Source organism: Methylobacterium sp. AC832 (assembly GCF_979256025.1).
The window spans coordinates 114,122-171,792 of sequence record NZ_CEEDMV010000008.1; the positions used below are offsets into that span (position 1 = coordinate 114,122).

Sequence of the window (57,671 nt, forward strand, 5' to 3'; positions counted from 1 at the left end):
ACAGGCCCTGGTGGACCAGCGCGCGGGCGGCTTTCGTGTCGTCGATCCGGTCTGGCTCACGCATTTCCGCATCAACGAGCGCAAGGTCTCGCGATACTCGCAGGGGCGCGCGATCCTGGCCGGCGACGCGGCGCATATCCATAGCCCCGCCGGTGGCCAGGGCATGAATACCGGCATGCACGACGCCATCAACCTCGCCTGGAAGCTGGCGATGGTGGAGCGGGGGCAAGCCGCGCGCTCGCTGCTCGACAGTTACAGCCCCGAGCGCAGCGCCGTCGGCGACATGGTGCTGCGCAATGCCGCCCGGCTCACCGACATGGCGACCCTGTCGAACCCCGTGGCGCAGGGATTCCGCAACCTCGCGCTCCGGTTCATGCTCGGCTTCCACGCCGTGCAGGACAAGATGGCGGCGACGATGAGCGAGGTGGAGATCGCCTATACCGACAGCCCGCTCTCTCACGGCCCCGAGGCGGGAAAGCGCTGGGCCCCGGAGCACGATGACGGATTGCCCGCCGGCTCCGGCCCGGTGCCGCTCTTCGTTCTCTACGCGGCGGATGCGGCACGGGGAGCGAGCTTCGCGGAGCGGTATCCCGCCCTGCTCGAACCGACGCCGCGACGCCCGCCCGAAGGCGACCGGCTGATCCTCGTTCGGCCCGACGGCTATGTGGGCTTTTCTGGGACGGCCGACACCTGGGACGAGGCGGAGCGCTACCTCTCGCGGCTCGGCCCCGACCGGCCCTGAAAGCTCATGCCGCGATCAGTAGCGCGCAGCCGGCGACGACCGACAGGACGAGCCGCAGACGTCCGAGCCAGGTCGGCACGAGGCCACGCCGGACGAGGTCGAGATCGACGAAGCCCCAGCCGAGGACGAGCAGACCGAGCACGCGCAGGTCCCACGGCATGGGGAAGGCCAGGGCCGCCCAGGCGATGAGGGAGGGCAGGATGGCGATGACGTAGTCGCGCCCGCCCGCTCCGCCCGACGCGGCCGCGCCCCAGCGAATGCCGCCGAGGAACGATGCGATCACCGCGCCATAGGTCGAGAGGATGGTGCGTGGGGCCAGCCCGACATTGCCGAGGCCACCATCGCTGCCGCTGAGGGAAAGAGCTGCGAACCCCAGAAAGGGAATGAGGCCGGCGACGCCGAGAACGAGGGCTGATGTCGGTATGGGCGTCACACGCGCCATCGAATCTCCGGCTCCATTGGTCCGTGATCCCGCGATCGTCCGCGATCCGCGGCCAGGATCTCATCTGCCGTGACTATACACGGTTCTCGCCGTGCGAAACGCCCCGCCGATCCAGAGCCGCCGACGGATCGAGTCGCGTCCGGGTTCAGGTAACGCTCTGAACAAGAACGTTGATTCGACTTCGCTCCGCCCGCGTCGACGCTACGCGCGTCGCTATCACGCGCAGTCCATGTCCGCGTGCGACCGGTGTGTCACGCACCCGTGGTGCGGCGCGGCGTGGACGGAGCCGGTGTGGCGGGGGGCGGTGCACCGATCAGGCTCATCGACCCATCCACGCCGGCGCCGGTGGGCGCGGGAGGCTCGTTGACGGCCGCCACCGATGCCTTCTGTTTGAAGGCGGCGCTGAGCTTCTGCGCCACCACGAGATCCTTCGGCGCCAGCTTGGCGGCGACATCGTCGCGCTTCCGGCCCGCATCGTCGTCGCCCTGGGCCGCAGCGGCAGAGAACCAGAGGTAGGATTGGACGAGATCCTGCTGCAAGCCAAGGCCCCGCGCGTAGAGGACGGCGAGGTTGTACTGGCTGTCGCGCATGCCGTACTCGGCGCCGCGCCGGAACCATTGCGAAGCCGTGGTGTAATCCGGCTTGCCGTTCGCCGACGGATTCTCGGCGTAGACCACGGCAAGGTTATGCATCGAGCGGGCATGGCCCTGTTCCGCCGCGCGGGCGTACCAGAGCTTGGCCTGGGCGAGGTCGCGCACCACGCCCGAGCCCTTCTCGTAGAGGCCGCCGAGCTTGTACTGCGCCGGGGCGTAGCCGACTTCGGCCAGAGCCTCGAACAGCTTTGCCGCCACCGCGAAGTCGCGGGGCATGCCCCGGCCTTCGAGGGCGCGGGCGGCGAGATCGTAGACGGAGGCTCCATCGCCTTCGAGGGCGGCCTTGCGAAGCTGCGCGAGCCCCGTCGGCACCGCCCCGAGATCGCCCGCCAGATTACCGAGGGCAGCGACCTTCGGCACCGGACGCTGGGCCGGCTGGCTCGAGGATTCGGTCAGGGTCGGGACGGCCTTGGACGAGGCCGGCTCGGAGATCGACTGGGTGGTTTCCGGGTCCGGCCGCGCAGGCGTATCCGCGGCGACCCTGGCCGTGTCGGTGGGAGATGGGTCAGCCTTCGATGCGTCAGCCTTCGATGCGTCAGCCTTGGCCGTGTCGGCATTGGCCGAATCGGTTTTGGCCGCGCTGTCCGAGGGCTGGCCTGGGGCGGCCTGCGCTTCGGCGATTTGAGCCGCCGACACATCCGTCGCGGTGCGCCGTGAGTTGATGGCCTGCAATGCACCGAGCGCGAGGACGATGGCGGCGAGGCCGAGGAGGAGCGGCTTGCGACGCTTGTCGAATTCGGCGCGAAGACGCGCAACGCGCCCGGGGGTGGAGGCTTCCAGGGCGTCGTCGGAGGCACCGCGGCGCTGCATCTCGGGCGAGCGGGCCGCGATCGCGGCCTCGTTCTGCGCGGCCTGCGCCGCACGCCGCGCGGCGGCGATGAAGCTCGTCTTGATGTCGCTCTCGGTCGGCTTGATCGCGTCCGAACCGCTCTCCGCGGACCGGTCGGGGCTGGGACGGCGGGCGCCGGGCTCCAGCGGCTCGTCCGTGACGCGACCGAGCTCGAAGGATTGCGCCGTCGGGCTCACCCGCAAGGGCTCGGCCCGCCGGATCATGGCGCCCGCCTGCATCGGGGCCCGCTCGTCCACGCGGCCGGTGGCGATTCCGAGCCGTTCGGCGAGGTCGTGAGACGAGGTGGAGCGGCTGGCGGCGAGCGGGCCGGCCTCGGCCAGGACGCCCAGCTGGCCGACAAGCCTGTCCAGGGTGGAATGGACGCCGTCGAGCGTCGCCTGCATCCGCTGCTCGGAAGCCGTCTGCTGGGCGCGCAGATCTGCCAGGCTGGCCCGGAGCATTCCGAGTTCGCCCGTCTCACCGGTGGTTCCGATGCTCTCGGCGACGGCGTTGCGTGCGGCGCGCTCTACGGCGGCCTCGATCGGAACCTCTTCGCGCAAAGCCGAGACCTGGCCGAGCAGGTCGGACATCGTCCGTTCCAGGCCGGCGATCGCGGGGTCCGCGTCGCGCGTGTCGATGCGGCTGGCCAGCGCCAGAACCTGCTTCTCCAGCACGTCGAGACCTTCGGCGCGGGGTCCGGCGGGGCCTCCCACCCGGTCGAGCTTGTCGGCGAGGTCGTGCAACATGCCGTGGATCGAGGCGAGGTCGCCGCCGGGAATCACCGGCCGGCGCAGGGTCTCGCCGAGATCCTCGAGGCGGCCGATCAGGTCGCCGACCGGATTGACGCTGACCCGCTCGACCTTGTCGGCGAGGGCGTCGATCCGCACGATGATCTCGTCCGAATGGCTGCCGCCGCCGACGGAGCCGCCTTCGCGCAGCGCGTCGAGCTTGGCGCCCATCGCCTGGATTTGTTCCTCGATCCCACCCGAAGGCGAGGTCCGGAGGCCGAGGCGGATCTCTTCGAGCAACGGCCGCAGCTCGGCCATGTTGGCTCCGTCACCGCCGACGCCGCCCTGCAATTCTGTGATCTGGGCGCTGATCGCCTGGAGCCCCTGGGCGAGGCTCTGGATCCGCTCCGGCCCGGCGAGCGAACCGATCAGGCGGCGGATTTCGTCCAGTTCGCGGAACAGGTTACCGAGTTCGTCACGGTCGGCGAAGCCCGGTGCGCTGCTGCTGAGCGCCCCGTCCACCTTCGCCGCGAGGCGCTCGACGTCGCTGGCGACGCGGGCATGGACGTTCTCCGCCACATCGTCGGCGAGACGGGCGACCTGAACGCGGATCAGTTCGATGGGGGCCGCGATGGCGGCGAGGTCGGAGGGCTCCTGCGCGCGCTGGACCCCGGTGACGAGGGAGTGCATCGCCTGTTCGAGGGCACCGACGTCGCGGCCCGTGGCGAGGCCGGTGATCGATTCGCGAAGACGGCTCGTCTCGGCCTGCAATTCCGAGAGCGCCGGCGACGGCGCCCGTGTCGCCGCGGCGGCGGGCTTCTGCTCGGCGGTGGCCGCGTCGGAATCGAGTTCGCGCTGGCGCTGGCGGATTTCCGCCACGGCGTCGCGCAGCTCGACCTCGACGGGGCGGCCGCGGCGGCCGATGGGGCGCGGCGAGGCAAGCTGCTCGCCGAGTTCGACCATGCGGCGCTCGATCTGCGCCAGACGCTCGGCCATCTGTGCCGCCGGGGACAGACCGGCATCCAGCACCGTGCTGATCCGGGCCTCGATCTCCTCGATCGTCCGGGTCGCCGTCTCCTGCGAGATCTGGTGATCCTGGGCGATCTTATGATCGATCTGGTCGAGACGGCGCATCATCTCGGCGATGGAGGTCGTGAAGGGCGCGATCGGGTCCGGTGCAGGAGCCGAGACGACGGGAGCCGACACGACGTCAGCGGCGTCGGTGACGACGGCCTCCGCGGCGTCGACGGGTGCGGGATCGGCCTCGGCGGATGCGGGATTGGCCTCGGCGGGTGACGGCGCGCTGCTCGAAACGTCGACGAGCGGGCGGGTCTGATGCTGCATCGACGAGGTCAAGCGGCGGCGGCGTGCCTTGGGCTTCTGGTCCGGCGTGACGATCGACGCGATCCAGGTCTCGACCGGCACCCCTGCGCGACGCGCCACATCGCGGGCGGCATCGAGGATTTCCGGGTCGAACTCTTCCAGGTTGAGCGTCGCGTTGCGTTTCATCGTCAAACCCGGGGCAGCGAGGTCCGTGACCCAATCCGGTTTGTCAGTGTGCAACGCAGAGGTGTCGCAGCGGCAGCGAAACGGATCGATTGCCGCTGACATTTCGCACTCTTGGTAAACAGGCGGTTAAGGCCTGTGCCAAACTGGCCTTATGTTATCGTCGACGTCTCGCGGACGGTGCCCCTTTCCCTCCGCACGGCGATAGTTTATATATGAACTATCAAGCGTGCCGGGGCTGAGAGGCCGAATCGGGCATGCGATCAAGCGGGTGGAGGACGGACGAGATGCCGAGTTATCGTGCACCGGTCGAGAACGTGCAGTTTCTCCTCAACGACGTCTTCGCCTTCCATGGACGCAACAACCTGCGCGGTTTCGCGGATGCGTCGCCCGACCTGATCCAGGCGGTTCTGGTCGAGGGCGCCAAGCTGGCCGAGGGCGTGCTCACCCCCCTCAATGCCGTGGGCGACAGGCAGGGCTGTACCCGCCAGGCGGATGGCAGCGTCTCCACGCCGGACGGGTTCAAGGCCGGCTACGACGCCTATGCCGAGGGCGGCTGGATGGGCATCTCCGTGCCGGAGGAATATGGCGGCCAGGGCCTGCCGCACACGATCAACACCGCGATCTCGGAATTCACCTCTTCGGCCAATCTGGCATTGGCCATGTATCCGGGCCTGACGCAGGGCGCGATGGCGGCCCTCCTCGTCCACGGCTCGGAGGAGCAGAAGGCGACTTATCTGCCCAAGATGGTGGAAGGCGCCTGGACCGGTACGATGAACCTCACCGAGCCCCATTGCGGCACGGATCTCGGGCTCCTCAAGACCAAGGCGGTGCCGAACGGCGACGGGTCCTACAGCCTCACGGGCACCAAGATCTTCATCTCGGCCGGCGAGCACGACCTGTCCGAGAACATCGTCCACCTCGTCATCGCCCGGATCGAGGGCGCGCCGGCCGGCACCAAGGGCATCTCCCTGTTCGTGGTGCCGAAATTCCTCGTCAACGAGGATGGATCGGTGGGTGAGCGGAACGGCGTCTCCTGCGGCTCCCTCGAACACAAGATGGGCATCCACGGCAATTCCACCTGCGTCATGAACTATGACGGCGCGAAGGGCTGGCTCGTCGGCCAGGAGAACCGCGGTCTCAATGCGATGTTCGTGATGATGAACGAAGCGCGCCTCGCGGTGGGCGTCCAGGGTCTCGCCCAGTCGGAGGTCGCCTACCAGAACGCGGTGGCTTACGCGAAGGACCGGCTCCAGGGCCGCGCCCTCACCGGCGCCAAGGCGCCGGACAAGGTGGCCGACCCGATCATCGTCCATCCCGACGTACGCCGGACCCTGATGGGCATCCGCGCCTTCAACGAGGCTGCCCGCGCGCTGGTGCTGTGGACCGCGCTTCAGGCCGATATCGGCCATCGCTCCGACGATGCGGCCGAGCGCCAGAAGGCCGAGGACCATATGGGCCTGATGACCCCGGTGGTGAAAGGCGTGCTCACGGACAAGGGCTTCGACAACGCGGTGGCGGCCCAGCAGCTCTTCGGCGGCCACGGCTACATCGAGGAATGGGGTATGTCGCAATTCGTGCGCGATGCCCGCATCGCCATGATCTACGAGGGCGCCAACGGCATCCAGGCCATGGACCTCATCGGCCGCAAGCTGCCCAAGGATGGCGGCCGGGCGATGATGAGCTTCCTCGCCGAGGTCCAGACCTTCATCAAGGACCATGACGAGGAGGCCGAGATGAAGCCGTTCACCGGCCCGCTCCAGGCCGGCCTGAACGACCTCCAGGGCGCCACCATGTGGTTCATGCAGAACGCCTTCTCCAAGCCCGACAATGCCGGGGCCGGCGCCACCGACTACATGCACCTCCTCGGCCTCGTCGCCATGGGCTACATGTGGGGCCGGATCGCCAAGGCGGCGCTGGCGCGCATCGCCCAGGGTCCGTCGCCGGAGATGGACGACAAGCTCGTCATCGGCCGGTTCTACATGGAGAGGACGCTGCCCGAGACCGCCCTGCGGCTAGTGCGGATCAAGGCCGGGGCCGACACGACCATGGCGTTGAGCGCCGAGGCGTTTTAGAGCGGACGACAGACTTTCAGTTCACCACGTCATTCCGGGACGCTCGCAGAGCGAGCCCGGAATCCAGAACCGCCAACGCGACAAACCTTGGATGTGTTCGCGGATCTGGATTCCGGGCTCCGCTTCGCGGCCCCGGAATGACGGCGAGACCGAGAGCAGACTTTGAAAGCCGTCGCTCCGCAGGAGCGGACAACAGGGAAACGCATATGCCCGAGGCCTTCATCTACGATCACGTCCGCACGCCGCGCGGCCGCGGCAAGCCGGATGGCGCGCTGCACGAGGTGACGGCCCTGCGCCTCGCCGAGACGGCCCTGCGCGCCCTTAAGGAGCGCAACGAACTCGACACGCGGCAGGTGGACGACGTCATCCTCGGCTGCGTCGATCCCGTCGGCGAGGCCGGTGGCGACATCGCCCGGGCGGCGGCCCTGGTGGCGGATTACGGCACCCATGTCCCCGGTGTGCAGATCAACCGCTTCTGCGCCTCCGGGCTCGACGCGGTGAACTTCGCCGCGGCCCAAATCATGGCCGGCCAGCACGACATGACGGTCGGCGGCGGCGTCGAATCCATGAGCCGCGTCGGCCTCGGCGCCTCCGGCGGGGCCTGGCCGGTGGACCCGGCCATCGCCATCAAATCCTGGTTCATGCCGCAGGGCGTGTCGGCCGATCTCATCGCCACGAAATACGGGTTCAGCCGCGACGAATGCGACGCCTACGCGGTCGAATCGCAAAAGCGCTCGGCGAAATCCTGGGCCGACGGGCTGTTCAGGAATTCCGTCGTCCCGGTGCGCGACGTCAACGGCATCACCCTGCTCCACACCGACGAGCACATGCGTCCCTCCACCGACATGCAGTCCTTGGCCGGGCTGAAGGCCTCCTTCGTCCAGATGGGCCAGATGGGCGGTTTCGACGCCGTGGCGGTCGATGCGCATCCCGACGTGGAGGTGGTCAACCACGTGCATCACGCCGGCAATTCCTCGGGGATCGTCGATGGCGCCGCCGCCGTGCTGGTGGGCTCGAAGGAAGCCGGCGAGCGGGCCGGCCTCAAGCCGCGCGCCCGTATCCGCGCCTTCGCCAATATCGGCTCGGACCCGGCCCTCATGCTCACCGGACCGGTGGACGTGACGAAGAAGGTGCTGGCCCGCGCCGGCATGACCATCGCCGATATCGACCTGTTCGAGGTCAACGAGGCGTTCGCCGCCGTGGTCCTGCGCTTCTGCCAGGCCTTCGGGCTCAATCCGTCCGAGGTGAACGTCAATGGAGGCGCCATCGCCATGGGCCATCCGCTGGGCGCCACCGGCGCCATGATCCTCGGCACGGTCCTCGACGAGCTGGAGCGCACGGGCAAGGAGCGCGCCCTCGTGACCCTCTGCATCGGCGCCGGAATGGGCACCGCCACGATCATCGAGCGGGTGTAGAACCGGGCCGGGGCGGGCTTTCGCCGGTCCCGCCTCCCAAACCCTTCGAAACGCTGTTAGACGGCGCGCTCCCGCCGCCGGAACCGGCGGCGCAAAGACAACATCGGGAGACACGCCAAGATGACACGCATTCTCGCCACCATGATGCTGACCACGGCATTGATGGCGCCGCTCGCCGCCCGCGCGGACGACATGTCCGACCGGGTCACGATCGCCAAGGATCTGGTTCAGAAGACGCTGATCAAGAACCTCGAAACCGGCTTCACCGGAGCTCTCGAGAAGACCGTGCAGCCGATGGCGGAAGACAAGGCCGAGGCCGTGCGCAAGGAAGTCCGCGCCGAGTTCGAGAAGCAGCGCGAAGTCATGATCGACGGTCTCTCGAAGGCCTATGCCGAGAAGTTCAACATCGATGAGCTCAAGCACCTCAGCGGCATCTACGACGACAAGATCTACCAGAAGTTCCAGGCGATCAATTCGGACCCGGCCTCGACCGTCACCGTCATCTCGCAGGGTGCGGTCACCAAGATCCTGAACATGCTGGCGATCGCCTCGGCCGGCGACAAGCCGGCCGCTCCGATGCCGCCCATGCCCGGCGCCAAGTAGAGACCGGCGCCAAGTAGAGACCGGCGCGAAGTAAAGCGCGAAGACTGGGAGGGGCTTCGCCCCGCCTTAGGACGCGAGGTCGAGGCGCGGCTCCCGCGCCTCGAAGCCGGAAACGCTCGGGAGGGCTTCGAGTTGGGGACGGGCGAAATAATAGCCTTGGAACAGATTCGCGCCGAGTTCGCGCATGGTCGCGAATTCCGCCTGCGTCTCGATTCCCTCGGCGATGACCTCGATGCCGAGTTGCCGCGCGATCGAGAGGATGCCCGCCGTGATAACCTGCCGCGCCCGGTCACGGTCGATGCCGCGCAGCAGGTCCATGTCGATCTTGATCAGGTCTGGCTGAAAGTTGGCCAGCAGGCTGAGCCCGGCGAAGCCGGCGCCGAAATCGTCGAGGGCCGTCAGGAAGCCCTGCCGGCGATACTCGTCGACGATGCGCTGGAGATGCGCGATGTCGCGGAATTTCTCGTTCTCGGTGAACTCGAACATGATCCGCTCATGAGCGAAGCCGAATTGGCGCGCCGCCTCCAGGGACGAGCGGATGCAGGCCGCGGGCTCGTAGACGGCGTTCGGCATGAAGTTGATCGACAACCTGGTGTCGTCGTCGGCCTGGAACAGGCGTCCGGCGAGTTCGATGGCACGCACCCGCGCGGCCTGATCGAACCGGTACATGGTCGCTTCGGTCACCTGCCCGAGGATCGATCCGGCGGACTGGCCCTCCGGGCCCCGGATGAGCGCTTCGTAGCCCCAGATCCGGTCGACCCTGGTATCGACGATCGGTTGAAAAGCCATGGTAAAATCAAGATCGAGATCGACGCCATCACGACATCCTTGGCAGGCCTTCCTCGACGCCATCAACTCTATCCCATGTTAAGACTTTGAACTTTCTCGGAAAACTATCCATCGGAAGGTTTTAGATCGCCTTAATGGATACGATTCCTTCGCCGAACCTTCGAGGGTCAGAAATGAATCTCACGAATTTCCGCTACGACGTCGATGCCGACGGGATCGCCCTCGCGACCTGGGACATGCCGGGCCGTTCGATGAACGTCTTCACCGAAGAGGTGATGAGCGACCTGCATCAGGTCATCGACGCCGTGGTGGCCGATCCCGATGTGAAGGGCTGCGTCATCACCTCCGGCAAGGACAACTTTTCCGGCGGCGCCGACCTGACCATGCTCCAGGGCCTCGGCCAGGCTTACGAGAAGCTGAAAGCCGAGAAGGGCGAGGAGGAGGCCATGCGCCACTTCTTCGAGGAATCGCGCAAGCTCACCCTGGTCTTCCGCAAGCTCGAGACCTGCGGCAAGCCCTTCGCGGCGGCGGTGAATGGCATCTGCCTCGGCGGCGCCTTCGAACTCTCGCTCTCCTGTCACCACCGGGTGCTGTCCGACGACCCGAAGACCCGCGTCGGCCTGCCCGAGATCAAGGTCGGGCTGTTCCCCGGCGCAGGCGGGACCCAGCGCGTCCCCCGCCTGATGCAGACCGGCGACGCCCTGCAGATGCTGTTCAAGGGCGAGCAGATCCGTCCGCTCATGGCCAAGAACATGGGCCTCGTCCACGAGGTCGCGCCGAAAGACGAGATCGTCGAGAAGGCCAAGGCCTGGATCAAGGCCGGCGGCTCGGCCGTGGCTCCCTGGGACCAGCCGAAGTTCAAGGCCCCCTCGGGCAAGGTCTATTCGCCCGCCGGCATGATGATCTGGCCCCCGGCCAATGCGATCTACCGCCGCGAGACCCACGACAATTATCCGGCCGCCAAGGCCATCCTCGCCTCGGTCTACGAGGGCCTGCAGCTGCCGATGGATCTCGCCCTGCGGGTCGAGAGCCGGTACTTCGCCAAGATCCTGCGCTCCAAGGAGGCGGCGGCGATGATCCGCACGCTGTTCATCTCCATGGGCGAGCTGAACAAGGGCGCGCGCCGGCCGAAGGAGATCGCCAAGACCAGCGTGAAGCGGGTGGGCGTCGTTGGCGCCGGCTTCATGGGGGCCGGGGTCGCCTACGTCACCGCCAATGCGGGGATGGAGGTGATCCTCCTCGACCAGTCCACCGAGGCGGCCGAGAAGGGCAAGGCCTACGCCCACAAGCTCGTCACCGACCAGATCAACAAGGGACGGGCCAAGACCGCCGACCGCGAGGCCTTGCTGGCGCGCATCACCACCAGCGCCGATTACGCCGACCTGTCATCCTGTGATCTCGTGATCGAGGCGGTGTTCGAAGACCCGAAGGTGAAGGCCGAGGTCATCGCCAAGGTGGAGGCGGTGATCGGCGAGGACGTGATCTTCGCCTCCAACACCTCGACCCTGCCGATCTCGGGCCTCGCCAAGGCGTCCCGGCGCGCGGGCAATTTCGTCGGCATCCACTTCTTCTCGCCGGTGGAGAAGATGATGCTCGTCGAGATCATCAAGGGCGAGCAGACCGGCGACGCCGCGCTCGCCACCGCCCTCGACTATGTCCGCGCGATCAAGAAGACGCCCATCGTCGTCAACGACAGCCGGGGCTTCTTCGCCAATCGCTGCGTCGGCGCCTATCTGTACGAGGGCCACAAGATGCTCATCGAGGGCATCCCCGCCGCCATGATCGAGAATGCCGGCCGGCAAGCGGGCATGCCGGTGGGACCCCTCTCCCTCACCGACGAGGTCGCCGTCGATCTCGCCCTGAAGATCGTCAAGGCCACCGAAGCGCAGCTCGGCGCCGAGGCGATCGACCCGGCCCAGAAGGCGCTCCTCACCACCCTGGTGGAGGGGGAAGGCCGGCACGGGCGCAAGAACCGGAAGGGCTTCTACGACTATCCGGAAGGCGCCTCGAAGAAGCTCTGGCCCGGCCTGTCGGAGCTCCAGACCACGCGAATCGATCCCGACGACGTCGATTTCACCGAGCTGAAGCAGCGGCTCCTGGTGGTCCAGGCCCTGGAGGCTGCCCGCACCGTGGGTGAAGGCGTGATCACCGACCCGCGCGAGGCGGATGTGGGCTCCATCCTCGGCTTCGGCTTCGCCCCTTTCACCGGCGGCGCCCTGTCCTACATCGACTTCATGGGTGCGAAAGCGTTCGTGGCCCTGGCCCAGGGCCTGGAGGCAAAGCACGGGTCGCGTTTCGCGGTGCCGGAGAATCTCCTGCGCATGGCGGAGGCCGGCGGCACTTTCTACGGCGAGGCCGCGGCCAAGAAGGCGGCGTGAACGAACACCTCGGCTCGGGACATTCCCCGGCCGAGGTCACATGACGGGAGGGAGCGTTCCATGAGCACGACCGAAGCGACCACCGCCGATCAGGTCGGCGCCGACGGAACGCCCCTGCGGGTCACCGCGACACCGGCCGCCATCGCGTTGATCGAGGAATTGCGCGCCGAGCACGGCCCGGTGATGTTCCACCAATCGGGCGGATGCTGCGATGGCTCGTCGCCCATGTGCTACCCGGTGGGAGATTTTCTCACCGGCGACAGCGACGTCCATCTCGGCCAGGTGGCCGGCGCCGATTTCTGGATCAGCCGCCCGCAATTCCAGGTCTGGAAGCACACCCACCTCATCCTCGACGTGGTGCCCGGCCGCGGCGGCATGTTCTCGCTGGAGAACGGCCGCGACAAGCGCTTCCTCATCCGCTCGCGGATCTTTACCGAGGCCGAGAACACGGCCTTGGAAGGCGCGTGCCGGATCTGATCGGGAGGCCGAGGGGCCTGACCCCATCCGATGGCACCGTCATCGGATCTCGACCACGACCTTGCCCTTGGACCGGCCTGCTTCGAGCTCCGTCAGGGCCGCATCCGTCTCGGCGAAGGAGACCACCCGGTCGATGACCGGGCGGATGGTCCCGGCTTCGATCAGCGCCGCGATCTCCGCCAGCTGCGCCCCGTTCGCCCGCATGAATAGGAACGCGTAATTGACGCCGCGTGCCTTTGCCTTGCGCCGGATTCCGAGGCTCAGCAGGCGCATGACCTGCACGAAGAGCCAGTTCAGCCCCTGGACCTTCGCGAAGGCCGGGTCCGGCGGGCCGGAGATCGAGATCAGTTTTCCACCGGGCTTGAGCACGTCCAGCGACTTTCGAAGCGTATCGCCGTCGAGGCTGTTCAAGACGACATCGTAGCCGGACAGGACCGTCTCGAAGTCCTGGCGCTTGTAGTCGATGACGATATCGGCGCCGAGGCTCCTGACGAGGTCGGCATTCCCCGCGCTCGCCGTGGTCGCGACCGTGGCGCCGAGATGCTTGGCGAGCTGGATGGCGAAGGTGCCGACGCCGCCGGAACCGGCATGAATGAGCACCTTGTCGCCCGGCTCGACCTTGGCCACCTCGACCAGGGCCTGCCAAGCGGTCAGGCCGACGAGAGGGATCGAAGCCGCCTCGGCCATCGACAGGTTGCCGGGCTTGAGCGCGACATCGGCTTCGGCGACGGCGATACGCTCGGCGAGGGTGCCGATGCGGCCATCGCGCGGCCGCGCATAGACTTTGTCACCCGCTTTGAAGCGTCGGCCCCCCGCCCCGACCCGGATGACGGTCCCGGCGAGATCGTGCCCCAGGACGAAGGGCGGCTTGTATGGCAGGAGCAGCTTGAACTCGCCGTTGCGGATCTTGGCGTCCAGGACGTTGAGCCCGGCCGCCGCGATTTCGACCAGGACGTCGCCGGGCCCGATCGTGGGCTCCGGCGTATCGCCCAGGCGAAGCGGCTGCTTCTTCTTGTATCGATCGAGGATGAACGCCTTCACGGGACTACGCCCTCCGAACGGGGAATTTGGGGCCTGAACGGTTCATGCGGCGGGGGCGTAGCGCGGTGCGGGGAGAATCTGGGCAAAGCCCGGGATCATCGCCTGCCGCGCCGCCTGGAAGGCGTCCCATTGCCCGACGTCATGTAACGGCGGGATCGTCACGGGCTCCCGCCTGTCGAACCCCGCGAGAGCGGCGTCGACGAGGTCATCGACCTCCATCATCGGCGGCAGCAATGCCGGATCGACCCCTGAACGGCTCCAGATCTCGGTTCGGGTGGCGGCGGGCAGAACGGCCTGAACATAGACGCCCTTGGGCGACAATTCGTGGCTCAGGCCCTGGGACAGGAAGAGGACGAAGGCCTTTGTCGCCCCGTAGACCGTCATGCCGAATTCCGGGACCAGGCCGACCACCGAACCGATATTGACGATGGCGCCTTCACCGGCCTTGGCGAAGCGGGGCGCGACCGCGCTGGCGAGCCGGACCAGCGACGTCGTGTTGAGGGTGACGAGCCGTTCGACATCGTCGGTGGCCTGCTCGACGAAGCTGCCGCCGACATTGGCGCCGGCATTGTTCACGAGAATGCCGATGCGGTCGTCGTCGCGCAGCCGCGTCTCGACCGCCCGAACCTGATCCGAAGCGGTGAGGTCGGCCGGCAGGACGTCGACGGCTATGCCGTAGTCACCGCGTAGGCGGCCGGCGAGGTCGTCCATCCGCGCTTTGTCGCGGGCGACCAGCACGAGGTCGTGCCCGCGCCTGGCGAAGCGGTCTGCATAGGTCGCGCCGATTCCGGTCGAGGCTCCCGTGACGAGAACCGAGCTCTTGCTTGCCATGGGACATACCTCTTCCCGCGGGACCAATTATCATGATCGCTATCATGATTGAAACTGAATATGATCGCGATCATAATAGTGTCAACGGGGTCCATCGGGATTTTTTCGAGATGCGTGTCACGCAGGAGCAGATGCGGGAGAACCGCCGCCGTATTCTGGACGCGGCGAGCCGCCTGTACCGCGAGAAGGGCTATGATTCAGTTGGAGTCGCCGAGGTGATGAAGGCCGCGGGCCTCACGCATGGCGGCTTCTACGGTCACTTCTCATCGAAGGAGGATCTCATGGCGCATGCCATCGCCCATATGACGAGCGAGGCATCGGGCAAGGGGAGCGACCTGTCGGCCTTCGTCGCGACTTATCTGTCACCCGCACATCGGGACGACGCGGCGAACGGGTGCCCGATGGCGGCCTTGGCGGCGGATGTGCGCCATCGCCCACCGGCGACGCGTGCAGCCATGACGACGGGCATCCGCGCGCAGATCGACCAACTGGTTCGAGCACTGCCCGACAGCGTCGACACGGATCGACGCCGCGAGGCCATCGGCACCTACGCGGCCATGATCGGCGCGCTGGTCCTGGCGCGAGCGGTCGAGGATCCCGCGCTCTCAGAGGAGATCCTCGACGAGACGCGCGCCTGGATGAACCCCGGCCCGTGACGCCGAGGTGCCGCGATTCCACGCGGCAGGGCGGGCGCCGCCGACGACGCTACGCGTCGCAAGCCTGACGGATGAAGACCGCATCCGAGGTCTTAAAGTGCCTCACAGAACTCCCGGTCACCGTCGGTTCTCGCTCAAGCCACGACGGCGCAGCGGGAGTTTTGTGGGAGACACTTACCCGCAAGCGAAGGACGGGCGAGCCTTCCGGCTCACCCCACCTTCACCCGCCAGATGTCGTCGGCATATTCGCGCATGGAGCGGTCGGAGGAGAACCAGGCCATCCGGGCGGTGTTGAGGATGGCCTTCTTCCACCAGCTGGCCTTGTCGATCCAGGCGGCGTCGATCTCGCGCTGGACGCGCCAGTAATCGTCGAAATCGACCGTGAGCAGGTAGCGGTCGTTGTGGCGCAGGTCGTCCACGATCGGCTGGAAGCGGCCGCGCTCCTCCGGCGAGAACCCACCCGCCTCGATGAAATCGAGGGCAGCGGCGAGGCGCGGTGAGGCCGCGATGGCCCGGGCGGCGTAATCCGGCTCGGCCGCCCGCTTCTGAACCCCGGCCGCGTCGAGGCCGAAGATGAAGATGTTGTCCGCCCCCACATGGTCGCGGATCTCGATATTGGCGCCGTCGAGCGTGCCCACGGTGAGCGCGCCGTTCAGCGCCAGTTTCATGTTGCCGGTGCCCGAGGCCTCCATGCCGGCGGTGGAGATCTGCTCAGACAAGTCGGAGCCGGGGATGATCGCCTCGGCGAGGCTGACGCGGTAATTCGGCAGGAACACCACCTTGAGCCGGCCGGCGATATCCGGGTCGCCGTTGACGAGCTTGGCGACATCGCAGGCGAGCTTGATGATGAGCTTGGCCTGGACGTAGCTCGGCGCCGCCTTCCCGCCGAAGATCTTGACGCGGGGCGTCCAGTCCTTGTGCGGCTCGGCCTTGATCGCCTGGTAGAGCGCCACGGTCTCGATGACGTTGAGAAGCTGGCGCTTGTATTCGTGGATCCGCTTGATCTGCGTGTCGAACAGGGCCGACGGATCGATGACGATGCCGGTATTCTCGGCCACCACCTTGGCGAGGGCCTCCTTGCGGGATGTGCGCATGGCGGCGTAGCGGGCCTGGAAGGCGGGATCGGCGGCGTGATCGGCCAGCCCCAGCAGCGCCTCGGGATCGTCGAGGACGCGCTCGCCCACCACCTCCACGGCGAGCTTCGTCAGCTCCGGATTGCAGTTGTGGAACCAGCGCCGGAAGGTGATCCCGTTGGTCTTGTTGACGATCTTGTCGGTGTCGAGGGCGTGGAGGTCCTTGAACACCGTGGAGCGCATCAGGTCGGTGTGGAGCGCCGAGACGCCGTTCACCCGGCGGGCGCCCAGGAAGGCGAGATGGCCCATCCGCACGCGCTTGCCGTTGGCCTCGTCGATGAGCGAGACCGAGGCGAGCTGTGCCGCATCGGCCCTGCCGTGGCGTCCCTGCTCTTCGAGATGCATCCAGTTGATCAGGTAGATGATCTGCATGTGGCGCGGCAGCAGCCGCTCCATCAGCTCCACCGGCCAGGTCTCCAGCGCCTCCGGCAGGAGGGTGTGGTTGGTGTAGCTCAGCGTGTTGGTGGTGATGTGCCAGGCATCCTCCCAGGTCACGCCATGATCCTCGAGGAGGATGCGCATCAGCTCCGGCACGGCGATGGCCGGATGGGTGTCGTTGAGCTGGATCGCGGCATGGTCGGGCAGCGAGCGCAGGTCACCGCGCTCGGCCACGTGCCGGGAAACGAGGTCCTGCAGCGAGGCCGAGGTGAAGAAGTATTCCTGGCGCAGGCGGAGTTCTTGGCCGGTCTCGGAGGAATCGCTGGGATAGAGCACCCGCGAGATCGCTTCGACCTTGGAGCGGGCGGCCACCGCGCCCACATGGTCGCCGCCGTTGAACTGCGCGAGTTCGAGGGGCGATTCCGCCTCCGCCTTCCAGAGCCGCAGCGTGTTGACGTGCTTGCCCCGCCAGCCAACCACGGGGACGTCATGGGCCACGGCCAGAACGGTCTCCGCCGGGTGCCAGTGCCGGCGGATCACGCCGTCCGAGATCGCCGACATGGTGACATGGCCGCCGAACCCGATCGTGTAGGTCGCCTCGGGCCGGACGAACTCCCAGGGATTGCCCTCGGCGAGCCAGGTTTCCGGCGCTTCCTTCTGCCAGCCATCCTCAAGGGATTGCTTGAACAGGCCGTGATCGTAGCGGATGCCGTAGCCGATGGCGGGGATCGACAGGCTCGCCATGCTCTCCATGAAACAGGCGGCGAGACGGCCGAGACCGCCATTGCCGAGCGCCGCGTCCGGTTCGGCCGCCTCGACGTCGCCGAGATCGATGCCGAGGTCGCGTAAGGCCCGGCGGGTCGTGTCGACGAGGCCGAGATTGTTCATGGCGTCGGATAGGAGCCGGCCGATGAGGAATTCGAGGGAGAGGTAATAGACCCGCTTGTTGGGAATGCTCGTGGACCTGCCGTCCATGCAGGCATCGACGATCCGGTCGCGCAGGGCCAGGGCGGTGGCGGCGAACCAGTCCCTCTCGCGAGCGGTCTCGGGGGTCTTGCCGATGGCATAGGCGAGCTTGGCGAGGATGGCTTCGCGCAGATCCGCCACGGGGTCGCCGGATGCCGGTTTCGCGGGAGCGCTCCAGCCCGGCCGGGCCGGCGCTTCCGCCGCGGCGGCGCGCGTGCCGGTCTCGTCACTCCGTGCGGAGGCGGCCAGGATTTCGTTCAGCATGGTCTCGTTCCCCCATAGTGTCGCTGCCGCGACGCCGATTTCGCCACCCGCTTCTTCCGGCGGTGACCGCTCGGCGATGGCGATATCGATGAGGTCGGCCCATGGGACCAAGCGGTCCCGCTGCCCGCGCCCGATCCTCGCGATTCGCCAACCTCACATCGAAACAGCGCGGGAATGAGACCATTTCGCGCTGAAGGTTTCATGAATGCGGCAGATGAGCGCTGGCGCGCCATGAGGCGGACACAGCCACGGTGGGGTCGCTTGACGCGCCCGCGCAGGCTAGGCTGTTGCCGCCATCGGGGCGTGAATCGGGTCAGACCGGGGGACGGATGACGTCAGGCGAGACGACTTTTCCGGATCTGGCGAAAGCCGTCTGGTGGAAGCGGGGGACCGTCTATCAGGTCTATCCGCGCTCGTTCCAGGACACCAACGGCGACGGTGTCGGCGATCTCGCCGGCATCACGCGCCGCCTCGATTACCTCGCTTGGCTCGGCGTCGACGCCGTCTGGATCTCACCGATCTATCCGTCGCCCATGGCCGATTACGGCTACGACGTCGCCGATTATTGCGGCGTCGACCCGCTCTTCGGCAGCCTCGCCGATCTGGACGAGCTGGTCGCCCAGGCCCATGCCCGGCGGCTCAAGGTCATCCTCGATTTCGTGCCGAACCATTCCTCCATCGCGCATCCCTGGTTCACGGAGAGCCGCGCGTCGCGCGAGAATCCCCGCCGGGACTGGTACATCTGGCGCGATCCCGCGCCGGATGGCGGACCGCCCAACAATTGGCTGAGCAATTTCGGCGGCCCGGCCTGGACCTTCGACGAGGCGAGCGGCCAGTATTATTACCACGCCTTCCTGGCCGAGCAGCCGGACCTGAACTGGCGCAATCCGGCGGTGCGGGAAGCGATGCACGACGTGCTGCGCTTCTGGCTCGACCGGGGGATCGACGGGTTCCGCGTCGACGTGATCTGGCACCTGATGAAGGACGAGGGTTTTCGCGACAATCCCGCGAACCCGGCCTTCCACCCCGAACAGCCGGAGATCAACCGGTTCGATCAGGTCTATTCCGCCGACCGCCCGGAAGTGTTCGACATCATCGCCGGCATGCGCCGCGTGCTGGACGGTTACGACGACCGGGTGCTGATCGGCGAGATCTACCTGCCGATCGAGCGGCTGGTGGCCTATTACGGCCCCGGTCTGACCGGCGTCGATCTGCCCTTCAACTTCCAGCTCATCCAGACCCCGTGGCAGGCCGATGCCGTGGCGGCCCTGGTGGACGAGTACGAGGAGGCGCTGCCCCCGGGCGGATGGCCGAACTGGGTGCTGGGCAACCACGACCAGCCCCGCATCGCCGCGCGGATCGGCGAGGCGCAGGCGCGGATCGCGGCGATCCTCCTCCTCACCTTACGCGGCACGCCCACGGTCTATTACGGCGACGAGATCGGCCTCGCCCATGTGGAGATCCCGCCGGAGCGGATGCGCGACCCCTGGGGCTTCAACGAACCGGGCCATGGCCGCGACCCGGAACGGACCCCGATGCAGTGGGACGACACCGAACATGCTGGTTTCAGCGAGGCCGAACCCTGGCTTCCCCTGAGCGCTGACCGGGACAGGCGGCACGTGGAGGCGTTGCGGGACGATTCCACTTCGATCCTCACCCTTTACCGGCGGCTCCTGCATCTCCGCCGCGCCTATCCGGCTTTGGCGGTGGGAAGCTACCGCCGGCTCGATACGGACGGGCTCGAACACGTCCTGGCCTATGAGAGGATGGAGGCCGGCGAGACCGTGCGGATCGTGCTGAACTTCTCGGCGTCACCGGTCCGGTTCCCGCTAGTGGGCGAATCAGGCTGGAGCGTTCTCCTCTCCACCCATCCCGGGCGGGCCGATATCGGCGCCTCGGAGGTGCTCGACATGGCTGGAAACGAGGGCGTGATCCTGCTCAAACACCCGGATTGAAGCCTCGCACGCTGAGGGAGGCGGAAAAAACTATCGCGGCGCGACATTTTCCCCGCGCCGCAGCAAACTGAACGTAGTATTAACCGACCCAGTGGCTTGAGTTGTGCATCGCGAAGAGCACGATCTGCCCTAGAGGTCTCCATCATATGCCGGCGACGACCACCTCCAGTGCCGACCTCGCCTCGCCGATTTTCGCCTCCGGCGCGGCCGATGCCGAGGTGATCCGGAGCCTCTCGCTCCAGCCGCGCATCCTCTACGCAACCCCGGAAATGTCGGATTTTGTGAAGACCGGCGGTCTGGGCGAAGTCGCCGGCGCCCTGCCCCGGTCGCTCCGCCGCCATTACGACGTCCGCGTGCTCATTCCCGGCTATCGCCAGGTGGTGGACCGGTTCGACCACATCCCCGTCGTCGCCCATCTGCGCGGCCATGCCGGCATACCGCCCTGCGATCTCGGCCTCATCGAAACCGGGGACGGGCTCAAAGTCTACGTCATCCTCAGCGCGGACCTCTACCAGCGCGACGGGACGCCCTATGGCGACGCGCAGGGGGATTTTCGCGACAACGACCTTCGCTTCGCGCGTCTCAGCCTCGCGGCGGCGGAACTCACCGGCGGGGTCGACCCGTCCTGGTCGGCCGACCTGCTTCACCTCAACGACTGGCAGACGGCGCTCGCCCCCGCCTATCTCGAATGGACCGGGCAGCGCGTCCCCAGCGTGCTGACGATCCACAATCTCGCCTATCAGGGCCTGTTCCCGAGCGATTCCCTCGGTCGCCTCGGCATCCCGGACGGGGCCTTCCAGATGGATGGCTGCGAGTTCTACGGGCATCTCTCCTTCCTCAAGGCCGGCATCTACTACGCCTCGCACGTCACCACGGTGAGCGAGACTTATGCCCGCGAGATCATGATGCCGGAATCCGGCTGCGGCCTCGACGGATTGCTGCGCACGCGCGCCGCCCAGGGGCGGCTGGCCGGCATCCTCAACGGGATCGACGAGAGTTGGGACCCGCGCACCGATCCCCACCTCGCCACTCGGTTCGAGGCGGACGACTGGAAGGGCAAGCGCGCCAATGCCGAGACGGTGCGCCGTAAGTTCGGCCTCGCCGTATCGCGCGGCCCGCTCTTCGCCATCGTCTCGCGCCTCGTCCACCAGAAGGGCATCGACCTCAGCCTCAGCGCAGCCGAGACCATCGTGGCCGAGGGCGGTCAGATCGTCGTCATCGGCGAGGGTGAGCGCCGCTTCGAGACCGCGCTCAGCGATCTCGCCCGCCGCCATCCGGATGCCGTCGGGGTCCATGTGGGGTTCGAGGAGAAGGAAGCGCGGCGGATGTTCGCCGGAAGCGACTTCCTGCTGATGCCCTCGCGTTTCGAGCCCTGCGGACTCGCACAGATGTACGCCCAGCGTTTCGGCTCGCTGCCGATCGTGCGCCGCACCGGCGGCCTCGCCGACACGGTGGAGGACGGCGTGACCGGCTTCACCTTCGGTGAAGCGTCACAGACGGGTTTCCTCGGCGCGGTCCGCCGCGCCCTCGACACGTTCGGCGAGAAGAAGCGCCTCAACGCCATGCGCCGCCGCGCCATGTCCCGCTCCTTCACCTGGGACGGCGCCGCCATGGATTACTCGGCGCTCTACGCCCGGGCTTTGGGGAATGGCGGCGGTCTCCGCGCCCAGACTGTCTGAGAGTCGGTCTCCGACCGATCTTAGCGTCCGAACAGCCGATTTGCATTGTTTTCCAAAGCTTTACCTCATCCTGAGGTGCCGCGCAGCGGCCTCGAAGGAGCCCTCCAGGGATCGCTTCGGTCTCTGGAGGGCTCCCTCAAGGCCTCCGCTACGCTCCGGCGCCTCAAGATGAGGTGGTCGGTTTGGATGATCGACTTTCCCCTCAGCATCTGCTGAGCAATCCGATCGAACAGCCTCCAACACAAAAGGGCGCCGGTTCATCGAACCGGCGCCCTTACTCATGGCATCTTTAAAACACGAGGCGATCTCAGCCCTCGAGCACGAAGATGATCGTCCCGAGCGGCGGCGCCGAGAGCACCAGCGAATAGGGCTGGCCGTGGCTCTCCACGGCTTCCGCCTGGATACCGCCCATGTTGCCGACATTCGAACCGCCGTAGCGCTCGGAATCCGAGTTGATCGCCTCGCGATAGAACCCCGCCTCCGGTACGCCGATCCGGTATCCCTCACGCGGAATCGGCGTGAAGTTGGAGACCACCACCGCGACCTCCCCCGGTGACTTGCCCTTGCGGGCCCAGGCAATGACGCTGTTGTCCTGGTCGTCGGAGACCAGCCACTGGAAGCCGGCGGCCTCGCAATCCCTCACATGCAGGGCGGGGGTGGAGGTGTAGAGGTGGTTCAGGTCGCGGACGAGATCCTTCACGCCGCGATGCAGAGGATCGTCGAGCAGGTGCCAGTCGAGGCTCTGGTTGTGGTTCCACTCTTTCTGCTGGCCGAACTCGCCGCCCATGAAGAGCAGCTTCTTGCCCGGATGGCCCCACATGTAGCCGAAATAGGCGCGCAGATTCGCGAATTTCTGCCAGCGGTCGCCCGGCATCTTGTCCAGCAGCGAGCCTTTCCCGTGAACAACCTCATCGTGTGAGAGCGGCAGGATGAAGTTCTCGGAGAAGGCGTAGAGCAGGCCGAAGGTCAGGTCATGGTGGTGATAGCGGCGATGGATGGTCTGCTTCGACATGAATTCCAGGGTGTCGTGCATCCACCCCATGTTCCACTTGAAGCCGAAGCCGAGACCGCCCGTATAGGTCGGGTGTGACACGCCCGGCCAGGAGGTGGATTCCTCGGCGATCGTCATCGTGCCCGGCGCGTGGCTATAGGTCGCCTCGTTGGTCTTGCGCAGGAAGTTGATGGCGTCGAGATTCTCGTTGCCGCCGTATTGGTTGGGGATCCACTCGCCCTGCCGGCGCGAATAGTCGAGGTAGAGCATGGAGGCAACGGCATCCACGCGCAGGCCGTCGAGATGGTAATGCTCGAGCCAGAACCGGGCATTGGCGGCCAGGAAGCTCGACACTTCCGTGCGGCCGAAATTGTAGATGTAGGTGCCCCAATCCTGGTGGAAGCCCTGGCGCGGGTCGGCATGTTCGTAGAGATGCGTCCCGTCGAACTGGCCGAGACCATGCGCGTCGAGGGGGAAGTGCCCCGGCACCCAGTCCAGCATCACGCCGATGCCGGCCTCGTGGGCCACATCGACGAAGGCCGCGAAATCGTCCGGCGTGCCGAAGCGGCTCGTCGGCGCGAAGAGCGAGACCGGCTGGTAGCCCCATGATCCGTCGAACGGATACTCCGTGATCGGCAGCATCTCGATATGGGTGAAGCCCATTTCCTTGACGTAAGGGATCAGGCGCTCGCCCAACTCCTTGTAGGTCAGGTAACGGTTTCCTTCCTCGGCGACGCGTGCCCAGGAGCCGAGATGGACTTCGTAGATCGAGATGGCGGTGTGGCGCGGATCCTTCTCGCCCCGCGTCGCCATCCACTTGTCGTCGCTCCAGACGGGTGCGTTCGTGCCCTGGAGCACGGAAGCAGTCTCCGGCGGCTTCTGCGCCGCGAAGGCGACGGGATCGGCCTTCAGCGGCAGGAGCGAACCGTCGGGTCCGCGGATCTCGAACTTGTAATGGGCTCCTGCGGCGAGACCCGGGACGAACAATTCCCAGATGCCGCCATTCTGCCAGAGCCGCATCGGGTGGCGTCGGCCATCCCACTCGTTGAAATCGCCGACGATGCTCACCCGGCGGGCATTCGGCGCCCAGACCGCGAAGCGGAACCCGGCGATGCCATCGAGCTCCATGGATTGGGCGCCGAGCACCCGATAGGTCACGTCGCTGCCGATCTCGCGCAGGTTGTCGATATCCTGCTGATGCAGCGATGAGCCGAAGCTGTAGGGGTCGTGGCGGGGACGCTCGGTACCGTCCCAGCCTTCCACGGCCAGCTCATAGAGCGGCCGTCCCTGGCTCTCGACCCGGGCGACGTAGAATCCGTCCTGATGACGCCGCTCGAACGGGATGCGCTTGCCGGCGGTGAGAAGGGAAGCCGACTTCGCCTCCGGCAGGATGACGCGCACCTCCCAGAGGCCGGGGCCGATCTGGTGAGGGCCGAGCACCGAGAACGGATCGCCGTGATCCGCCCTCATCACAGCGGCGACCGCGTCCGGATGGACGCCCTGAACGGTCGACGTATCGGCATCGGCCTGGCGGGGACTCCCCGACGCGGCCGAGCGGGCCGCGATCCGTTCGGACCGCTTCCGCTCCTGCTCGGACGTCTTCGCCAGGCTCTCGTCGATATCCGTCATTCAAACGCCTCTCTTGGTGTCGTCCAGAATTGTGAGAACCCCACGGGCTGGGATTTCGATCCAATCCGGCCGGTTATTGGCCTCGTAATCGACCTCGTAGAGCGCCTTCGCCAGGAGCGAGAGCGCGAGCAGCCGCGTCTCGGTCTCCGGGTCGGTCACTGCCGCACGGCTGGTCGAGGCCACGCCGCGGTAGGCATCGAGGAACGCGGCATCGATCATGCCACGCCAGGCGATGGACGCGTTGCGAGCCCGGTCTTCCGAATCCGCGAACCGCGCCGCGATCTCGCGGGTGACGGTCTCGGCCCCATAGGCGAAGGAGCGCAGCATCCCGGCGACGTCGCGCAGCGGCGTCGACTTGGCGCGGCGCTCATCGGCCGGGCGAGCGGGCTCACCCTCGAAGTCGATGATGATGAGGTCGCTCTCGGAGGCGAGAACCTGGCCGAGGTGGAAGTCCCCGTGGATCCGGGTCTTCGTTGCCCCAACCGGCGGACGCGACGTCATGTCCTCGATCAACAGCTCGACTTCGCGGCGGCGACCGGCCAGCTCGGTGATCGCCGTGCTGGAGGTGCGGCCCGCCAGGGCGTCGAGGGCACGGAAGGCCCTCTCGCCCATCCGGCGTGCATCCTCTCCGAGGTCGCGCAGGTCGTCATGCGTGAACGGCTCGGGCGCGAAAGCCGGGTCGTCGGTCTCGATGGCGAAAGCGTTGTGGAGCTCGGCGGTGCGGCGGCCGAGGAGTTCGGCCCATCGCAGATGCGGGGCGAAGGCTTCGGTGGGCTCCGGCGCCTCGCTCTCGGGAGCGAGCACGACGGTATCGAAGTCGCGGCGTAAGCCCTCCAGCATGAGGGTCCAGGCATCGCCCTGGTTCGGCACGAAGGCCTGGAGCACGGCGAGCGCCGTCCGTGTCCCGTCCCCGTCCACGTGCTCGACGACGCCGAGCAGGGCCGGAGTGTTGGCGAAGCCCGCCTGCTCGGTGAGGAACCGGCCGACCTCGATCTCGGGATGCACCCCCGTCTGCATGCGGCGCAGGAGCTTGAGCATCATCTTCGAGCCGATGGCGATCGAGGTGTTGCTCTGCTCCGCATTCAGGCTGCGGACTTCCGCCAGATCCACGGCGATATCGCGATCGAAGGCCGAGGTATGGGAGAAGACGAGCTTGCCGGTCTCCGTCGGCAACTCGACGCCGTTGCGCATGCCGTCGATCAGGGCGACCGAGAAAGCAGGAGAGGCGGAAGCCCCGAACAGCAGGCCCGTGCGCGGTCCGCGGCGAACGCGGGCGACCGCGTGCGACAGCAGCGTCTCGTCCTCGCGGCCTTCATCGACCCCGAGGGGCACGAAGTAATCCTGGCGCTCGCCATTGGCGAGATGCACCGCCACGCGCGGCAGCAGGAAGCGGGTGAACCCGCCGGCATCCTTGAGGGTGGCGCTGTCGATCACCGAGACCGACTTGATGCGGGTTCCCTTGGCGCCGAACCAACGGCGGGTGCCGATGAAGCGCGGGGCCACGGTGCGTTCGAAGGCGGTCCGCTCGCGACCGGCCATGAGGGTCTCGACACCGCCGGTGAGGACCAGGGTGAAGAGCTCCGGTGTCTCCGGCTGCGGGCCGATTTCCCCGGCATTCGCCGCGTTCAGCGAGAACCAGTAAAACCCGTAGGATGGCAGGGTCAGCAGGTAGGGCAACTCGCCGATGGCCGGGAATTCCGAACCGCCGGTCAACTCGATCGGCACGGCGCTACGGAACTCGGACAGGTCCAGCTGCACGGCCTGCGGCGCGCGGGACAGGTTGGCGACGCAGAGGACGCGCTCCCCCTCGAACTCGCGGATCCAGGCCAGCACCTTGCGGTTGGTCGGATACAGGAACTGCATACCGCCGCGCCCGAGGGCGACCGAGTTGTTGCGGATCGCGATCATGCGGCGCGTCCAGTTCAGCAGGCTCGTCTGCGACTGGGTCTGCGCCTCGACGTTGATCGCATCGAAGCCGTAGATCGGGTCCTGCACCGAGGGCAGGAAAAGCTTGGCCGGATTGGCGCGTGAGAAGCCGCCGTTGCGGTCCGGGGACCATTGCATCGGGGTGCGCACGCCGTCGCGGTCACCGAGATAGATGTTGTCGCCCATGCCGATCTCGTCGCCGTAGTAGAGCACCGGCGTGCCGGGCATCGACAGGACAAGGGACTTCATCAGCTCGATCTTGCGGCGGTCGTTCTCCAGCAGCGGAGCCAGACGGCGGCGGATGCCGAGATTGATGCGGGCGCGGCGCTCGGCGGCATAGAACGACCAGAGGTAATCGCGCTCCTCCGCCGTGACCATTTCGAGGGTGAGCTCGTCATGGTTGCGCAGGAAGATGGCCCACTGACATCCCTCGGGGATTTCCGGGGTCTGGCGCATGATGTCGGTGATTGGGTGCCGGTCCTCGCGGGCGATCGCCATGTACATGCGCGGCATCAGCGGGAAGTGGAACGCCATGTGGCATTCGTCGCCGTCGCCGAAATACTGCGCGGTTTCCTCCGGCCACTGATTGGCTTCCGCCAGCAGCATGCGGTCGGGATAGCTCGCGTCGAGGGCGGCGCGGATCGCCTTGATGACCGTGTGGGTCTCCGGCAGGTTCTCGCAATTCGTGCCGTCGCGCTCGATCAGGTAGGGGATCGCGTCGAGCCGCAGGCCGTCGACGCCCATGTCGAGCCAGTAGCGCATGACCTCGATCACGCCCTCCAGCACGGCGGGGTTGTCGAAGTTGAGATCCGGCTGGTGGCTGTAGAACCGGTGCCAGAAATACTGCTTGGCGACCGGGTCCCAGGTCCAGTTCGAGGTCTCGGTGTCGAGGAAGATGATGCGCGTGTCGGAATACGGCGTGTCGGTGTCCGACCAGACGTAGAAATCGCGCTCAGGGCTGCCGGCCGGCGCCTCGCGGGCGCGCTGGAACCAGGGATGCTGGTCCGAGGTGTGGTTGATGACGAGCTCGGTGATGACGCGCAGGCCACGGTCATGCGCGGCCTCCACGAACTTCCGGAACTCCTCCATCGTCCCGTAGGACGGATTCACGTCGCGGTAATCGCCGATATCGTATCCGTCGTCGCGCAGGGGCGACGGATAGAACGGCATCAGCCAGATGGCGGTGACGCCGAGGTCCCGCACGTAATCCAGTTTCTGCGTCAGGCCCTCGAAATCGCCGATCCCATCGTTGTTCGAGTCGAAGAACGACTTGACGTGGATCTGGTAGATGATGGCGTCACGGTACCATTGCGGATCGCTACGATCGATCATCGCGTCGTTGCCTCATGCGTCGGGTTCAAGGGCGTGTTCGGCTTCGCGGCGCGCGCCCTTCGCCGAAACGAAGGGCTTGGCCGCGTCGGCCGCAGCTTTGGCACCAGCTTCTGGGCGACAACGCGACGGACGGCTGAAAACTCGAAGTTTTGTGCTGACACGCGGGCGGCTACTCCGCAACCCGCTGGGGCGCGCGCAGCCGCCAGACGATGACGGACCGCTCCGCCGGATCGAGGGCGATGCGGTGGGACTTGCCGCGCAGCTCGAACTTGTAGCCGAGCAGCAGGTCCTCCACCTCGACGGCGCCGTGGTCGGGCTCTCCGAGGAGCCAGAGCGGTACCTCGTAGGTGCATTCCTGACGGTTCTTCGGATCGAGATTAACCATCACGAAAATGCAATTGTCGCCCTCGGGCGTCGCCTTGGCGTAGGCGACGATCTGGTCGTTATAGGCCGCCGTGAAGGTGATGTTGCGGAAGTCCCAGAGCGCCGGGTTCTCCTGCCGGATGCGGTTGAGCTTGATGATGTGCGCGCGGATGTTGCCCGGCGCATGGTAATCCCAGGCCTTCAGCTCGTACTTCTCTGAATTGAGATATTCTTCCTTGCCGGGATACGGCGCGGCCTCGCACATCTCGAAGCCGTTATAGATGCCGTAGACCGAGGACAGCGTCGCCGCCAGGGTCGCCCGCACGATGAATCCGGCGCGGCCGCTGGTCTGGAGGTAGACCGGATTGATGTCCGGCGTGTTGGCGAAGAAGTTCGGCCGGTAATATTCGCCCATCTCGCCGGCGAGCTCGGTCGAGTAGTCGATGAGCTCCTGCTTCGTGTTGCGCCAGGTGAAGTAGGTGTAGCTCTGCTGGTAGCCGGCCTTGGCGAGCTTTTTCATCATCTTCGGCCGGGTGAAGGCCTCGGCGAGGAAAATCACGTCGGGATAGCGGGCATTCACCTCGGCGATCATCCATTCCCAGAACGGGATCGGCTTGGTGTGGGGGTTGTCGACGCGGAAGATGCGGGCGCCGAGTTCGGCCCAGCCCATGACGATGTCGCGCAGTTCGATCCAGAGCGAGGGCAGCGCGCCGCCGTAGAAGTGGACGTTGGAGATGTCCTCGTACTTCTTCGGCGGGTTCTCGGCGAATTTCAGAGTGCCGTCGGGGCGCCACTCGAACCATTCTGGGTGGTTCTTGATCCACGGGTGGTCGGGCGAGCACTGGATCGCGAAATCGAGCGCGATCTCCATGCCGTAGGCGTGGCTCGCGGCGACCAGCCGGCGGAAATCGTCGAGGGTGCCGAGTTCGGGATGCACCGCCTCGTGCCCGCCCGCCTCCGAACCGACCGCATAGACCGAGCCGACATCGCCTTCGAGCGCCGTGAGGGTGTTGTTCTTGCCCTTGCGGTTGGTCTTGCCGATCGGGTGGATGGGCGTGAAGTAGAGCACGTCGAAGCCGAGTTCCCGGATCTCGGGCAGACGCCGGATCACGTCGTCGAACGTGCCGTGGCGTTTGACGTCCATGGATTGCGAGCGCGGGAAGATCTCGTACCAGGCCGAGAACCGGGCCGCGAGGCGGTCGGCGATCACCGGCACGTTCACCGGGTAGCGCGAACGGTTGACCCGGTCCGCATGCTTGCGGATCAGGGACGCAGTCTCGGGGGCGAGGATGAGATCGAGCTGCGCTGCCGATCCGGTTTTCTCCGCTCCCAGGGCCGAGACGATGGCCTGGAGCCGGGCCTGGTCCGGCCCGGTGGCGAGGTCCGCCGCCCCCTGTACGAAGCTGACGCCCTCGATGGTCTCGAGGCGCACGTCCACGCCCGCATCTCGCTTCTTCAGCGTGTCGCGGATCCAGGACGAGAAGGCGTCGCGCCAAGCCTCGATAGTGAATTCGTAGCGGGCATTGTGTTCGAGGGGGAAGGAGCCGCTCCAGCGGTCGTTGTCCACGAACACCATGCGGTCTCGGCGCCACTCCTCCTCGCCGACGACGCGCGACAGGATCGCGGCGTCGATGATCTCGTGACCGTCGCTGAAGATGTCGGCGGAGACCGCCACCTGCTCGCCGACCACGCGCTTGACCGGGGAACGGCCCCCGTCGATCTCGGGCGAGACCGCCTCGATGACGACGCGACCTTCGCCCGACGGCGTGGAGGGAGCGGGGGGCTTTGCCACCACCCGCCGCTCGGCGGCGAGGATGCGGATCTCGCCGGGCGCGAGATCGAGGCTAGTGCCGGGAAGGAACTCGATCGGCTCCGCCTCGGGGGTGACATCTTTGAACCGGTCGAGCATGCCGCCCGTCCGGGCCACCAGCGGCCCGGCATCCACCGCCACCGCCACGGGGCCGGGATTGAACAGGACGAGGGTGGCGTGGCGTGCCGAAGCGCCGTGTCCGGTGTCGAATTTCAGCAGCGCCACATAGGCCGCATCCGGCGCCGAGATCCGCGACTGCGCGCCCTCGACATTGGCGGAAGCGAGGCTGGCCTTCAGGGCGTTGATCGCCGTGACATAGCCGGAAATGTCGATGCCGGTGTCGGTTTCGCGCGAATCGGGATTGGTCTCGACCACATGCAGGGCACGGCGGTAGCCCCATTCGTAGCCAATGGGCAGGAGCACGCCGGCCGAGAAGAACGCGGCCAGGGCGTAGCGCGCCTTGAGCCGACGCGCGATGGCGTCCGGCCCGCCGGAAAGCCCGCCCGCGAGGCGGGGCATGTCGTGGTTCTCGGGGAAGGCGATGGAGGGGGCGATCACGCGCAGGCGGTCGTATTGTTCGAGCGCCCACGGCGCCTTCAGGTCCCACCAGGCGAAGGAATTGAACAGGTAGTCGAAGCCGGCGCCGGCCGTGGCCTGGGCCTCCTCGAAGGTGCAGCCCAGGGTCTCGGCGGCGAACAGGCAATCGGGCTCCAGCGCCTTGGCGGCGCCGATGAGCGAGCGCCAGACGTCCGGCGGCACCTTGTAGGCGGCGTCGCAGCGGAACCCGCCGACGCCGAGATCCTGCATCCGATTGATGTAGCCGGCCCAGAGCCGGGTCAGCTCCTCGCGCGCACCGGCCGAATGATAGTTCAGCTCGGCGAGGTCGCCCCAGACCGTGCGGATCGACGGATCGTCCGGGTCGACCGCGGCGGGGCTCTCGATGTTGCCGGCCTCGTCGCGAAGGAACAGGTCCGGCCGCTCCCGCGCCAGGGGGCCGTCCTTGGCGGTGTGATTGATGACGAGGTCGGTCATCACCCGGATGCCGTGCGAGGTGGCGGCGGCGCAGAAGCGGCGGATCTGCTCGTCGTCCGAGGTGCCGTCATCGTCGCGGAACCGCTCGTCGAGCTTTTCCGGGTCGGAGACCGCGTAGAGGCTGCGCGAGCCGCCGGTCTGGTGGAACGGATTGAGGTAGATCCAGTCGAACCCCATCCCGGCGATGCGGGGAAGCTCCGCCGTCCAGGCCGAGACCTTCCCGACGAGGAGGGGGAACAGGTTGTAGATGCGCGGCCCCTCGGCCCGGGGGGCGAGACCCGCAGGCAGCGCCACGGTTCCGGCTTCGGTCCGCGCGGCGGAGATCTTGGCTGGGCTCGGCGCGTTCATGCGTACTCCGTTCATTTGACTAGCGTGTCCCCGTCTCCCGCAGGAGCCTCCCGCGCGGCGGCGGGTGAGGTGGGGATGGGCGGTCCCCGTCGAGGACCGCCCTTCAGGGTTCGGCTGCCGTCCCGAACTCGGGCTCAGGCAGTCCGCTTCAGGACTGCGTAGGGCAAACGCGCGAACAACCGGCCGAGATCGACCGATGTTCCCTCCGGCTGCACCCCGGCCCCCGACATCAGGTCGACCCAGCGGCTCTCCGCCGGCACCGGCAAGGTGGTGCCGGAGAAGGCCTCGCCCGACCATGCCGCATCTCCGACGAGGCCGGAGACGAGTCGCGGCACGGCGACGAGGAGGTCGCCCTCCCCGCTTGTGGCATCCGACCGTGTGAATGCGATGACATGGGCACTCAACCGGCCTTCTGCGGTCACCGCCAGATGATCGGCGTCCGCGTAGAAGCTGGGTCGCTCCGCACGGTCGGCAAGGAGGCGCGCGAGCGTCGCCTGCTTGACCCGCCCATCCGGCCAGTGATCGAGCAAGCCGGCGATGTCGGCGCTGCCGTTCAGGGCTTCGGCACGGGCCGTGTAATCCACGGGGCGGCGGTTATCCGGGTCCACGAAGGAGAAGTCCCAGAATTCCGTCCCCTGGTACACGTCGGGCAAGCCCGGAAGCGTGGTCTTCAGCACCGTCCGGCCGAGGCCGGCGATCATGCCGAGATGGGCGAGCCGGCGCGCGATCGGACGTATGAGCGTCATGAACTTCGCGCCCGGCGCGATCAGGCCGGCGAAGAACCGCTTGACCGCCGCCTCGTACTGCTCGTCCACATTGACCCAGCTCGACCGGCGCTTGCCCTCGCGAAGGGCCTTTTCAGAGTACGCGTCGAGACGTTCGCGGAACTCCGCGATGGCGGCCTCGTCGTCCCGCTCCAGCAATTCGAGCGGCCAGGCGCCCAGGATGGCCTGCAGGAACATCCACTGGTCGTTGGCGTCGGGCGCAGGGCCCTCCTCCATGGCGGTGAGATGCGTGCGGGCCGATTGGCCGAGGATGGTCCAGGCCTCGGCCCAAACTTCCGGGATCTCCGACAAGGCGAGGAGGCGCGAGCGCGCATCCTCGCCGCGCTTGGTGTCGTGGGTGGCCGTGGTGATCATGGCGTTCGGCCAGTCGCGGGCCCGCGCCGCCTGGAGCGCGTGGAAATGCTCCAGATCGATCCCGTATTCGCCCGGATCGCCGCCGACCTCATTGAGGGCGAGCAACTCGGAGAACCGGTAGAACAGCGTGTCTTCCAGGCTTTTCGCCATGACCGGCCCGGTCAGCTGCTGGAACCGGCGACGGAACCGCAGGATGACGGCGGGATCGGGCCGCCCCGGCCCGCCGGAATCGACGCGCCCCAGCAGAGCCTGTGAGGCGAAATCGTGGACCGACCTGTCCGGCAGGGCGCTCCAGCGCTTGGCCTTGGCCACCGCGCCCTCGATCAGGCGGATATCCTCGCCCTCGACGTCGCTCTCGTCGAGATCGCCCGGCAGATAGGAGCGGTAGGTGGGAAAGCGCGCGATGATCTCGATCAGCGCGCGGCGGATGGCGTTCACCGAGAAATCGCGCGTGCGCCGGTCGGCGTCGGCGATCCGCTTCAGGTCGGCGGTGAGCACTTCGAGCTCGCTGGCGAAGCTGATCTCGAGGATCTCGGCCTTGGCCGCCCGGAGCTGTGCCTTGTAGGGCTCGTCCATGCCGGTGGCCCAGCGATAGAACCGGGTAATCCTGGTGTGCTTCTCCTGATCCACCAGGATACCGTCGAGCTGGTTCAGCACGTCGTAGCCGGTGGTTCCGGCGACGGGCCAGGGTCGCAGCTTCTCGCCGGGTTCGAGGATCTTCTCGACCACGACGTAGAAGCCGGGGCCGACCGCGCTCTGCAGAGCGCGCGCATACCCCTGCGGGTCGGCGAGACCGTCGATATGGTCGATCCGCAGCCCGTCGATCCGCCCCTCGGAGATGAGGCGGAACACCGTCTCGTGCGAGCGGTGAAAGATGTCGGATTTCTCCACGCGCAGGCCCGCGAGGCCGTTCACGTCGAAGAAGCGACGGTAGTTGATGTCGCTCGCCGCCACGCGCCAATGGGCGAGACGGTAGGATTGCTGCTCGAGGAGCCGGTGGAGCGGCCCGAAACTGTCGGGCCTCCCCTCGAAACCGTTGAGCAGGGTCAGCGTGCGGTCGATGGCCTTGGCGATGGCGGGCGAGGCCTCCACCGCGTCGGCGAGCCGGCGCTTGAGGCCGTCGGCCTCCTCCGGGAAGCCCCGGCGGCGCTCCGCATTCGTCTCTTCGCTCATCAGCCGCAGCCGCTCGGAGACGGCCAGCACCTCGGCCGCCGCATCGTCGCCGATCTCGCCATGCGCCGCCAGGGCGCGGTTGAGGATCGACGGATATTGCAGCGGGCAGATCGGGAATTGATGCTCGTAGTGCCAGACGCTGAAGGCGCCGGCGGCGGCGTCGTATTTCAGGTCGAGCGTGCCGTGTTCGAGGGCCTCGCCGTAACGGTCGCCCAGGAACGGGATGACGAGGTTGTTGCGGGCGCCCTGTCGCTGCCAGTCGATGTCGAAGGCATGTGAGAGCGGCGAGAGATCGCCCCATTCGAGGACGGAGAGCCACCACGGATTATCGGCCCCGCCGACGCCCATATGGTTGGGCACGATGTCGAGGAGCAGCTTCAGGCCATGCCGCTGCATCACGTCGGAGAAGCGGACGAAGCCCTCCTCGCCGCCGAGTTCCGGATTGATCGTCGAATGGTCGACGATGTCGTAGCCATGGGTCGAGCCGGGCCGCGCCTTCTGGATCGGCGAAGCATAGACGTGGCTGATGCCGAGTTTGGCCAGATACGGCACGATCCGCTCGGCATCGGCGAAGGTGAAGTCCTTGTGGAATTGCAGCCGGTAGGTGGCGCGCGGCGGCGGCGAGGCGAGACGCGCCGCTCCCGAACGGGGGCCGCGTTCCTCGGCCGACAGCGCGGCGGCGAGCTTTGCCAGCGGACCGCCCGGCGCCGCGATGGCCTCCAGGCTGCGGTCGAGCTTGCGCCGCCAGTTCGGATAGCCCTCCGTCGAGCCCGGCACGTTGGCCTGGCTCAGTTCCGAGATGACGTCCTCGTACTGCACCGCCGTCAGCATCGAGGGCGCCCGTGCGAGGTAGCGCGCCGCCGCTTCGAACGGCGCCGTCTCGGGCACGTCGTAGCTCGGCAGCAATTGCTCGGAGGCCAAAGCCTCGGTGAGACGGGCGCGCTCGGTGACGCGCTCGCGCCGCTCCGCTTCCGCCCGCTCGGCGTCGTAGAGGCCCAGCGCCTGGCGAGTGTCGGTATCGACGCCACGCCACCAGCCGACGAAGGTCGGCAGGTCATGCGTGGTAATCGCCGTCAACGCGTCGCGCGGATAGGCGCCGGGTCCCTTGAACCGGCCGCCATGCTCGCGCTCGAAGGCGAGGATGCGGTAGCTCAGGATGCCGGCCTGCATCAACGCGTCGGAGAAGCCCTCCGGCGCGGTGCCGAGATCCTCGGCGATGACGAGGCACTTGGCCCGGTGGCTCTCCAGCCGCAGCACCGCGAGCATCGGCTCGAACGGCATGGCGACATAGGCCCCGTCCTTCGCCGATCCGGTGATCGGGATGAGGAAGAGCCGGGCGAGCTGGAACGCGTGGTCGATGCGGATCGCACCGGCATGGCGCATGTTCGCCTGGACCAGGGCGCGGAACGCCGCCAGCCCGTTGCGCTCCATTTCGAGGGGGTGGAACGCCGGCAGGCCCCAATCCTGGCCCTTGGGCGCCAGCAGATCGGGCGGCGCTCCGATGGAGACGCCATTGGCGAAGCGCTCAGGATGCGACCAGACTTCCGACCCGCCGCGGTCGGCGCCGACGGCGAGGTCACGGTAGAGGCCGAGCCGCATCCCGCTTTCGAGGGCGGCCTTCGACGCATCGGCCAATTGGCGATCGGCGAGGTATTGCAGCCAGATATGGTAGGTGACGGCCTCGGCATGGGCCATCGCGAACGCCTCCACCGCCGGTGTCCCGGCGCGGCGCATCTCCTCCGGCCAGTCGCCGGACCAATAGGCGCCAAGCGCCTTGTAATGGGCGGACAAGGCCTCGAACGTCCCGTGCGCTTCGAGATCCGCCCCGCCCTCCTCGCGGAAGGCCGAGAAGGCGGGGTCCTGCCCCGCACGAGCCGGGGATTCCTGCCAGAACGCCTCCAGCACGGGGGACAGAACGCCCCAAATGCCGGGATGGTCCACCAGGGTCGCGGCCTGAAGGCCGGCGATGTCGGTGGCCTTGTCGGCCAGTAGCGCGGCGGCACGCGAATTGGTGAAACCGGGCAATGCGCCGGGTTCGATGAACAGGGTCTCCAAGAACAGGCGCGAGGACGGCGAATAGGGCGAGATCTTGCTGCGATCCGATTCGAACAGCGCATGGACCGGGCTCAGGCCCAGGAACGAGGCACCGCGAATGCCGGCATCGCGCGCGGCGCGGCCCGCATCGGCGTAGCTGCCGATGCCGAGGTTGTGCGGCGAGCGCAGGCCATAGAGCTGCGCGGCGAGGCCCCAATCCCGCGCGCCCTCGTCGGCATAGGCGGCAGGGCGCCAGCAACGCTGTGGCGCGGAGATGACCCAGGCTTCCGATTTCCGCTCGCCGAGCGCTACGGTCAGCCGGTGGTAGCCCGGCGTCAGGGGCGGCAACTCAATACGGGGTTCACCAGCGCCCGTGATCGACGCCCTCCCCTCCCGCGCGAGGCCGCGCTCGTCGACGAGGCGCCACGAAACAGCGCCGTGCGCCTCCGCGGCCTGAAGCGGGATCGTGGAGGCACGCCGCGCTTCGACCGGGTTCAGAGACGGGACGAGCCCGAGCCGGACGGATTCGACCTCCGCGAGGCTGCTCGCGATCTCGTCGTCGTTGCTCGCCGGGAAGCCCAGGGCGGCGACCATGCCGCGCCGAGTTTCGATATCGGTCGCCACGGGCTGGCCGAACGCGTCGGTATAGCCGGATGCGATGCCGAGGAGGTCGGCCAGGCGTTCGAGATCGCGGCTCATCGGGCGGCTCCCGTCAGCACGATACCCGTCCAGGTGGGAAGCTCGATCTCGCTGCCCGTATGACCGTTCGACCAGATCACCTGACCTCCATGGGAATCGACGGCGAGGGGATCCGCGCCGAAATTGGCGACGAAGCGCAGGGTGCCCCCCGCATAGCGCCACGTCACGTCGAGGGAATCCGGGGAAGGCCGGGTCACGTCGGCCCCGAGATATTGCGTCTTCGTCAGGGGCACGACGGATTGGTGCCGGATCTGCAGCAGGTTGCGGGTGTCGGCCCAGACACCGCGATGGGGCTGCCGCTCCGGCTCGGACCAGTCGAGCTTCGAATCGAGGAAGGTCTGTTCCGCCGTGGGATCGGGGATGACCGACGTGTCGTCCGCGAAGGCGGCGAAGCTCTTGAACTCGCGACGGCGCCCCTCGCGCACGGCCTTGTTGAGCTCTTCGTCCGGCGCGAAATCGACGAAGAACAGGAACGGCGTCGTGGCCGACCATTCCTCGCCCATCCACAGCATCGGGATCTGCGGAGCGAGAAGGAAGCCGGCGCGGGCGAGGCTGAGCTTGTCTGGGTCGCTCAGCGCGCTCAGACGCTCACCGAGGGCACGGTTTCCCACCTGATCGTGATTCTGGAGGAAGGTGACGAAGGCCGATGGCGGCAGATGGGAAGAGGGCTCGCCGCGCGGATGATTGTCGAGGCTCGGGAACGGCTCGCCCTGATAGGCGAAGCCTTCCGCGAGGCAGCGGGCGAGATGATCCACCGGCTTGTCGGCGAAGCTGACATAATAGCCCGCATCCTCGCCGGTCAGCAGCACATGCCAGCAATGGTGGAGGTCGTCGGCCCATTGCGCCGTGTGCTGGAGCGGCTGGGCCTGATCGTCGCGTTCGAGCCAGCGGGCCTGGTTGGCCTCGTTCTCGAGGACGAGATGGATGTGCCGGCCGGGCAGGCGCGCGCGGATCGTCTCGGCGAGCTCGCCGATGAAGTGCTTGGGCGAATCGTCCAGAATGGCGTGGACCGCATCGAAGCGGATGCCGTCGAAATGGTATTCTTCCAGCCAGTAGAGCGCGTTCTCGATGAAGTAGTCGCGCACGACCTTACCGCTGGTCTCGCCGTCGAAGTTGATGCCGGCGCCCCAGGGCGTCTGATGACGCTCGGTGAAGAAGGTCTTGGCATAGGCGTGGAGGTAATTCCCGGCCGGGCCGAAATGGTTGTAGACCGCGTCGAGGAACACCATCAGCCCGAGCGAATGGGCCTTGTCGATCAGGTGTTTGAGCTCGTCCGGGCGTCCGTAGACGGCGTCCGGAGCGTAGGGCAGCACGCCGTCATAACCCCAGTTCCGGGTGCCCTTGAAATCGGCGAGCGGCAGTAGCTCGATGGCGGTGACCCCGAGATGGGTCAGGTCTTCGAGCTTGGCCTCCAGGGCAGCATAGGTCCCTTCCGGCGTGGCGGTGCCCACATGCAGCTCGTAGAGGACGGCCTCTTCCCAGGGGCGGCCCGTCCATTCGCCGTCGCTCCAGTCGAACGCCTTCGGATCGATCACCTCGCTGAGACCCGACACGTCGTCGGGCTGAAAGCGCGAGGCGGGATCCGGCACGACGAGGTCGCCGTCGATGCGGAAACCGTAGCGGGCGCCGGCGCGGACATTCGGCACGGTGGTGCGGCGCCAGCCTTCGCCGGCCTCGGGGATGGGATGCTCGGCCCCGTCGACCACGAGGGCGACGTCCTTGGCCGTGGGTGCCCAGAGGGCGAAGCGCACGCCGTCCGCCGCGATGGCGGCACCGAAGTTCATGTCGTGTGTGCGCCGCATCAGACCGCCATCTCGCTCATTGGGAAACCTCGCGGCGGAGTCGCACCCGCCTGCGGTGAGAAGGCTGTCCGCGGTGCTCTGGTTCCCTCACCGAACAGCTTCGCTTGCGACGTAATGCGCGGGTCGCGGCGGACAACCGCCGGGCGGAGAAGTTTTATGTGCAGCGCGCCATTGATCCATGATTGTGCCCGTTCCGGCGGCGCGATGCATCGGTAAGCGCCACATGCACGTTGATGAGCGTCGTCTCGCCGATCAGCCGGCGGCGAACCTCAAGGGAGACAGCGCATGAGCCGCGGATATCCGTCCATGACCGCCTTGCTGGGTCTGCTCGCCGTGGCGGGCTACCAGAACAGGGACAAGATCGCCGAGTTCCTGGGCGGCACGTCGAACAAGAGCACGGCTCCGGGCACGCCGGGCGCCGTCACCGATGGCCAGAGCGGCCTCAATCAAAGCGGGCTCGGCGGCATCCTCGGCCAGTTGGGAAGCGCCCTCGGAGGTGCCGGCGCGGGCGGCCTCCTCGGCGGTGGCTTGAACGAACTCGTCGAGCGCTTCACCCAGAACGGCCACGGCGAGACGGCGTCCTCCTGGGTCAACCAGGGTCCGAACCAGGAAATCGCCCCCCAGAACCTCGAAAAGGCCATCGGCCCGGACATCCTGGCGACCCTCGCCCAGCAGACCGGTCTGTCCCGCGAGGAATTGCTGTCCCGCCTGTCGCGGGAATTGCCGCAGGCCGTCGACCGCTACACCCCCGACGGCCGCGTTCCGGCCTGAGGCGTCGTCTCCTCCCGGGCGCGCTCCGCCCGGGAGGATCGATGAGGGTCAGAGCAGCGTGCCGCGCAGGATCAGCATCGCCACCGAGAAGTAGATGACGAGGCCGGTGACATCGACGAGCGTCGCCACGAAGGGCGCCGAGGCCGTCGCCGGATCGAAGCCGAGGCGCTGGAGCACGAAGGGCAGCATCGATCCCGTCAGCGAACCGAAGGTGACGATGCCGACCAGGGCGGCCCCCACCGTCGCCGCCACCAGCATCCAATGCTCGCCGTAATCGTAGAGCCCCGCCTTCTGCCAGACGACGATGCGAATGACACCGATCGTCCCCAGGATGGCGCCCAGCAGCAACCCGGTGGGCACTTCCCGCAGGGCCACCCGCCACCAGTCGCGCAGGCGGACCTCGTGGAGCGCCAGAGCGCGGATGAGGAGCGAGGTTGCTTGACTGCCCGAATTGCCGCCCGAACTCATGATGAGCGGGATGAACAGGGTGAGGACGATGGCCTTCTCCAGCTGCCCCTCGAACCCCTGCATCGCCGTGGCGGTCATCATCTCGCCGAGGAACAGGGCGCAGAGCCAGCCGGCGCGCTTCCGGATCATCGTGCCGAAGCCGATATCCATATAGGGCTCGGGCAGGGCCTCCATGCCGCCGAAGCGCTGCACGTCCTGCGTCTGCTTCTCGACCATGGCGTCGATCATGTCGTCCACCGTGACGATGCCGATGAGGTGGCCCACCGCATCCACCACCGGTAGGGCCAGCAGATCGTATTTCGAGATCAGCCGCGCCGCCTCCTCGCGGCTGGCGGTGGGCGAGACGGCGAGCGGCCGCCGGCCGGCGGCGACGCTGAGGACGTTGTCGTCGGGATTGCCGGAGATCAGCCGGCGCAGGGGCACGGCCTTCGTCAGCGCCTGGGTGCGCGGGTCGAGGACGAAGATCGCGTAGATCGTCTCGCGGGTCTTCTCGACGGTACGGACATGGTCGAGGGTCTGCTGCACCGTCCAGTTGCCCGGCACGGTGACGAATTCCGTGGTCATCAGCGAGCCCACGCTCTCCTCGCCATAGGCGCTGAGCCGGTCGATCGTGCCGCGCGTCTCCGCATCGAGGCGCGCCCTCAGATCGGAGCGGCCCGGCTCCTCGATCTCGCGGAACACGTCCGTCACCCGGTCCGCCGACATGCCGGACAGGTAGGAGGCGACCCGGTCGCGCGGCAGCATCTCGATGATGTCGGCGGCGAGGTCGAGTTCCGGCTGGTCGAGCACCTCCACCGCCCGGTCATGGGGCAGCCCGAGCAGGATTGCGGCGGCGACCTCGGGTGCCTCCTCGTTCAGCGCCTCGACGATGTCGGGCGCGCGTTCGTCCGACAACCGGGCGGCCAGCACGGAGGGATCGATCTTGGTCGGGAAGGGGGCGATCTGGTTCATGGGCTCACCTCGGGGGAGGAGTGCGATCGGGCCGTGTTCGGCCGGATCGCGGTGAGCCGCGTGTGAACCCGTCAGGGCCTCAGGCGGTCAGAACGATATCGGCCGGGCGGGCTGGATCGACGGGACTGTCGCTGGGCATGGATGGGGAATTCGGGCTCCAAAGCTTCCACCTGCGATGCGCACATGCGGATCGCCGAGGGGAAGCCGTCGGCGGCGCCCCCATGCGCTCCGCCACGGGGCGCGTCAAGGTGAATTTCCTCCGGTCTTTCAGACCTGTCGGCGGGACGGCCGGGACGGCCGTGGGAGCCGCCGTTTCTACGTTCGGAATGGGCAGCGCCGGGGCCGGGATCGCGCACCGACGGAGCGCAATCCTGCATCATAGTTCCCTAAAGAAGGAAAGTTGTCCTCTTATCGGGTGAAATCCAGCCCTTACGATCCATCATATGAAAAATATAAGTCTCGTGCCCGCTTGTATTGCGCCCAACTCATTGCTTATGTTGAGGGCGTCGGACACGAAGGAGTTCTGCCATGGCATGGTCTACCCCCGTTGTTCAGGAAATCTGCGTCGGCATGGAAGTCACCAGCTACGAGTCGGCGGAAATCGATCCCTTCAACTAAGGGATCGGCGCCCTCACGGGCCCGTGTCACCAAGCCTCATCACTACCAACCAGGAGAAACGTCATGACGTGGTCTGCCCCCATCGTTCAGGAAGTGTGCGTCGGCATGGAAGTCACCAGCTACGAGTCGGCTGAGATCGACACCTTCAACTAAGTCGATCGCGACCAAGTCGATCGCTCCCTGGAGCGATTTGAAGGGGCGGCATTCCATCGGGAATGCCGCCTTTTTTCGTGTTCGCTCGGGACCGGGGATCGGGTCGGTGCAGAGATCGTCAGTCATGTCACCGATCGAAATGTCGACGTCACTGGTCTCGCCGCAAGGGTGAACTTTACGAGACCGTTCCGCCGAGAACTCTGCTAGGATGGTCACTTCGGCTCATGAGATGGGGACACGTTCGGGTCCCTGCGGTGAACTCGTCATTCGAGAGAAACACCCCATGACCCACGAGATGCCAGCCATGGAATTCTCGGACCTCACAGGACGGGCGACCCAGGACGGCATCACGGTGACCGTGAACGTCTATCGCTTCGCCGGCACGCAGGATCCGTGGACACTCGAAGTCATCGATCAGACGGGTTGGTCGACGGTCTGGGCCACCACCTTCGCCTCCGACGAAGATGCCCTCGACGCATTCATCGAGGCCGCCGAGGAAGGTGACGGCATGCGCGCGTTCCTCGAACCGCCGCCGACCTTGCACTGACGCAGATCGATATCGGCCTTCCGCCGCCGCACGCGCCTACCGGCTTCGCACAGCGACTCAAACGCCGTTCGCTTCATCCAAGCGGGTTCGACAATAGTCGCGACGGGTTCCCTCTGCTGCAAGGAGACGGTATTCACCCATCTACTTGTGCAGGCAAAACGCCTCCCTCTCCGCCTTGTGGGGAGAGGTCAGGATTGGGGGTGGCGCCGCTTGCCTCCGCAGCTTGAGGGTCGCCCAACCAGCCCCACCTCCACCCCACAAGCTCGACGGATCTCGGGCAGGCCCGAGATCCGCTGGGGAGGAGGGCTGCGCAACCTGCGAGATGTGTGAATATCGTAGCCCCCGCACCGCGGAATCTCGCGGCGTGGATGGCAGCGCCGCCCTGCCCCTCATGCCGACATTCGAGTGCCGGCCAAACAAAGTCCACGTCACGCCCAAGGACGAACGCCCCCGCAGGGAACATCGCGCGTCGATGCATTCAGTCTCTGCGGGTGGGCCACGTGCCATCACAACAATTGGAAAGTAGATCCATCATGAACCAACCCGACCTGCTCGCCGAGAACGTCTCCATCGCGGATCTCGCCGGCCGGAAAGCCGAGCGTCTGGAATATCTGAAAGGCGTCTACCTCAACATGGTCCCCGACCAGACGCGCAACCCGACGCTGCGTGTTCGCCTCAGCCGGGTCGGATCGAAAGTCCAGCCGCACTACCGGATCGAGAGCGACGACACCGATGGCCAGACCGTCATCTTGGGGGTCTATCAGGGCGACAAGCACAAGCCGCTCGCCAAGAGGCTGCACGACGATGACGGACCGACCTGGAGCAGCGAGACCATGAGCTACGTCGACCTCCGCACGCTGCACAACAGCCAGATTGGGGTTTGAGCCGTCCATGATCGAGTTCTTCGACAGAGATGGCGGCGAGGCGGTTTTCTGCCACGACGGGCACTCGCTCTATCTCTGGAACGGCAAGGCCGCGGCTTTCATCCACGATGACAAGGTCTACGCCTACGACGGCCGCTTCATCGGCTGGGCGGATCGCGGCTGGATCTCGGACGAGGACGGAGCCTGCCTGCTCTTCGAACGGGACGCGGTGGGCGGCCCTCCCAAGCCCCAGCGGCAGGGGAAAACGACGCCCGGTCCGAGACGCCCGAAACCGGCGCGGGCCGAAATGCGGCAGGCCCCGTCTCGTCCCGCCTCATTCGCGGCCTGGTCCCATCGCGTCTTTTCCGACCTGATCTGACCCTCGGCCGAACCCGTTCGCACGACCTCCCTCGCCACGTCGAACGGTGTGACGAGAGGGGTCGGCCGATGCCTGACGATAGGAAATCCGCATGACACTGACGAAAAAGCTGGCTCGCGTCCTCACCGACGAGACGGCGGGAGGCTATCGACTGACCATCGAGACCGTGGACGGGGAGATCTTCCGTATCCTCGCCACGGAGGATCAGGTGAACGACCTGATCGATGAACTCGATGAACTGGTCGGAGACGATGCCGACGACATTCCCGCTCTCTCCGAGGAGGAAGAGCATGTCGGCGAGGAGCAGCCTTCGTAAGGCCGGGCCGAACGTTCTATTGTCCCCAGACGAATTCGGGTTGGTCCCGTTTGTGGACGATGACTGGGTTGGCGGGTACGCCCGGCAGCCCCCCGTCATCGGGTCGGCCACGGCAGACCTATCTTCCCGACCTCAGCCGGTCCTCGTATTGCGCCGCCAAAAGCTGCGCGAGGGGACACGATTTCGCGACATCCACGAGGCCTTCGCAGGCCTGGCGGCAAGCATCGTCACGCTCGACCAGATCGGACGGTGCTGTTCGGCGCTCCGAGGCATCATTTGCGACGAGCCGCGCATTCGCCCTCATACGACTTGGACCCGATTCCGCCCGCTGATCTTGGCCTTGTACAAAGCTGCATCCGCTCGTTCGATAGCAGCCACGACCTGCGCTCCGTCATCCGTCATCTCGACGCCGAGGCTGACCGTGACCGCAATCGAGTGACCGTTCCATGCGATCGGCTTGTCTTGAAGTGTGAAGCGAAGGCGTTCGGCGAGGAAGACAGTCGCGTGGCGATCGTGCCCTTCAAGGACGATCACGAATTCCTCGCCGCCGAGGCGAGCGAGAATCGCCGCATCCGGTAGGACCGACTTTGCGCATTTGACGAACTCGCGCAGAACGTCGTCCCCGGCGGCGTGGCCGAATCGATCGTTGATGGCTTTGAAGTGGTCGAGATCGGCGACGATCACCCCGGCCACCGTTCGCTCTTTTTTGAGTTCGCGATCGAGGCCCTTGCGGTTCAAGGCGCCGGTTAGGGGATCGTGATTCGCAATCTGCTCCAACGCCGCATAGGCCCTCTCGGACTGAAGGGCGAGGATCGCTGTCGTGAGCACGATCGACGTCACATGATCGTTGATCGCAATGATCACCACCGCCAGTTGCTCGACGTTGGGCGAGAACGGCAGGATCGGCAGGATCGGCAGGCAGAGCGCAGCGGCGATGGCAGCCTGCGCAAGGCCTGCGATGCGCCGTATGGCCGATCCCCGCGAGGTCGAAAGCACGTAAATGGCTATCGCGGCCTCAAGCTGCGCATAAGCCAGCGTACTCACCGTATTGACCGTCTCGGCATCCCGACCGATCGCCACCAGACCGACATGCAGGAGAGCCGGCAGTAAGGTCAGGACGGCCATGACGGGCGTCAGAGGTCTTCGACCGTCGAACACCCGAAAACCGACCCAGAACATGCAAGCCGTCAGCGACCAACCCAACGAAGAAAGCCAACTCCCGTAGCGGCCGAAGTCGTCGAAGCCGACTGTTATCGCGGCGCTGATCAGATAGTTCGATCCGAAGCAGAGGAATGAGAACTCATCTCTACGAAGAAACCAACCGTATACGAACACGAGCCCGCACGTCATGAAGACGATCAGTTCGGTCAGTTGTAGAGTTGGAATCGAGACGGTCATCATACCTGATTAGCTTGCTCAGCGCGCACCAAACAAGTTTCAATCAAGAATTTCCCACTGTGGGTTAGGAACGTTTAACAGAACCGCCTAGATCGATTGAGGGTACTATAGTTCGCATCGAGTCTGGTGAGGGCTCTGCGGCTATCGCTTCATTGTCCTTCGGTTCGACACGCCTTCGGTAGTGGATAGCGAGGCTCGGCCTCAGGAAACCACTCGGAACCTGCTGCGCGCGGGGCGGCCTCCGGTCATGCCTGGCCGCCCCGGTTCATATCTCGTTCCCGGCGATTCGCCATCTCTGTCGTCCTAAGCAGGTTTCGCAGAAGTGCCCCCCGGTTCTGCGATAAAAACCTGCGACACATCAATGAGTTGAGCAGCGTGAAGCGTTGGCGTGCCAGCGGGACTCTGCTTAGAGGCGGTAACGGATCTGGTCGGTCCAGAAGCGCTCGAGACGGCCGAGGGCGACGTTGAGGCGCCCGAAATCGTCGTCGGAGATGCCGCCGATCGGCTGGATGGTCCGGGCGTGCTTGTCGTAGAGGCCCTGGATGATGTCGTGGATGGACCGGCCCTTGTCGGTGAGGCTGATCCGGACCGAGCGGCGGTCGGTCTTCGACCGGGCGTGGTGGAGGTAGCCGGCCTCCACGAGCTTCTTGACGTTGTAGGAGACGTTGGAGCCGAGATAGTAGCCCTTCGTCCGCAACTCGCTGGCTGTCAGTTCCTTGTCGCCGATGTTGTAGAGCAGCAGCGCCTGGACGCTGTTGACGTCCTCGCGGCCCCGGCGCTCGAACTCGTCCTTGATCACATCGAGCAGGCGGCGGTGGAGGCGTTCCACGAGATGCAGCGCTTCGAGATAGGATCCATGCACCGGGGTGGTCTCGGTGGAAGTATTGGTCTCGATCACCTTGGCGGACTGGGACTTCATCTGATTGCCTCGTCAGGGTTCTTGCTCGGGCGCCGTGGTGTTCGGCACCGCTTATGAAGCCAATTTACGAGTGACCGATGAAAGACGATTTAAGCGATAGGATGAATATGCGATTTACCTCTGTCGGTAAATGCAAAATGAAAGTAATCCAGTAAGGTGTTGTTTACCTGACCTCGCGAGCCGCAGCCCAAGACAAAGCGAAGTAGACCACAATGATACTTGCATGCGCAGCAAGGGACGGGACCGACATCGGCAGCAGATGCGGAGTGAGGATCGCCAGGGTGACGGCACTCGTGGCGGCCAACAACCAGACCACACCGCCCCAGGCGCTGGTCAGCCACATCCCGATCGCCGCCGTGAAGTCGATCACCGCGAAATAGACGATGACGGCTTGGCGGCCGAGGGGTTCGGCCTCGAAAGGACGGGCTCCGGGAAAGATATCGAGGATCGTCGCCCAGGTAGAGACGCCCTTTGCCAGCCAGAACATCGCCGTCAGGCGCATGAACCAGACCAGAACCACGTCCCAGCCCGTCTGCGGTGCACGCGGCGACCGCTCGATTCGGTCGCCGGCCATCTCGCTGGCGCGCCCGCGCCCGTCCCGCGTCGCACCGACCTTGGTCAGTCCCCTCATGATAAGATCCTTTCTGATCCATCGAACTTCGGCGCGTCGCCATCGGGCAGATCGGTGAAGGCCTCGGCGATCGCCGCCGGGTCCACCTCGGCCAGGGTTGCGGGTCGCCAGTCCGGGCGGTTGTCCTTGTCCACGAGCACGGCGCGGACCCCTTCCCGGAAGTCGTGCCAGTGCATGGCGCGCATGGCGAGGCGATACTCCGCCTGGATCGCCTCGGCGAAATCCATGGCGAGGCCGCGCTTCATCTGTTCGTGGGCGATACACAGGGAATGCGGGGAGCGCGTGCGCATCAATGCGGCGGCCTCCGTGGCGAAGGGCGACCCGTCCGAATCGAGCCTCGCCAGGATTTCGACGACGCTGTCGGCGGAGAAACAGGCCTCGATCGTACCGCCATGCGACGTGATACGGCCGACCTCCTGAAAGGCGGTCGCGTGGCGGTCGAAAGCCCGTCCGATGACGCTGCCTTCGGCCAGGTCATCCGTGATCGCGTCGAAATTTTCCGCCGCCGAATAATGGGTGGCGAGCCCCAGAGCGAGGGCATCTCCGGCGCCGATCCGGGCGCCGGTGAGGGCGAGATAATGTCCCGCGTAACCGGGCAGGCGCGGCAGCGCATGAGTCATTCCCACATCCGGAAAGAACCCAATTCCCACTTCCGGCATCGCCAGCGCGTAGCGCTCCGAGGCGACCCGATGGCTGCCATGCAGGGACAGTCCGACCCCGCCGCCCATCACGATACCCTCGATCAGGGCGATGTAGGGTTTGGTATAGCGCTTCACATAAGCGTTGAGGTGGTACTCGGCGAGCCAGAACTGCCTCACCTTCTCGTCCAGCCCCTGCCGCGCGAGGTCGTAGATCTGGCGGATGTCACCACCGGCGCAGAAAGCCCGGCCGCCCCGGCCACGCACGACCACGCGGGTGATCCTGTCGTCCCGCTCCCATTCGGCCAGGACGCGATACATCGCCGTCGACATGGAGAAGGTGAGCGCGTTCAGGGATTTAGGCCGATTCAGCGAGATGAGGCCAGCTTCGCCGCGCCGCTCGAACAGAATCTCCGGCTCCATCCATCGTCTCCGGTTGGCCTCCGGCGGGGGCTGTCTCGCCCCTCGTGGGGCTCGCGGGTTTCCACGCGGTCCGTGGTGCGAACATCGGGACATGCCACGCTCGCTGGGTCGCTTAGACGAACTCTGCCGAGACCCGTCAACATGCCCTGTCCATCGGGGAGCGGCGATCGGCCCGGGTTTCGAAGAGTTTTGGGGATGTGTTAGGCCGGCTCCGACGCGCCCGCGACGAGCATTCGAGACGAAGACCATGACCGAAGCGACCCCGACCCCGCGTCCCCTCGCCATCGAGACGGCCAAGGCGAGCTCCGCCGCGTCGCTGAGCATCACGCAGCGCCCCCGCCGCAACCGCAAGGCGGAGTGGTCGCGCCGCCTGGTGCGGGAAAATACCCTGACGGTGGATGATCTTATCTGGCCGCTCTTCGTCATCGAGGGGACCGGCCGACGCGAGCCCATCGCCTCGATGCCGGGGGTGGAGCGCCTCAGCGTGGACGAGGTGGTCCGCGACGCCGAGCGCGCGGCCCGGCTCGGAATCCCTGCGATTTCGTTCTTTCCCTATACCGACCCCGCCCTGCGCGACCCGACCGGATCGGAATCCCTGAACTCCAATAACCTCGTCTGCCGCGCGGTGCGTGCGGTGAAGAAGGCCGTGCCCGAGATCGGCGTGATGACCGACGTCGCCCTCGATCCCTATACCAGCCACGGCCATGACGGCCTGATCGAGGACGGGGCCATCCTCAACGACGAGACGGTGGCGCTCCTCGTGGAGCAGAGCCTGATCCAGGCCGAGGCGGGAACCGACATCATCGCCCCCTCCGACATGATGGACGGTCGCGTCGGCGCGATCCGGAGCGGCCTCGACAAGGCCGGCTTCCGTGACGTCCAGATCATGGCCTACGCGGCGAAGTATGCCAGTGCCTTCTACGGCCCGTTCCGAGATGCCATCGGCACGACGGCGGCCCTGGTGGGCGACAAGCGCACCTACCAGATGGATCCGGGCAATTCGGACGAAGCCCTCAGGGAAGTCGCCCTCGACCTCGACGAAGGCGCCGATTCCGTGATGGTGAAACCCGGCCTGCCCTATCTCGACATCATCCGGAGGGTGAAGGACGAGTTCGGCGTGCCGACCTTCGCCTACCAGGTCTCGGGAGAGTACGCGATGATCGAGGCCGCCGCCCTCAACGGCTGGCTCGACGGCACCCGTGCCATGACGGAGAGCCTCCTCGCCTTCAAACGCGCCGGCGCCGATGGCATCCTGACCTACTACGCCCCCCGTGTGGCCGAACGCCTGCGCGACGGCCTCTGAAATGCGCCGACGGGCCGTCATCGGCCCTGCTGCGCTCCTGCTTCTGGTCCCCCCCTTCCTGGCAGGCTGCGACAGCTCCATCGACCGGCAGCGGATCACCACCTGCCGGCGAACGCTTCCTGCGCTGGTGGCATCGGACCTCCCGCCCCGTCTGCTCCATGTCGGCCGTGGATCGGCGCCCGACAGCGTGCGCGTCGATTACGCCTTGGGCCAACGCCAGCACCGCATCGACTGCCTGTTCGACGGCGGCGCGGGTCTCATCGGCGTCCGCATGGACCACAAGGCGGTGTCGGGCGGAGCGCTTTTCATGCTTAAGAAATACTATCTCGAAACATTAGACTCCGAAGCAAACGACCCCGTGCCGGCGCGCTAGGCATTCGCGCGGTCTTGGCATTCTTATTGCTTTGGTTTCCTTGGGGAGGCGACAGGATTGTCTCTGACCGGCAGACCTCGAATCGTTCGCAGTCGCCTGCCGGCCAATCTCGATCTTGAATCGATATTTAAATACCAAGCGCTGAGCTTGGGCGGTCCATTTTGAGGATGCGATGTCGACAAAACTCAACGAGGCAGATCATCCAGCCGACAGTCTTTCGATGCTCGTGGAGACGTCGACCCAGCAGCTGAAAGCCCTCACTCACCGCAGCGTGGGATCGATCAAGTCCATCACCCGGCGTATGAATCTGCTGGCCCTTAACGCCCTCATCGAGGCCGCTCATGCGGGGGAACGCGGGGCCGGCTTCTCCGTCGTCGCCAATGAGGTCCGCACCGTTGCGGGTGAGATCGAGGGTCTCGTCTCAGGGCTCGGCAACGCCCTGGGAGACGGTGTCGACAACCTGACGCAGGCCGTGGAGCATCTCGCCAGCGAGACCCGCTCGGCCCGCTGTATCGATCTTGCCCTCAACGCCGTCGAGATCATCGACCGGAACCTCTACGAGCGCACATGCGACGTAAGGTGGTGGGCGACCGATGCCGCGGTCGTCGAGTGCGCGCTCGCCCCGTCGGAAGCGGCACGGAAACACGCCTCGCACCGGCTCGGAGTCATCCTCTCCGCCTACACGGTCTATCTCGATCTCTGGCTGTGCAGCCTCGACGGCAAGGTCATCGCCAATGGCCGGCCCGACCGGTTCAATGTGGTCGGCCAGGATGTGAGCCATGAGCCGTGGTTCGCCCGCGCGAAGCCGCTGACCTCCGGCGATGAGTTCGCGGTGGCCAACGTGGCCCGGGTCGCCGCGCTCAACGGGGCGCAGAGCGCCACCTATGTCGCCTCCGTGCGAGCAGGTGGTGAGACGAACGGCAAGGCGATCGGCTTTCTCGCGATCCATTTCGATTGGGAGCCGCAGGCACGCACCATCGTCGAGGGTGTCCGCCTCGCGCCGGCGGAGCGGGCTCATAGCCGTGTCATGCTGCTCGATGCCGAGAACCGCGTCATCGCCTGTTCCAAGGGCAACGGACTCCTCACCGAGCGCTATCCCCTCCGCACGGAGGGACGGAGCCAGGGAAGCTACATCGACGCAGCGGGGCGCCTCGTCGCCTTCCACGAGACCCCGGGCTACGAGACGTATCGCGGACTGGGATGGCGCGGCGTGATCGAGCAATCCGCCTGACTTCGAACCCGGCAAGGCCCGTGTGACCTTGAGCGAAGGCATGGGTCCTCCCATGTCTTCCCATGAAGGAGAATCGTCTCCCCTCCTAAAGGCTACCGGCCATGCTCAACACGCCCCCAGGCTACGACCCCGCCGGCTATGCCGAGCGTTTCGGGACCGGCTTTCCGAGCAACCTTCCGATGCCCTTCGTGCGGGCGAGCCTCGGCGCACGTTTCGTCGCCTATCTCCTCGACATCCTCTTCATCCTGGGCTTCACCGCGCTCCTCACCCTGGCGATCACGGTGCTCGGGGTGCTGACCTTCGGGCTCGGCTGGACCCTGTTCGCGATCCTTCCCGCCAGCGGCATCCTCTACAGCGCGGTGACGGTGGGCGGCGCCGCCCAGAGCACCTGGGGCATGCGGATGATGGGTTTGCGCGTGGTGACTCCGGCCAGCGGCCTGCGGGTGGATTTCCTCACCGCCGCCATCCACGCCCTGCTGTTCTACGTCGCCATCTCGACGTTCCTGCTTTGGTTCGTCGATATCCTGTTCGGCCTCATGAGATCGGACCGGCGCCTGGGCCACGACGTTCTCGTCGGCCTCGCGGTGGTGCGGCTCTGATCACACCGGGGGACGAGGTCCAAGGAGGATTTCGTCTCTACCGCGAGACGTAAGGGGGCTGCGCGATACCGATGTCTCCGCCGCCCTTCGATAGAACGGCGTCTCCCTCAGGCGCTTGCTTCTCCCGATCTTTCCGCTTGTCGAAGCGCCGCCAGACCGTGAGGGCCGACAATACGTAGTTGCAGGCGGCACCCACCAGGATGCCCACCCCCGTAGCCAGCCACCAGATGCCCGTCGCTGTGTAGATGAGGTGTGCGACCAGGATATTGTTGAACGCACCGCAGGAACAGGACAGGCAGAACACCGCAAGCCCTCGCAGCAGGTCGATCCCGACGATCCGCTGGTCCCGATATGTCAGGACGTTGTTCAGGAAAAAATTGGCCGTCATGGCGCCGAGCGTGGCAACAGTCTGAGACAGCAGGAAATTATCGTTCAGGACGTATAGCATCAGTCCCAGAAGGGCCAGATGGACAATGACACCTAGGCCACCGACCAGGGCGAAGGAGACGAACCGCGTAGGCAGTGCTCCGAAGACGGATTTCGCAATGAGAAGGACGGCGAAGTCGAAGAGAACCCTCTCGTCGAGCTTGCTTTGCCCGGTAAGCCGGGGGCCGAAGACGTAGGGAACCTCCTCGATCTTCATCGCCCGCCCACCCTGAACAAGGATGTCTGCGAGAAGCTTGAAGCCGTCGCGGCTCAGGCGCGGCTCGGCTTTCACCAGAATACTTCGGCGCATGAGGAAGAAACCGCTCATGGGATCGCTGGTCTGGACCCGCAGCAGAGCGCGTACCAGACGGTTGCCGGCATTGCTCAAGGCTTGTCGGACGGACGAAAAGGCCGCCACGTCGGGATCGTCGACATAACGGCTGGCGATGACGATGTCGCACTTGGTCGACGCCATCAGGTCGAGCATTGGCACGAGGGTCGCAGGCTCGTGCTGGAGGTCCGCATCCATGACCGCGACGAGTTCGGACCGCGCCGCGAGCATCCCCTCGATACAGGCTCCCGCCAGCCCGCGTCGTCCGGTCCGCGTGATGATTCTGATCCGGGAATCGGCCTTGGCCAAGCTCTCGACGACGGCTGAGGTGCCATCCGGGGAATCGTCGTCGACGACGATCACCTCGAACGGATGTCGGTCGAGCGAGGCGGCGATCCGGCCGCAGATGACCGCGATGTTATCCCGCTCGTTGAATGTCGGGATGACGATCGTGACGAGAGGCCGATCCGCATCGGGTGCGAACGTCGCCTGGGGCAAAGTGAGAGTCACTGGCGGCCTTTCGCGCCGATCCTGGGCTTCGGCCAGGTACCATCGAAACGGCTCGCCCGGACGATCTTCAGATCGTGCATCTTGCGCCCATTGAAAGTCAGACGGATGGGCGAGTCCTCCGAGAACGTCTCGAAATGACCGTCGAGATTATACCGGATTGCATCGGGATTGGCATACCTGTCGACGATGATGGCATCCATACCCCGGAAGCGCGCCGGATCCGCGAGATAGGTGAAGTGGATATTGTCTCCGGCGAGGCACAGGCTGCGGAACTGCTTTCGGATGGCATAGAAGGCCTTGGCGCAATCTTCCCAACGAGTGGCGGCAATGAAGGTGCGGGCGGGATCGACACCGCGAGCATTCAGCGCGGAGGGAAGATCGCTCCAATCGTAGAGTTCCAGGAGGATTGGATCCTGGTTTCGGAACGCTTTAGCCGGAGCGACCCGCTCGGCCCAGCCGGTAAAGGCATGTGACAGGAGTAGGCAGATCGCTACGATCGTTGTCGTGGCCAGCGTCGCGAGCCAGCGCCGCGCGGCGTCCGGCCGGTCGCTGGCTGCGAGGCCGTCCGCCCAGGCGCCTACGAGCGGCAGCAGGGGAAGATACCCCATGGACGCCCAGTGATAGCCGCGCAGTGGATGGCTGCTCCACACCATCACACCGAGGATGAACAGAAGAACGGGCGCCGCGAGACAGGCGAGAAGCCAGGGTCCTGCCTCCCTCGGGCCCTTTCCCAGGCTTCGATACAGCATGTAGAAGGCGGGAAAGAAGACGAGGGGGTGGACGATCATCACCTGAGTCAGGGTCCAGCGGAACGCTCTCGTGAGGTTCACGCTCCCGTTCCCTTCGGCGCGCGCACCCTGATACAGGAACGAAACCCAGCCGTGCTCCGCATTCCAGATGATGACCGGGAGGAGCGGCAGCAACAGGAAGACGAGGCCGAAATAGGTGGCCGGCCGAAGGAGCCAGCGCCTTCCCTCGGCTTGGCTCGCAACTGCGACGAGAAGGCCCGGCACAAGAAGGACCGCGAGATACTTCGAGGCAAGGGCACAACCGAACAGGAAGGCGCAGGCAAACCAGATCCCGTTGTCCTGCAGTCTTCGGGCGCCGAAATCGATGTGAAGGAAGGCAAGCAGGGCGGCTAGGATGAAAAGGGTCATCGGCCCGTTCGTCTGGGCCAGACTCCCATCCGACAATCCGAGAAGCGGGGACAGGGAGTAGGCGCAGACAGCGTAGAGACCGGCACGCGAATTGAAGATCCGCAGTGTGATCAGGTAGATCAGCCACCCCGAAACCACCGACATCACCAGGAATGGGAGGCGCACGATCAATGCATCGTCGGATCCGAACAGACGCATGACACCGGCGATCGTCCACCATGTCAGGGGTGGCTGATCGAAGAACGAGATCGACGGGTTCCTCGCGACGACAGCACCGTATGTTTCCATGAAGGTAAGGTCGAGAAACCGCACCGCGACCAGCCGGGCGATGAACGAGACGATCAAGATAACGATGACATGATGCGTATAATCGGCCGACCGAGCGGCATCCCCGAAGGGACTGGCCTTCGCGGCACTCGGCGGGTCGTAGCGCATCGGCGTTAGTTGGAGGGAGCTGATCTGACTAATTCCTTGTCCAGTCTTGCAAAAGTAGATCGACCGCGTCCGAGTCGCATGCCGGTCGTCTCGCGATCCTCCGATGTCGCGTCACGATTTTACCCCCGCTGATGGCAACGAACACAATTCCCGTGAGAATTTTGCTATCGTGTTTCAACTCACCGACATCACCCCGGTCACGACATGGGATGATTTCGTCCTGAATTGCCTCCGAAATACGGTCGCTCCCCACCCGGGCGCGGTGATACGCTCGGCGGGCCGACCATGCCAGCCTTCCCGCTGAAAATGAGATACCGCGACGTTCACCCACTTGAGACCTGGCACGGGGCGGGTACACTCATCGAGTGCGGGGAACGCTCCCGCCGGCCCCGAGGTCAGCAGCAAGCGTGACGAGCCATCCCCGAGACACCCCGCAATTCTATCTGACGGCACCTTCGCCCTGCCCTTATTTGCCGGGTCAGGAGGAACGGAAGGTGTTCACCCATCTCGTAGGTCGGCGCGCCCGTGACCTCAACGAGATCCTCACGCAGGGCGGCTTCCGACGCTCGCAGACCATAGCCTATCGCCCGGCCTGCGAGACCTGTCGGGCATGTATCTCCGTGCGAGTGGTGGTGGCGGATTTCCTGCCTTCGGCGAGCCATCGCCGCATCCTTCAGCGAAACGCCGATCTCATCGGCAATCCCGAGCCCAACCGCCCGGCCTCGGAGCAATACGCTCTCTTTCGCCGTTATCTCGATGCGCGCCATGGCGATGGCGGCATGGTCGACATGACCGTGCTCGACTACGCCATGATGATCGAGGACAGCCATGTGGACACCCATCTCGTGGCCTATCGCCGGCGTGGTCCCGATACGGCGATCAACGGGCGGGGCACCGGGCCGACCGTGGCCTTGTGCCTGACAGACGTGCTCTCCGACGGATTGTCGATGGTCTACTCGTTCTACGATCCGGCGGAGGCCCAGCGTTCGCTCGGGACCTTCATGATCCTCGACCATATCCGCCGCGCCGCTTCCCTCGGCCTGCCCTATCTCTATCTCGGCTATTGGGTGGATGGCTCACGCAAGATGGATTACAAGGCCCGCTTCCGACCCCAGGAGCGCCTGATGGGGCCGGGCTGGCAGCGGGTGGATTAGTCCGCCGCCCCGATCGCTCACCGGAGCGGCGTCGACGCGAACCACGCGTCAGAATTTGGCGATCACCTGAGCGCGAATGATCCTCGGTGCGCCCGGGCTGATGTTGTTGTTGCCGTCCGCCGTGGCGATGTAGCCCCGGTCGAAAAGATTCTCGATGTTGATCTGCGCCCGCACCAGATCCGTGACCTGATAGAAGAGGCCGAGATCGAAGCGGGTGTAGCCTGGGAGTCTGACCGTGTTGTCGGCTGCCGCGAACGTGTGGGTCTGATGGATCGCGCCGATACCGAACGAGAAGGACGGCGTGACCGCGAACTTATTCCATAGGGTGACGGCGTTGAACGGCACCAGTCCGACATGGTTGCCCGGGACGATAAGTGCCGAGCTGAACCCGCTGACGATGCGCGCATCGGTGAAGGCATAGCCGCCCGCGACCTGCCACCAATCGGTGACGAAACCGTTCGCGCCGATCTCGACACCCTTCGCGTTGGTCTGGCCGCTCAGCAGGAAGAAGCCAGGGCGGTTCGGATCGGCGAGCCGCTGGTTGAACCGGTCGAGGTCGTAGAGCGCGCCGGTGAGTTGGAGCGTCGACGAGAGGTCCCATTTCACGCCGACCTCGCGGTTCTCGAACCGCTCCGGCTCGGCGATGGCGAGCCCTTCGGACAGGGCGCTGAACTGGTCGCCGGCGGATGGCAGGTAGGAGATGCTGTAGTTGCCGTAGAAGGCGAGGCTGTCCACCGGCTTGAACACCAATCCGACCCTGGGCGACAGCAGATCATCGATGCGGGAATTGGTGACGTTGGTGCGCCGGTCCGTCGAGGAGAAATCGAAATGATCGTAGCGCAGGCCACCGATCACCTGGACATGGGGCCGATCTCGATCTGATCCTGGACGTAGACCGCAGCCAGTCCGAGGTCGTAGCGGCTGTTGGAGGACGAAGCCAGGTTGCGGAAACTGACGGGGACTCGCGAAACCGGTGAGAGCGGATTGACGGTCAGCGTCTGCGTTCCGGTCGTCGCGAAGAAGCCTTCCTCCCGGTAGGTGATGCCTTCCTGCTTGCCGAGTTCGAAACCCGCGAGCAGCGTATGGGCCAGCGGCCCCGTGGCGAATTTGTACGTGAAATCGTTCTGGTTGAAGAAGTTTGTCCTCGGCGTGTCGTTGTTGAACGCGCTGATATCGACGGTCGTCCCGGCGGCGTTCACCGCACCGCCGGCGCGGATGCTCGGATACACGACCTGATAGGCCTTGGCGTAATCGGCGTAGCGGAACTGGCTCCGCATCTCGACGCCCGAGGCGAAGCGGTGATCGAGAACCGCCGTCGCGATATGTGCATCCACGCGGGAGTAGCTGAGGTCGGGATTGCCGAAGAACGTTCTGATGTTGTCGCGATACCGATAGGGCCGCCCGAACTGGGACGGGATCCCGCGATCCGCCGTCCGATCGTCGTGGAAATACTCGTAGGACAGTTTCAGCGTGGTCTCGGGCCCGAGCAGGATCGTCGCCGTCGGATTGATGCCCCAGCGCCGCAGATCGACGTGGTCACGATAGGTGCTACTATCCTCGAACATTCCGTTGAGGCGGAAGAACACGCTGTCCGAGACCCGGTCGCCGACATCCACGGCCACCCTTTTATTGAAATACTGGCCACCCTGAAGGATGACTTCCCGAACGGGAGTTCCGGTGGCGTCCTTGAGCACGCGATTGACGACGCCCCCGCCGCCGCCGCGACCGAAGATCATTGCGTTCGGTCCCTTGAGCACTTCGATCCGCTCGACGTTGTAGAGATCGCGGTAGTACATCGCGTCGTCGCGCATGCCGTTGACGTAGAAATCGGCGCTGGATTGCTGCCCGCGGATCACGACCTCGTCCCGGTTGCCGGCACCCTGGTGCAGGAACACGCCGGGCACGTAGCGCAGGGCTTCGGTGACTCCCTGGAACCCCTGATCCTGGACTTGCTCGCGCGTAATGACCGTCACCGCCTGCGGGGTGTCGATCAGCTGGGTGTCCGTCTTCGTCGCGCTCCGGCTGCGGTTGGCGCGGTAGCCTGTAGTATGTCCCCCTGTTCCCTCGACATTGAGCTGGTCTAACGTGACTTCAACATGATGACCGGAATCGGGAATATCTGCCTGTGCTTTGGCTGCCCGCACGTCCGACATGAAAGGTACGGCTGTTAGAACCGTGATCAGACGTAGGCGGACAAAGGGGTGCATCGGTGCGCCTCAGTTATATTTGCAATATTCTGCATAAATAGCGATATATTCCGCTCATCGTGCAGATGCTATTTGTCTAATAGACACGCTAAATTGATCGGCAACCGGTTGCGGCCAGTTTGATAGCGACCTAGATTTTGGAATCTTTTGATAATTAATCTAGAATATCGCCCAAGTTTCAGGACATGCGATGGAAATCCCGTCATTAGTGCATCAGCTCGGCTATTCGGACGCCTCTGGTTTCGCCACTGCGATGCATAAATGTATCACTCCATACAGAGTGCTTCTGTGACGTCGCGTTGAGCGCAGCCTCCGCTCATGCTAGGCGCCAGCCTCATCGCTCCAACCCGTCCTGCCCGAGGCGTCGCATGATCCCCCGTTATAGCCGCCCCGAAATGACGGCGATCTGGTCACCCGAAAGCCGCTTCCGCATCTGGTTCGAGATCGAGGCTCACGCCACCACGGCGCTGGCCGAGATCGGCGTCGTGCCCAAGGAAGCTGCTGCGACGATCTGGGAAAAGGGCCGCGACGCGGTCTTCGACGTCGCCCGCATCGACGCCATCGAGGCGGTCACCAAGCATGATGTCATCGCCTTCCTGACGCATCTGGCCGAGATTGTGGGCCCCGATGCGCGGTTCGTGCACCAGGGCATGACCTCATCGGACGTCCTCGACACCTGTTTCAACGTGCAGCTCGTCCGGGCCGCCGACATCCTGATCAAAGATGTCGATGCGCTTCTCGCCGCGATCAAGCGCCGGGCATTCGAGCACAAGCTGACCCCGACCATCGGTCGCTCGCACGGCATCCATGCCGAGCCGGTGACCTTCGGCCTGAAGCTCGCCCAGGCCTATGCCGAGTTCGAGCGCGCCCGCGCCCGTCTCGTCGCCGCCCGCGAGGAAGTCGCCACCTGCGCGATCTCTGGCGCCGTCGGCACCTTCGCCAACATCGACCCGCGCGTGGAGGAGTATGTCGCCAAGGCGATGGGCCTCACCCCCGAGCCGGTCTCCACGCAGGTCATCCCGCGCGACCGCCACGCCATGTTCTTCGCCACC

At 65.9% G+C, this 57,671-nt stretch carries 40 protein-coding genes and 1 pseudogene (2 of these 41 running past the window's edge); 22 read left to right on the top strand and 19 right to left on the bottom strand.

The features are described from left to right. Window positions 1-742: the 3' portion of an FAD-dependent monooxygenase gene (locus tag AC0IXR_RS21530; protein ID WP_471762109.1), read on the top strand. It extends 725 nt beyond the left edge of the window; the window shows 742 of its 1,467 coding nt (coding positions 726-1,467); the start codon falls outside the window, past its left edge; its stop codon occupies window positions 740-742. A 4-nt stretch (window positions 743-746) separates the two neighbouring features. Here the strand turns inward: AC0IXR_RS21530 and AC0IXR_RS21535 are convergent, their stop codons facing one another. Further along, window positions 747-1,184 carry a DUF3429 domain-containing protein gene (locus AC0IXR_RS21535; RefSeq protein ID WP_461222483.1) on the bottom strand — a complete coding sequence of 146 codons (438 nt, stop codon included), beginning with the start codon at window positions 1,182-1,184 and terminating at the stop codon, window positions 747-749. A 251-nt stretch (window positions 1,185-1,435) separates the two neighbouring features. Further along, window positions 1,436-4,903 carry a tetratricopeptide repeat protein gene (locus AC0IXR_RS21540; protein WP_471762110.1) on the bottom strand — a complete coding sequence of 1,156 codons (3,468 nt, stop codon included), beginning with the start codon at window positions 4,901-4,903 and terminating at the stop codon, window positions 1,436-1,438. 284 nt (window positions 4,904-5,187) lie between these two features. On the opposite strand from AC0IXR_RS21540, the gene AC0IXR_RS21545 reads away from it, so the two are divergent. The 3 genes from AC0IXR_RS21545 (at window position 5,188) to AC0IXR_RS21555 (ending at window position 8,993) form a co-directional block, all read left to right on the top strand. Continuing rightward, window positions 5,188-6,975, top strand: a complete 1,788-nt coding sequence (locus AC0IXR_RS21545; protein WP_311276375.1) for an acyl-CoA dehydrogenase C-terminal domain-containing protein — start codon at window positions 5,188-5,190, stop codon at window positions 6,973-6,975. 206 nt (window positions 6,976-7,181) lie between these two features. After that, complete coding sequence (locus tag AC0IXR_RS21550) at window positions 7,182-8,390, top strand: acetyl-CoA C-acetyltransferase (RefSeq protein ID WP_311276376.1); 1,209 nt, start codon at window positions 7,182-7,184, stop codon at window positions 8,388-8,390. A 120-nt stretch (window positions 8,391-8,510) separates the two neighbouring features. Continuing rightward, the gene (locus AC0IXR_RS21555) at window positions 8,511-8,993 is read left to right on the top strand and encodes a DUF2059 domain-containing protein (protein WP_056426222.1); all 483 of its coding nucleotides are present in this window, start codon (window positions 8,511-8,513) and stop codon (window positions 8,991-8,993) included. Between the two features lie 66 nt (window positions 8,994-9,059). Here the strand turns inward: AC0IXR_RS21555 and AC0IXR_RS21560 are convergent, their stop codons facing one another. After that, window positions 9,060-9,845, bottom strand: a complete 786-nt coding sequence (locus AC0IXR_RS21560) for an EAL domain-containing protein (RefSeq protein WP_082470028.1) — start codon at window positions 9,843-9,845, stop codon at window positions 9,060-9,062. A gap of 110 nt (window positions 9,846-9,955) precedes the next feature. Between AC0IXR_RS21560 and AC0IXR_RS21565 the strand changes: the two genes are divergently transcribed. Both AC0IXR_RS21565 and AC0IXR_RS21570 read left to right on the top strand, forming a co-directional pair. Then, complete coding sequence (locus AC0IXR_RS21565; protein WP_471762112.1) at window positions 9,956-12,160, top strand: 3-hydroxyacyl-CoA dehydrogenase NAD-binding domain-containing protein; 2,205 nt, start codon at window positions 9,956-9,958, stop codon at window positions 12,158-12,160. A 60-nt stretch (window positions 12,161-12,220) separates the two neighbouring features. After that, entirely contained in the window at window positions 12,221-12,637 is a 417-nt protein-coding gene (locus AC0IXR_RS21570; RefSeq protein WP_207411653.1) for a DUF779 domain-containing protein, read from the top strand. 39 nt (window positions 12,638-12,676) lie between these two features. Here AC0IXR_RS21570 and AC0IXR_RS21575 read toward each other — a convergent pair whose 3' ends face one another. Both AC0IXR_RS21575 and AC0IXR_RS21580 read right to left on the bottom strand, forming a co-directional pair. Next, window positions 12,677-13,678, bottom strand: a complete 1,002-nt coding sequence (locus AC0IXR_RS21575) for an NADP-dependent oxidoreductase (RefSeq protein ID WP_471762113.1) — start codon at window positions 13,676-13,678, stop codon at window positions 12,677-12,679. A 42-nt stretch (window positions 13,679-13,720) separates the two neighbouring features. Beyond that, complete coding sequence (locus AC0IXR_RS21580) at window positions 13,721-14,509, bottom strand: SDR family NAD(P)-dependent oxidoreductase (RefSeq protein ID WP_471762114.1); 789 nt, start codon at window positions 14,507-14,509, stop codon at window positions 13,721-13,723. A gap of 110 nt (window positions 14,510-14,619) precedes the next feature. On the opposite strand from AC0IXR_RS21580, the gene AC0IXR_RS21585 reads away from it, so the two are divergent. Further along, entirely contained in the window at window positions 14,620-15,165 is a 546-nt protein-coding gene (locus AC0IXR_RS21585) for a TetR/AcrR family transcriptional regulator (protein ID WP_471762115.1), read from the top strand. A gap of 209 nt (window positions 15,166-15,374) precedes the next feature. Here AC0IXR_RS21585 and AC0IXR_RS21590 read toward each other — a convergent pair whose 3' ends face one another. Continuing rightward, window positions 15,375-17,906: a glycogen/starch/alpha-glucan phosphorylase gene (locus tag AC0IXR_RS21590; protein WP_471762153.1), complete on the bottom strand. Its 2,532-nt coding sequence runs from the start codon at window positions 17,904-17,906 to the stop codon at window positions 15,375-15,377. Window positions 17,907-18,235: 329 nt separating this feature from the next. Here AC0IXR_RS21590 and AC0IXR_RS21595 point away from each other — a divergent pair, with 329 nt between their 5' ends. Then, the gene (locus AC0IXR_RS21595) at window positions 18,236-19,861 is read left to right on the top strand and encodes an alpha-amylase family glycosyl hydrolase (RefSeq protein ID WP_471762117.1); all 1,626 of its coding nucleotides are present in this window, start codon (window positions 18,236-18,238) and stop codon (window positions 19,859-19,861) included. Window positions 19,862-20,007: 146 nt separating this feature from the next. Beyond that, the gene (glgA, locus tag AC0IXR_RS21600; protein WP_471762118.1) at window positions 20,008-21,540 is read left to right on the top strand and encodes a glycogen synthase GlgA; all 1,533 of its coding nucleotides are present in this window, start codon (window positions 20,008-20,010) and stop codon (window positions 21,538-21,540) included. Window positions 21,541-21,847: 307 nt separating this feature from the next. Here glgA and glgB read toward each other — a convergent pair whose 3' ends face one another. From glgB to treZ, 5 genes are all read right to left on the bottom strand, one after another. After that, on the bottom strand, window positions 21,848-24,160 hold the full coding sequence (glgB, locus tag AC0IXR_RS21605; protein WP_471762120.1) for a 1,4-alpha-glucan branching protein GlgB: 2,313 nt from the start codon (window positions 24,158-24,160) through the stop codon (window positions 21,848-21,850). Then, the gene (treS, locus tag AC0IXR_RS21610; RefSeq protein ID WP_471762121.1) at window positions 24,161-27,418 is read right to left on the bottom strand and encodes a maltose alpha-D-glucosyltransferase; all 3,258 of its coding nucleotides are present in this window, start codon (window positions 27,416-27,418) and stop codon (window positions 24,161-24,163) included. Between the two features lie 169 nt (window positions 27,419-27,587). Continuing rightward, on the bottom strand, window positions 27,588-30,971 hold the full coding sequence (locus AC0IXR_RS21615; RefSeq protein ID WP_471762123.1) for a maltotransferase domain-containing protein: 3,384 nt from the start codon (window positions 30,969-30,971) through the stop codon (window positions 27,588-27,590). A 134-nt stretch (window positions 30,972-31,105) separates the two neighbouring features. Next, window positions 31,106-36,016 (bottom strand): malto-oligosyltrehalose synthase, encoded by a 4,911-nt coding sequence (locus AC0IXR_RS21620; protein ID WP_471762124.1) that lies wholly within the window; start codon window positions 36,014-36,016, stop codon window positions 31,106-31,108. Beyond that, complete coding sequence (gene treZ / locus AC0IXR_RS21625; RefSeq protein ID WP_471762126.1) at window positions 36,013-37,818, bottom strand: malto-oligosyltrehalose trehalohydrolase; 1,806 nt, start codon at window positions 37,816-37,818, stop codon at window positions 36,013-36,015. The genes AC0IXR_RS21620 and treZ overlap by 4 nt, the downstream gene beginning before the upstream one ends. Before the next feature lie 285 nt (window positions 37,819-38,103). Between treZ and AC0IXR_RS21630 the strand changes: the two genes are divergently transcribed. After that, on the top strand, window positions 38,104-38,589 hold the full coding sequence (locus AC0IXR_RS21630; protein ID WP_207411644.1) for a YidB family protein: 486 nt from the start codon (window positions 38,104-38,106) through the stop codon (window positions 38,587-38,589). A 48-nt stretch (window positions 38,590-38,637) separates the two neighbouring features. Here the strand turns inward: AC0IXR_RS21630 and mgtE are convergent, their stop codons facing one another. Beyond that, entirely contained in the window at window positions 38,638-40,008 is a 1,371-nt protein-coding gene (mgtE, locus tag AC0IXR_RS21635; RefSeq protein WP_471762127.1) for a magnesium transporter, read from the bottom strand. A 528-nt stretch (window positions 40,009-40,536) separates the two neighbouring features. On the opposite strand from mgtE, the gene pqqA (AC0IXR_RS21640) reads away from it, so the two are divergent. The 6 genes from pqqA (AC0IXR_RS21640) to AC0IXR_RS21665 all read left to right on the top strand — a co-directional run bounded on the left by pqqA (AC0IXR_RS21640) (window position 40,537) and on the right by AC0IXR_RS21665 (window position 42,884). Continuing rightward, entirely contained in the window at window positions 40,537-40,626 is a 90-nt protein-coding gene (pqqA, locus tag AC0IXR_RS21640) for a pyrroloquinoline quinone precursor peptide PqqA (protein WP_056429267.1), read from the top strand. A gap of 63 nt (window positions 40,627-40,689) precedes the next feature. Then, window positions 40,690-40,779 (top strand): pyrroloquinoline quinone precursor peptide PqqA, encoded by a 90-nt coding sequence (gene pqqA, locus AC0IXR_RS21645; protein WP_018042171.1) that lies wholly within the window; start codon window positions 40,690-40,692, stop codon window positions 40,777-40,779. 283 nt (window positions 40,780-41,062) lie between these two features. Then, complete coding sequence (locus AC0IXR_RS21650) at window positions 41,063-41,326, top strand: hypothetical protein (RefSeq protein WP_420604685.1); 264 nt, start codon at window positions 41,063-41,065, stop codon at window positions 41,324-41,326. 533 nt (window positions 41,327-41,859) lie between these two features. Then, a complete protein-coding gene (locus AC0IXR_RS21655; RefSeq protein ID WP_056429271.1) occupies window positions 41,860-42,210 on the top strand; it encodes a hypothetical protein in 351 nt (116 codons plus the stop codon). Between the two features lie 7 nt (window positions 42,211-42,217). Next, window positions 42,218-42,568 (top strand): 4-fold beta flower protein, encoded by a 351-nt coding sequence (locus AC0IXR_RS21660; protein ID WP_471762128.1) that lies wholly within the window; start codon window positions 42,218-42,220, stop codon window positions 42,566-42,568. A 91-nt stretch (window positions 42,569-42,659) separates the two neighbouring features. After that, complete coding sequence (locus AC0IXR_RS21665) at window positions 42,660-42,884, top strand: hypothetical protein (protein ID WP_471762129.1); 225 nt, start codon at window positions 42,660-42,662, stop codon at window positions 42,882-42,884. Between the two features lie 300 nt (window positions 42,885-43,184). Here AC0IXR_RS21665 and AC0IXR_RS21670 read toward each other — a convergent pair whose 3' ends face one another. The 4 genes from AC0IXR_RS21670 to AC0IXR_RS21685 all read right to left on the bottom strand — a co-directional run bounded on the left by AC0IXR_RS21670 (window position 43,185) and on the right by AC0IXR_RS21685 (window position 46,893). Beyond that, a complete protein-coding gene (locus AC0IXR_RS21670) occupies window positions 43,185-44,285 on the bottom strand; it encodes a GGDEF domain-containing protein (RefSeq protein ID WP_471762130.1) in 1,101 nt (366 codons plus the stop codon). A 403-nt stretch (window positions 44,286-44,688) separates the two neighbouring features. Next, complete coding sequence (gene ldtR, locus AC0IXR_RS21675) at window positions 44,689-45,201, bottom strand: transcriptional regulator LdtR (RefSeq protein ID WP_056429280.1); 513 nt, start codon at window positions 45,199-45,201, stop codon at window positions 44,689-44,691. A gap of 163 nt (window positions 45,202-45,364) precedes the next feature. Further along, complete coding sequence (locus AC0IXR_RS21680; RefSeq protein WP_056454291.1) at window positions 45,365-45,832, bottom strand: DUF6163 family protein; 468 nt, start codon at window positions 45,830-45,832, stop codon at window positions 45,365-45,367. Then, window positions 45,829-46,893 carry an enoyl-CoA hydratase/isomerase family protein gene (locus tag AC0IXR_RS21685; protein WP_471762132.1) on the bottom strand — a complete coding sequence of 355 codons (1,065 nt, stop codon included), beginning with the start codon at window positions 46,891-46,893 and terminating at the stop codon, window positions 45,829-45,831. Before AC0IXR_RS21685 ends, AC0IXR_RS21680 begins: the two co-directional genes overlap by 4 nt. Before the next feature lie 247 nt (window positions 46,894-47,140). Here AC0IXR_RS21685 and hemB point away from each other — a divergent pair, with 247 nt between their 5' ends. The 4 genes from hemB to AC0IXR_RS21705 all read left to right on the top strand — a co-directional run bounded on the left by hemB (window position 47,141) and on the right by AC0IXR_RS21705 (window position 50,399). Continuing rightward, window positions 47,141-48,196: a porphobilinogen synthase gene (hemB, locus tag AC0IXR_RS21690; RefSeq protein WP_056429287.1), complete on the top strand. Its 1,056-nt coding sequence runs from the start codon at window positions 47,141-47,143 to the stop codon at window positions 48,194-48,196. 1 nt (window position 48,197) lies between these two features. After that, window positions 48,198-48,569, top strand: a complete 372-nt coding sequence (locus AC0IXR_RS21695) for a hypothetical protein (RefSeq protein WP_471762133.1) — start codon at window positions 48,198-48,200, stop codon at window positions 48,567-48,569. Window positions 48,570-48,741: 172 nt separating this feature from the next. Further along, window positions 48,742-49,800 carry a methyl-accepting chemotaxis protein gene (locus AC0IXR_RS21700; RefSeq protein ID WP_471762135.1) on the top strand — a complete coding sequence of 353 codons (1,059 nt, stop codon included), beginning with the start codon at window positions 48,742-48,744 and terminating at the stop codon, window positions 49,798-49,800. A 101-nt stretch (window positions 49,801-49,901) separates the two neighbouring features. Continuing rightward, window positions 49,902-50,399, top strand: coding sequence for an RDD family protein (locus AC0IXR_RS21705; protein WP_056429293.1), 498 nt, complete (start codon window positions 49,902-49,904; stop codon window positions 50,397-50,399). A 37-nt stretch (window positions 50,400-50,436) separates the two neighbouring features. On the opposite strand, the gene AC0IXR_RS21710 is transcribed toward AC0IXR_RS21705, so the two are convergent. Further along, complete coding sequence (locus AC0IXR_RS21710) at window positions 50,437-51,666, bottom strand: glycosyltransferase family 2 protein (protein ID WP_311276390.1); 1,230 nt, start codon at window positions 51,664-51,666, stop codon at window positions 50,437-50,439. Beyond that, window positions 51,663-53,168, bottom strand: a complete 1,506-nt coding sequence (locus tag AC0IXR_RS21715; RefSeq protein WP_471762137.1) for an ArnT family glycosyltransferase — start codon at window positions 53,166-53,168, stop codon at window positions 51,663-51,665. Before AC0IXR_RS21715 ends, AC0IXR_RS21710 begins: the two co-directional genes overlap by 4 nt. Before the next feature lie 497 nt (window positions 53,169-53,665). Here AC0IXR_RS21715 and AC0IXR_RS21720 point away from each other — a divergent pair, with 497 nt between their 5' ends. Next, window positions 53,666-54,412, top strand: coding sequence for an arginyltransferase (locus AC0IXR_RS21720; RefSeq protein ID WP_056429299.1), 747 nt, complete (start codon window positions 53,666-53,668; stop codon window positions 54,410-54,412). A 48-nt stretch (window positions 54,413-54,460) separates the two neighbouring features. Here AC0IXR_RS21720 and AC0IXR_RS21725 read toward each other — a convergent pair. Then, window positions 54,461-56,619: pseudogene (locus AC0IXR_RS21725) on the bottom strand (TonB-dependent receptor). Window positions 56,620-56,987: 368 nt separating this feature from the next. Between AC0IXR_RS21725 and purB the strand changes: the two are divergent. Beyond that, window positions 56,988-57,671, top strand: the 5' portion of a protein-coding gene (purB, locus tag AC0IXR_RS21730; RefSeq protein WP_420604673.1) for an adenylosuccinate lyase. The gene runs 624 nt beyond the window's last position; 684 of the gene's 1,308 nt are visible here — the first part of the coding sequence; its start codon is at window positions 56,988-56,990; the stop codon falls past the right edge of the window.

What these genes read in the sequence shown, in the direction of transcription:
- AC0IXR_RS21535 (WP_461222483.1), bottom strand. Translation starts at nt 1,184, where the DNA reads ATGGCGCGTGTGACGCCCATACCGACATCAGCCCTCGTTCTCGGCGTC.
- AC0IXR_RS21540 (WP_471762110.1), bottom strand. Translation starts at nt 4,903, where the DNA reads ATGAAACGCAACGCGACGCTCAACCTGGAAGAGTTCGACCCGGAAATC.
- AC0IXR_RS21545 (WP_311276375.1), top strand. Translation starts at nt 5,188, where the DNA reads ATGCCGAGTTATCGTGCACCGGTCGAGAACGTGCAGTTTCTCCTCAAC.
- AC0IXR_RS21550 (WP_311276376.1), top strand. Translation starts at nt 7,182, where the DNA reads ATGCCCGAGGCCTTCATCTACGATCACGTCCGCACGCCGCGCGGCCGC.
- AC0IXR_RS21555 (WP_056426222.1), top strand. Translation starts at nt 8,511, where the DNA reads ATGACACGCATTCTCGCCACCATGATGCTGACCACGGCATTGATGGCG.
- AC0IXR_RS21560 (WP_082470028.1), bottom strand. Translation starts at nt 9,845, where the DNA reads ATGGCGTCGAGGAAGGCCTGCCAAGGATGTCGTGATGGCGTCGATCTC.
- AC0IXR_RS21565 (WP_471762112.1), top strand. Translation starts at nt 9,956, where the DNA reads ATGAATCTCACGAATTTCCGCTACGACGTCGATGCCGACGGGATCGCC.
- AC0IXR_RS21570 (WP_207411653.1), top strand. Translation starts at nt 12,221, where the DNA reads ATGAGCACGACCGAAGCGACCACCGCCGATCAGGTCGGCGCCGACGGA.
- AC0IXR_RS21580 (WP_471762114.1), bottom strand. Translation starts at nt 14,509, where the DNA reads ATGGCAAGCAAGAGCTCGGTTCTCGTCACGGGAGCCTCGACCGGAATC.
- AC0IXR_RS21585 (WP_471762115.1), top strand. Translation starts at nt 14,620, where the DNA reads ATGCGTGTCACGCAGGAGCAGATGCGGGAGAACCGCCGCCGTATTCTG.
- AC0IXR_RS21590 (WP_471762153.1), bottom strand. Translation starts at nt 17,906, where the DNA reads ATGCTGAACGAAATCCTGGCCGCCTCCGCACGGAGTGACGAGACCGGC.
- AC0IXR_RS21595 (WP_471762117.1), top strand. Translation starts at nt 18,236, where the DNA reads ATGACGTCAGGCGAGACGACTTTTCCGGATCTGGCGAAAGCCGTCTGG.
- glgA (WP_471762118.1), top strand. Translation starts at nt 20,008, where the DNA reads ATGCCGGCGACGACCACCTCCAGTGCCGACCTCGCCTCGCCGATTTTC.
- glgB (WP_471762120.1), bottom strand. Translation starts at nt 24,160, where the DNA reads ATGACGGATATCGACGAGAGCCTGGCGAAGACGTCCGAGCAGGAGCGG.
- treS (WP_471762121.1), bottom strand. Translation starts at nt 27,418, where the DNA reads ATGATCGATCGTAGCGATCCGCAATGGTACCGTGACGCCATCATCTAC.
- AC0IXR_RS21615 (WP_471762123.1), bottom strand. Translation starts at nt 30,971, where the DNA reads ATGAACGCGCCGAGCCCAGCCAAGATCTCCGCCGCGCGGACCGAAGCC.
- AC0IXR_RS21620 (WP_471762124.1), bottom strand. Translation starts at nt 36,016, where the DNA reads ATGAGCCGCGATCTCGAACGCCTGGCCGACCTCCTCGGCATCGCATCC.
- treZ (WP_471762126.1), bottom strand. Translation starts at nt 37,818, where the DNA reads ATGCGGCGCACACACGACATGAACTTCGGTGCCGCCATCGCGGCGGAC.
- AC0IXR_RS21630 (WP_207411644.1), top strand. Translation starts at nt 38,104, where the DNA reads ATGAGCCGCGGATATCCGTCCATGACCGCCTTGCTGGGTCTGCTCGCC.
- mgtE (WP_471762127.1), bottom strand. Translation starts at nt 40,008, where the DNA reads ATGAACCAGATCGCCCCCTTCCCGACCAAGATCGATCCCTCCGTGCTG.
- pqqA (WP_056429267.1), top strand. Translation starts at nt 40,537, where the DNA reads ATGGCATGGTCTACCCCCGTTGTTCAGGAAATCTGCGTCGGCATGGAA.
- pqqA (WP_018042171.1), top strand. Translation starts at nt 40,690, where the DNA reads ATGACGTGGTCTGCCCCCATCGTTCAGGAAGTGTGCGTCGGCATGGAA.
- AC0IXR_RS21650 (WP_420604685.1), top strand. Translation starts at nt 41,063, where the DNA reads ATGACCCACGAGATGCCAGCCATGGAATTCTCGGACCTCACAGGACGG.
- AC0IXR_RS21655 (WP_056429271.1), top strand. Translation starts at nt 41,860, where the DNA reads ATGAACCAACCCGACCTGCTCGCCGAGAACGTCTCCATCGCGGATCTC.
- AC0IXR_RS21660 (WP_471762128.1), top strand. Translation starts at nt 42,218, where the DNA reads ATGATCGAGTTCTTCGACAGAGATGGCGGCGAGGCGGTTTTCTGCCAC.
- AC0IXR_RS21665 (WP_471762129.1), top strand. Translation starts at nt 42,660, where the DNA reads ATGACACTGACGAAAAAGCTGGCTCGCGTCCTCACCGACGAGACGGCG.
- AC0IXR_RS21670 (WP_471762130.1), bottom strand. Translation starts at nt 44,285, where the DNA reads ATGATGACCGTCTCGATTCCAACTCTACAACTGACCGAACTGATCGTC.
- ldtR (WP_056429280.1), bottom strand. Translation starts at nt 45,201, where the DNA reads ATGAAGTCCCAGTCCGCCAAGGTGATCGAGACCAATACTTCCACCGAG.
- AC0IXR_RS21680 (WP_056454291.1), bottom strand. Translation starts at nt 45,832, where the DNA reads ATGAGGGGACTGACCAAGGTCGGTGCGACGCGGGACGGGCGCGGGCGC.
- AC0IXR_RS21685 (WP_471762132.1), bottom strand. Translation starts at nt 46,893, where the DNA reads ATGGAGCCGGAGATTCTGTTCGAGCGGCGCGGCGAAGCTGGCCTCATC.
- hemB (WP_056429287.1), top strand. Translation starts at nt 47,141, where the DNA reads ATGACCGAAGCGACCCCGACCCCGCGTCCCCTCGCCATCGAGACGGCC.
- AC0IXR_RS21695 (WP_471762133.1), top strand. Translation starts at nt 48,198, where the DNA reads ATGCGCCGACGGGCCGTCATCGGCCCTGCTGCGCTCCTGCTTCTGGTC.
- AC0IXR_RS21700 (WP_471762135.1), top strand. Translation starts at nt 48,742, where the DNA reads ATGTCGACAAAACTCAACGAGGCAGATCATCCAGCCGACAGTCTTTCG.
- AC0IXR_RS21705 (WP_056429293.1), top strand. Translation starts at nt 49,902, where the DNA reads ATGCTCAACACGCCCCCAGGCTACGACCCCGCCGGCTATGCCGAGCGT.